Below are 57,671 nucleotides of genomic sequence, written 5' to 3' on the forward strand. Positions count from 1 at the left end.
GCCCGTCCCTCGGCCAGATCGAAGAATGCCTGGCCGCCGCCTGCGCAACCGCCGACATCGCCGCCGCCTACCTCGCCTGCGCCTGGCTCCCCGGACACGCCGGCGACCAGACCAGCCGCCAGACCATGACCCGCCTCACCACAGCACTCGGCGCCGGCCTGGAATGGCCCGACACCTGGCCCGGGAAACACCGGATCGGGTGACCGCAGTGCCGACCTAAGCCCAGCGGACTCGGGCACGTCATATTTTCCTTACCCCTCAATAAGTACACAGTCACCTCCGCGCACGGCAGTGCTCAATGAAGAGAGGGCATAAGCCAACGTCCTGTCATGCCGACGAGAGCGCGATCCAGCGGCGGTAGCGGGCATGATCGGCATCCAGGGCTGTCGAGTTCGAAGCGAATGTGGCCATGGGTTGGTCTTCAGAGGATCTACTCTTGAGGCAGGACATCGAGAATGGAACGTCAGAGGGCAAGCTGATGGCGACACGGCTAAGCGGCCGATGGAAGCTCGGTCAGGAACCGAAAAGGGCGCGGATTCCGCCCAGTGTGGTGAATCTGGCCCATAGGTCACTGTCGGGCGAGTGCAGGATCTGCCCGGTGATCAGCAGTTCGAGGAAGGCGCTGTGCAGGTCTGGCCGCTTGCTGCGGCCGGCCTCCATCCGGGCTGTGGTGATTCGGTAGCCACCTTCGCAAGGGGCGAAGACGGCGTCGTAGACACACTGCCCGGCTCCGGCGCGATAGAGGGACAGCCGGTCGCCTTCGACCAGCGCCACCCATTTGTCGTCCATGTCCTTCTCCTGTAGTCCCAGCCTGATCCGCTCCCATTCCGAGCTGGTCCACAACCGCTGCGGAGCGGGCAGCTCGCGGGGGTTGGCGATCGGCAGCAAGGCGTGTTTGAACGAGGCTCGGGTCACGGGTTGAGACATGCGGTGAGGGTACTTCGGTGACACGGCAGCACCCCGCAGTGACCATCGTGGTTGTCCACGGATCGCCTGCTGACCGCGGTCCGGTGGTCGACCCAGTCGTAGGTGTGGACACAGCCGGGCTGGACATGCAACTCGCAGGGTTCATCGAGACACCCCTCTGTCCATAGTGGAGAAGGAGAACACTGTGTCCCTGGGGCACACTCAAGCCGACTCGCTCTTACTTCCTAAGTATTAAACGGCCTCATCCTCGCAGAGGGCGCGCGAGGAACGATCCGGTTTTAGGATCGGATCACCAGACGATCAAGCGCCCGGCGCGAACTGTGCCGCTGGGGCACACGCAATCCGATCGGGGGACAGATTGTCTTCCGTCGCCGTCGAAATGATTGTCTGGACCACGCTTGATCCACGAATCAGTGGACGCCCGCCGTCATCGGCCACAGGAGGAACCATGATCGAGGCGATCGGCCTCACCAAACGCTACGGGAACACGGTCGCCGTGCGGAACCTGTCGTTCACCGTCAAGCCCGGCAAGGTCACCGGGTTTCTCGGCCCGAACGGGGCGGGCAAGTCGACGACCATGCGCATGGCGCTCGGCTTGGACAACCCCACTTCCGGCGAGGTCCGGATCGACGGCGAGAAGTATCGCGACCTGAAGTACCCGTTGCGCAAGATCGGCGCGCTGGTGGATCCGAAGTGGGTGCACCCCAACCGCTCGGCGCGGGCGCATCTGGCTTGGATGGCGCGTTCCAACGGCATCCCCGGCCGCCGGATCGACGAAGTCCTCGACACGGTCGGCCTGAACTCGGTGGCGGGCAAGAACGTCGGCGGGTTCTCGCTGGGCATGTCCCAGCGTCTGGGCATCGCCGGCGCGCTGCTCGGCGACCCCGAGATCCTGATGTTCGACGAACCGGTCAACGGGCTCGACCCCGAGGGCATCCTCTGGATCAGGACTCTCATGCACCGCCTCGCCGACGAGGGCCGCACGGTGTTCGTGTCCAGCCACCTGCTCTCCGAGATGGCGCTGACCGCGACCGAACTGGTCGTCATCGGCCGGGGCGAACTGATCTCCCAGTGCAGCACCACTGAATTCGTGGCCAGGGCGTCTGACAACTCCGTCCGCGTCCGCGGCCCGCATTTGCCCCAGCTGCGCAGGTTGCTCGCCGGAACCGGCGCGAGGATCGACGACTTCAGCGACGACGCCGGTGCCGCGCTCATCGTGTCCGGAATGGACAGTGAGCGCATCGGCGAAGCGGCGGCGGCCAACGGTTTGGTCCTGCACGAACTGAGTCCGCAGCGTGGCTCGCTCGAGCAGGCGTTCATGCAGCTCACCGGCGATTCCGTGCAGTACCAGAGCGATCTGGACGGCAACGCGCCCGATCGGGTCCTGGCCACCGGGAACAACTGACTTCGAAGGGATTTTCACCCATGACACTGCTCGCCGTCGAACGCATCAAACTGTTCTCCACCCGCTCGCCGTGGTGGTGCATGTTCGCCGCCTTGGTGGTCACCGTCGGCATCGCGGCGGTGATGAGCGCGGCCTCCGACTCCGTCACCATCTCCGGCAGCCAGACCGGCTACACCTTCGGCATGGCCGTGGTCATGGTGCTCGCCGCGCTCGCCGTGACCACCGAGTACCGCTTCGGCACCATCCGAACCACCTTTCAGGCCGTCCCCCGTCGCGGCGCGGCGCTCACGGCCAAGGCCGTGGTCGCCGGTCTCCTCTCGGCCTTCATCGGCCTGCTGGCGGGCTTCGGTTCCTGGGCGATCGCGAAACTGCTCTCGCCCGGCGCCGACCTCGCGCTGAACAGCACCGACCGGTGGATCAACGTCGCCGGGATCAGCGTGGTCTACGGGCTCGCGGCGGTCATCGCGGTCGCCGTCGGCATCCTCGTCCGGCAGAGCGCAGGCGCGGTGTCGTTGCTGCTGATCTACATGCTGGCGGTGGAAAACCTCGTCCGGGTGATCCCCACCGTCGGGGACAAGATCTACGCCTGGCTGCCGTTCACCGTCGCGGACCGGTTCATCAGCGGCACCGGCCAGTCGACGTCGAGTTCCCCGCTCAGCCCGGGCTGGGCTTTGGCCTATTTCGCCGGTGTCGCGGTGGTATTCCTCGCGATCGCCATCGCGGTGGCGAAAAAACGGGACGCGTGAACGGCGCCCGGCACCAGTGACGTGGTGTCACACGGAAGTGATGACGCACGGGCACTGCCAAGCGCCACCCGGCATTGATGGAATTCGGCCATGATCATCCACAGGAAGGCCCGGCGATGACGACACGTACTCTTTCGGCCGCACGGTGGCGCCCCCGGCGTTCTCTAGCGGCCGTGGCCACCGTGGCCGCACTGGTGACCACCCTGACCGGCGCCGCCGCGGCGGCCGCGGTCACGGCCCGGCCGGCGGGCGCCGCGGTGGCCACCGCGGACAAACCGGTCACCCACAAGGACAACGATCGTGTCCCCGAGGGCGCGGCGTGGACGCAGCACTACTTCCCGTCTTCGGACGGGTCCACTGTGGAATTGCACGCGGACGTGCTGCGTCCGGAAGGCGTGCCCGAGGGGCGGAAACTGCCGGTCATCCTCTCCATCGGACCCTACTTCGGGCATTCGGGTCAGCTGGCCTTCGAGCACCCCGCGCACACCGGCCCCTCGGGCCGGTTCAACGACCTCATCGAAGGTGCCGATCTGCTGGGCCGCGGCTACGCCCTCGTCTTGGTCGACCTGCGCGGCTTCGGCGGCTCCACCGGCTGCCTCGACGCCACGGGTCCCGGCGACCAGGCCGACATCAAGGCGGCGATCGACTGGGCGGCGAGCCGTCCGTGGTCCACCGGCGCGGTCGGCATGTACGGCAAGTCCTTCGACGCCATGACCGGCTTGGTCGGCAACAACCTGAACAACGACGCCCTCAAGGCCGTCGTCGCCCAGGAACCCATCTGGGACCTGTACCGCAACATCCGGTCCAACGGCGTACCCCGCACCACCGCGGTCAGTATTTCCAACGCCTACGAGAAGATCGCCACCCTGCCGCAGCTGCCCGACGACGAGGCCCGCTACCGCGCCGCCGCCGACTACGAGAAGGCACACCCGGAATGCCTTCTGACGAACCGCTTGGGGTATCAGACCGCCGACCCGGACTCGGAGTACTGGAAGGCCCGCGACTACGCGAACCTGGCCAAAGGCAGTGACACCCCGCTGTTCTTCACCCAGGGCATGGCCGAATGGAACACCGAACCCGAGGCGATGCAGGAATTCCTCGCCAACCACCAAGGCCCGGAACGCGGCTGGATCGGCCCGTGGGATCACGTGCGTGGCAACGAAAAGGCCGAGGACGGACGGTTGAAGATGGGCCGTGAAGGCTGGTTCGCCGAGACGATGTCGTTCTTCGACCAGTATCTCAAGGGCGTCCAGCCCTCGGTCCAGTACCCGAACTACGCCGTCCAGGACAACAACGGCACCTGGCGCGCCCAGGACACCTGGCCGGTGGTGAGCGAGTCCGCCACCATCCCGCTCAAGGGCGGTTCCTATGTGGACAGTGGCGCCGAAGCCGGTCCCGCCCCGGACGACAGCTTCGTCCACTGGTCCGCGCCACTCGGGCAGGCCACCCGGGTGACCGGCACACCGCGGATCTCCTTGAACACCGCCCAGGGCTTCGGCACCGTCATGGTCCGGCTCCACGACGTCGCCCCGGACGGCACCGCGACCGTGTTCGACGAACAGGTCTCCACGATCGGACCGGGGAACACGACCTTCGACTTCAAAGCCGCCGATTGGACCCTGCCCGCCAGCCACTCACTGGCCGTCGAAATCGGCACCACGCAGGCCAACGTCCTCGGCGACTGGCTCGACACGCCCTCCGGCAAGACGATCGGCATCACCGGCGCCGAGCTCGAACTGCCGTTGGACAGTCCTTCCGACGATCAGGCCACCCCCGGCGCTCGGGCGCCCTATCTGGACACGTATCTCCTGCTCAACAAGACGAAACCGGCCCCCGGCAAACCGTCGTTCACCCTTTCGGGCCAAGGCGAGGACGGCTGAGCCCGCCGCCCACGACGCCCTGAAACCGGCAGATGGGCAAGCGCGCATCGGGCGTTTCATCGGTATTTCATCAACGCTCCCTACCGTTCGACGGGAAAGATCAACAGTGGGGAGAAACCGATGAAGAGATTCAGAACCCGCTTGTTCACGACCGCCGTCCTGTCGGTCGTCACCCTGGCAGGCGCGATCGCCGGTCCGGGCGCGGTGGCGCAGGCGGCCGCCGCCCGGCCGGACGGCGAGTGCGGGCCGGTCATGTTCGTCGTGCCGGGCTACCGGGACGGCGGCGCGCAGAAACTCCTGGATCCGGCACTCGCTCCGGGCGGCGCCAATCCGGTGCGCATCCCGTACCCGAACAGCGAAGCGGACATCAACCTCTACACCGACGTCGACGCCGGCGTCGCCAACCTGAGGACCGCGCTCTACAACCTCTACGTCACCTATGGCTGCAACCTCGACACCAAGGTGTACATCGTCGGGTTCAGCCTCGGCGCCCTCGTCGCGGGCACCGTCCTGGAGACCGAGCCGCCCGGGCGGAACGTCCAGGGTGTGCTGTTCGCCGACGGGCGGCGGCAGCCGGTCGAGTCGAACTGGCCGGGCGACCCCGGCGGGCTGATCGGGCACCTGCCCGTGCCCGGGCCCGGCGGCGCCGGTTTCCGGCCGCTGGATTCGTTCCGATATCCGACGCTGAGCCTGTGCAACGGCCCGAATTCCGCGGGCGGCGCCGATTTGATCTGTTTCGGCGGCACCAATCTGGACAGCTACTTCACCTCGCATCCGTATTACAGCTTCGAAGTGGGCAACGAGCTGAACATTCACGGCGAAGGCCCGTACCCGAACAACCTGCGCAACCGCGTCATTCCGTAACCGGCGCGGCGTGATCCACGGTCGCCGGTGCGTCGCCCAGGTGGCGCACCGGCGCTGCCCTACCCGCAAAAGCCGGACATAACAACCTTTTCGCCTCCGCCGACCTGGGAGGTTGCCCGCCAGGCCGAGGCTTGCCCCTGGGGACAGGACGGGCCGGACCTTCGGGCAAGCCTGCGCCGTACGAGCCCCCAGGCGCAACCCGATCGCCGTTCTCACGTCTTCCGGACAAAGCTTCAGAAAATGACGCGAGAGGGGCGCAGCAATGAAATTCACCGCGAAGAAGACCATCAAAATGGCCATTGTGGGCGGGGCGGTCGCCGCCACCGCACTCCTTTCCGCGTGCAGCGGAAACGGTGTCGCCGGAAATGGATCCCCGGTGCGGAACGCGGCGGAGACGGCAGCGGCCGAGCAGGTTCCGGAAGGCGCGGGCCAGGGGGCGGCCTCGGGCGGGACCGGCGGATCCGGTGCCGCGACGTCGAACGGTGACGTCAACTGCAGCACACGCGGTGGTCAGGTCGGCGCACCCGGCAGGCAGAAGATGGACCTGATCGCGGTGGCCGCCACCGACGGCACCACGCCGGGCTGCACCGAGGCGTTCAACGTGATCGCCGAGTACTACCAGAAGCTGCCGCAGGCCGAGGGCCCAGGCGAGCGCGTGCTCGACGTCCAGGGCCGCTGGACCTGCGCCCGCCAGGCGGACGCCGCGGGTGCGCAGGGCGCGGTCGTCTGCGGCGTGCCCAACGACTCCCTGCAGCTGGAGACCCGGCCCTCGGGCGGCACCGGGCAGGCTCCCGACAAGCAGGTCCGCAAGTTCCCGAACTCCACCCACTCGGTGCAGTTCACCGGATACGACGCCGACGTGCGGATGGCCCGCTTCCAGCTGACCGTCCCCGGCAAGGGCGGCGACGCCAGGCCGATCGACGGCAAGACCTACCGGCTCTCGCTGCAGCCGGGCGGCAAGGTGTTCAGCGCGGCCACCCTGTGCCCGAGCGAGTCGGGCACGGTCACCATCGACGACGCAGGCCTCGGCAACGGGCCTTGCAGCCAGGACAAGCTGATCCAGCAGCTTCAGGAAGGCAACCCGGTGCGTGCGCAGATCAGCGTGAACGGCGACGACCAGATCTCCTCGGTCAAGGAGATCTACCACCCCTGATCCCTCGCACGGGAGGCCGGCGGCCGGGAATCACCCGGCCGCCGGTTTTCGTGCCGTCGCTCAGAGCCACGCCTTCAGATCGGCCAGGTCCACCACGGGCATGCCCCAGCGCAACGCCGCGACTTCGAGGTCGGCGCTGCCCGCCATCGTGCCGTCGGGATTCATCACCTCGCAGCACACCCCGACCGGCGGGAGACCGGCGGCGGCGCACAGCGCGACGGTCGCCTCCGTGTGCCCGGACCGTTCCGCAAGCAATCCCGGCCGCGCGGCGAGCGGGAAAACGTGTCCAGGGCGCAGGAAGTCCGCGGCGGTCGCCGCCGGATCGGCCAGCTTCCGCACGGTGGCGGCACGTTCGGCCGCGGACACCCCGGTCCCGGTCCCCGCCGCCAGGTCGACCGGTATCGACCAGGCCGTCCCCTGCCGGTCGCCCTCACCCGGCATCGGCGCGATCTCCAGTCGCCGCAACACTTCCGGCGCGCACGGCACCGCCGGGAAACCACAGACCTGGGTCAGCAGGAAGGTGAACGACTCGGGACGGAGCCGGGCGCCGGCGAAGATCACGTCGCCCTCGCCCTCGGTTTCCGGATCCCAGACGACGACCCCGCCACCCGCGGCGAGCTGGCGCAGCACCTTCTCCACGCCGACGCGTCCGTCGACGTGGCCTGCCCACGGCAGCCGCGGCAACACCTTCGCCACCGACGACGGGGGCGACTTCTCCACCAGACGGCAGACCAGGTCGAGTTCCAGATTGACCCGGTCACCGGCCGTCAGCTCGCCGAGTGTGGTGGCCGAGCGGGTCATCGGCAGCAGCACGACCGAAATCCGGTCCCGCAATACCTCGGCGATGGTCACGCTGACCCCGTCGAGGGCGATCGGCGACTTCGCGATCAGCCTGTCCAGCAGGCGCACCGGCGGCCGGATCCAGATCCGGCGGGCACCGCCTTCGTCGTCGATCCGCAGCACCTTGCCGACCGCGTCGACGTACCCCTGGACCAGATGACCGTCCAGCGGGTCGCCGATCTGAAGCGGCGTCTCGACGTTGACCGCGTCCCCTGCGGCGAGCGCGTCGAACGTCGAACGACGCCGGGTCTCCGCGGAGAGCACCGCCTCCAGGACGCCGTCGACCGGCCGCACTGTCAGCCGTACTCCGCCGACACACACCGATCCGCCGTCCCCGACGCGATCCGCGCTCTTCGGCGCGCGCACGCGCAGCACGTCACCCTTGATCTCTTCGATGGAACCGAGCTCGCCGATTCGTCCGGTGAACATGAATAGACACCCCGTTTTGACGCCGTACCCCAGCGAAGCCCGGTGACAACCGGGCACAGGGGACGCGGGGTCTCACCGCCTGGCCCCGGAATCGCACCGGGTCGTTCCGCCCCGTCGGCGGAACCGGCCGGCTATACGGCCACACCGTGGAATCGCACCACGAACCGATCATAACCACAGCGAGGCACGGTTCTCGACCGATCGAATCCAGATGTTCCGAACATCTGATATAAACATCTGGACCGCCTGCCCTGGACGAAACCGGTTTCCCATGCGTGTGCTCTTCGCCGCCCTTGCCTCGGTCGGCCATACCTATCCCCTGATCCCCCTCGCCGTCGCCGCCCGGGACGCCGGGCACGAGGTGCGGTTCGCGGCGGGCGAGAACGTCCACCCGCCCCTGCGCGGCAACGGATTGCACCCCTTCCGCCCGGCAAACGCGTTCTACGAGATCTACGCCGAGGATCTCGAACCGGAGCTGGCCCGGCTCCGGCCCGACCTCGTCGTGCACGAATGGGGACAACCGGGGGTGGCCGTCGCCGCGGAGCGCGCCGGGATTCCGTCCCTCTGGCACGGATTCGGGCGCATGTTCCCCGAGGGAATCGGACTTCAGCGCCCCGCCGCACCCGACCGGCCGCATCTCGACATCTGCCCGCCTTCGTTGCAGGACAAGTACTTCCTCGCGTCGACGGAGCGCATCGAACTGCGTCCCGTGCCCTACTCCGAACCGGCGCCGTGGCGCTGGGAGAGGTCGTCGCGGCCGCTGGTCTACCTGACGCTCGGCACCGCGTTCGGCACGCCGGAGGTGCTCACCACGGCGATCCGGGGGTTGACCGCCCTGGACGCGCAGGTGGTGGTCGCTTCGGGACGGATCCGCCCGGAGGAACTCGGCGCGCTGCCGGACGACGTCACGGTGCGCGGGTGGCTCCCGCAGGCGGAACTGCTGCCGCACGTCGACGCGGTCGTGCATCACGGCGGCAGCGGCACGATGCTCGGCGCGCTCGGCGCCGGTGTCCCGCAACTGGTCCTTCCCCAGGGAGCCGACCAGTTCGCCAACGCCGAAGCCCTCACTGCCGCGGGCGCCGCGCTGAGCCTCCTCCCCGACGAGCTGAGCGCGGAAGCCGTCGCCGAGCGCACCCGGGAACTGTTGCCACGGCACGGAAACACCGAACACCGTGACGCGGCCCGCGCGATCGCCGGGGAGATCGCACGGATGCCGTCGCCCGACGAAGTCGCCCGCACACTGCCGGAATGGGCCGCCTGACGTCACCCGAGCCCGAGCACCTCGCGCAGCACGCGGCGCAGTTCGTCCTTGTGCCCGACGCCCACGACCCGCGTCAACGGGGACCGCGCGGCGAAGGCGACCGAGGGATCTCGCGCGGCGGCGATGCGATCGGCGGCGCGACCGGTCCCGCTCAGGACGACGACCGGCGTCCCGCCGCGAAGGCTGTGCCCGACGTCCCCGAGCGTCACCTCTCCCCCGTTGATGACGAGCGTGGCGACGGGCAGTCCCTTCGCGATCACGCGCGCCACGCTGGACAGCCAGGGCGATTCGTCGCCCCATTTCGTTCCCGGCACCGACACCAGATGCGTGTGACGCGGTTCGGGGAGCGCCGAACCGGGAGCGGGCGGCCGGGAGTCCGCCAGCGTCCCCTCGGCCGCCACACCGACCAGCGGGAACTCCGCGCGGACGGCGGCGCGGGCCAGGCCCAGCGCGCGCATCACCCCGGAATCGGTACCGCCGTCGACGACCGTGATCCCCGCCGAGGCCACGAGCGGGATCACCACGTCGCGCAACGCCGAGTCGCTCGCTTCGCCGTGGGCCGAGGACATCTTGGCGGCACCTCCGACGACCACGAGGACCCGTGAGCCGTGCCGGAAGCCGGCTTTTCCCAGTGCCGCGGGCAACGCGGCGAGGCTGTCCACGGAAATCCGGTTCACCGCACGGAATCCTACCGGCGCGCGCTCACCATTCGATGCCGAGCGCGGCGACCCGTTGCCGCTGCAGGGTGGTCGCCGTGGTGGTTCCCTCCGAAAGGGTCCGGAGTACCGACACCGCCGCTTCGGCGGCGGCGCGTCGATCCGCTTCGTCGCTGTCTGCCCGGAAAAGGAGTTCGGCGTACCGGAGCCGCGCCTCGGCCACCGCCGGCCGGAACCGGCCCGGTGACGCCTTGGCCACCCGGTCGAAGAGCTCGACCGCGCGGTGCGAGTCGGCGAGGGCCTGCTGGAGGTATCCCGACTCGGCGAGCCTCGCGGCGCGGCATTCGTGGGCACTGGCCAGCAAATGCTGATGTGCCCACGGATTCACCTCCGTCAGCTGCTCGCAGTGCTTCACCGCCTCGCCGGCCTGGGCCAGCGCCTCGGTATGGGCACCGGACTCGGCCAGGACGTCACTGAGCACCGGGAGCGCCGCGGCGAGATCGGGCCGGTAGTTCGGGTCGTTGTCCACCAGCCGGGTGAGGATGTCGACGGCTTTGCGCGCATCGGCGAGCGCAGGGGCGCCGTGTTCGCCGCGGATCTCGATCTTCCTGGCCGCCAGGTTGGCCAGCGCCGTCCCAGAATTGACCCCGACCGTCGACTCCTTGAGCTCCCGCACGCGCCGCTCGGCCTCTTCGGCGAGCGCATAGGCCTTCCCGGTCTCGCCGAGCTCACCGTGGATCCGGCTGCTGGTGATGAGCGCCTCGCACAGGACGTCGGCGTGTTCCGCGGCCTTGGCGGCGTACTGCCATTGGTAACCCTCGACGGCCCGCGTCACGGCGGCCTGTGCCGCCCGCAGATACCCGGCGCGGTGCTGGGCGACGCCGAGCCGCAGCTGGAGAGCCGGGTCACCGCGCCCCGATCGCCGCAGCGCGCTGGTCACGAGGAGCGTTTCGAGCCGGAGGATGGCCTGGTCGAGACTGACGTCGCAGGCCGACGGCGCGGGCAGCGCCGAGCGGATCCGGTCGAGCAGGGCGAGATCCATCACCTCGTCCTCGGCGAGCCCGACGACCGCGCCCAGTCCCTCCCCGCCGTGACGGCAGGCGAAGCCCGGATCGTCCTGGAGCAACGGTTTCACGCAGCCGAGGTAGAACGGGTAGGAGTCCGTCGAGAGCCGGGCCAGCATCACGAGCGCGTTGGCCATCGCGGTGCTCATGCCGTCGTTCCGCTGCCCCAGGTCGGGCAGTTCGCGCAGCAACCCGGCCGCCCAGTCCGGGTCCGGCTCGCCGGACGCCGCCGGGCTCCCGCTCAGCGTGTGCAGGACGAGCGCGTCGGCCAGCAGCGACGGACCGGGCCGGGGCAGAAAACCGTTCTCGCCCGGATAGAACGAGCGATAGCGATCGGAGAGCGCGGTCCACTCGGCGGGCTCGCGGATGATCCCGTGGTCGAGCGCCAGCTTCTGCGCCACTTGGTGCGTGCAGGGCCCGACCAGGGCCGTGACGAAGCACAGCCGGGAGAGGGCGACGTCGGCCTCTCCCGGCGGGTCACCTTTCCGGAACCGCGCCTCGTGGTCGAGTATCGCGACGGCCGCTCGCCGGGCGTCCGGCAGGGCTCCGGCCGGAGCGAGCACGGCGGCGACGGCGATCACGGGGATCTCCTCGACGGAGAGCTTGCTGATGACGGGCCTCGCCGGAGCGGGCAGGGTCGTGCCGGGCAGTTCCTCCCGCAGGACGTCGAAACAGCGCGAGAACACCATTTCCGGTGTCGGGTCGAGGACGTCCCTCGTGGCGATGACCTTGCGCGTCGCGTAGATCCGCCGCTGGGCCCATCGGGTGTGGCACTCCTGCCACCAGGCGCCCGCGCTGGGGGCGATGGTGAGCACGCGGACCGGTCCGGCGCCGGGGCGCCGGAGTACCTCGACCAGGCTGACCAGATGCTGCGGATGCCACGTGTCGGCGCGGTCCACCACGACGAGGACGCCTCGCCGGCCGTCGCCGGGCAGCTGTTCGATCAGCGACGGCGCGGTTTCGGGATCCTGCCGGGCACGGAAGACCGTCCAGCCCTCGGCTTCGCATTCGGCGGCGAACCGGTCGGCGAGCTGGATACGGGTCGCGTGGTCGCCGCCGCTCAGCAACATGACCGCGGCCGGGGCGGTCCCCTGCTGCCAGGTCCGCAGTTCCTGGTGGACATACGGACGGGACGTCGCCGCCCGCAGCGCCTGGTTCAGCAGCATCGAGGGTTGCCCGCGCCGCGGCGAAGGGCTGTCCCGGTAGCTGACGGGCTGGAGCCAGTAGGACCCGCTGCGCCCTTCGGCCACCGTGATGGTCACCAGCACCGGGGAGGCCTGCACGGTCGTGCCGACCGGACGGGGGATCTCGAAGCAGTCGCCGTCGACGGTGTGGACGACGACCTCCCTGCCCGCCGAGCGGTGGCGCCGGGGCGGACCGCCGCTCACGTCGTACCACCGGCCCGGGAGCCCGGGCGAGCTGACCTTCAGCATCAAGGGGGTGACGTCGTGCGCCTCGATGTAGAGGGCGGCGTCCTCCACGGTCCCTCCGACCAGCAGGTCGTCCCCGTCCCAGCGCAGGGCGATCCGCCGGTCCGGGAACTCCCGGGCCACCGGCCCGAGCAGGGTCCGCACCCGGCGGCCCGCCGATTCGGCACCGTCGGACAGCAGGTCTTCGACGCGGGGCGCGGGGATCACGTCGTAGGGCCGTTTGGCTTTCGCCATCAGCGTGAGGTGCCACGCCTCTTCGCGTTCGAGGAGCGACACCGGCAGCCTTCGGCGCGCCTCGATCACCCAGTCCGCGAGCGGATCGTTGTCGCCCTCGGCCAGGGACCGCAGCGGCCGGTAGAGCAGCTTCGCCGCCCGGTTCAGCCCGGTGGCCGACCCGGGGAAAGCGAGCCAGGTGACGCTTTCCTCCAGCCGCAGCGCGGAGGGCAGCGAGCGGTGCGCCGCCGCGATGACCCCGCGCAGACGCCGGATCGGATCGCCCGCGCCCGCGCGGCTCAGCCTCCCGGCCAGCGCCTCGCGCAGGCCGGGCAACAGCTCCTCGGCCAGCAGCACCGTGTCCGGCTGCCGCTTGCCGATCCAGGCGCTGAACCAGAAATCGGCCTCGGCCCCGACGTCGAGCGAGGTCAGCACGCCCAGGCGGACGGCGCGGACCAGTTCCGGTTCGATCGTGGTCGCGATGCTCAAGGCGACCGCGATTTCCACGTCACCGGGCCAAGGTTCTTCCCGGAGGGCATCGGCGAGGAGGTCCACGAGTTCGGTCATCGCGCCCCCGAACCGACGGCGCCGCGCACGGCGGCCGCGGTGGTCGTGCGGTCCCAGGACAGGGTCGGCATCAGCCCGCTCAGCCAGCCCGGCACCCGGCTCGCCGGGAACGGCAGCAGCGCCACGGGCGCGACGTCCCGCTCGCGCCACCGTCCGACGAGCCGTCGCCATGCCCGTCGATCGCAGAAGGTGTGCGGAAGGACGTCGAACGCCGAGACGATCAGGACCCGCGTTCCCGGCGGGCAGCGCAGTTCCAGGGCGGGGTCGGGAGACTCCGCGAAGAACCAGCTCACCGGCGTGGTCCGGCCGGTGAGCGCCCGGACGCCGGCGATCAGATCGGCCTGGTCCCGCTGGAACGGCGCCATCGCCTCGCCGCGGTCGAGCAGCAGCCGGACCCCGAACCGCGTGGTGGGCACGGGACGGCGGGGCAGCTCGCCGACCGGCCGGTTGGCGCAGATCCGGTCGATCAGCGCGGGGAGATCGATGTCCCCGCAGCGCTCACGTCTGCTCAACGCCGCTTGGAGGATGTCGCGCGCGGTGCGGTGCGCGAAAAGCGGTTCGTGCGGCAGGGAAGCGGGAGGCGGCTCGTAGCCGGGCTGCTGGAGCCAGACCGCGTCATGCCAGGGCGGCGGCTGATCGCCGAGATCCCGGTAGGTCGTGCGCAGCCTCGCCACGTATCCCTGCGAGGTGGCGGTTTCCGGTGAGACCGCGGCGTGGTTCGCGTCCCGGGCGGGCACCTGCGTGGGTTCGGGGCCCTCGTCCCGGGCGACGGGTGGGGTGACCCCGGGCACCGGACAGGTCGCCGCGGCCGTGGCGGTGTCCTCCCGGGCTCTCGTCCGCGAATCGGTCGCCGGGCCCGCGGTGGGCAGGCCCAGCAGTTCCTTGATCCCGGTCACGTCGGCGGGTCCCGGCGCGAGCAGGTCCACCGCTCGGACGAAGTCGCCCCACCAGACCTCGCTCACCGGGCTCCCCCGGCACCGGCGGGTCTGTCCGGGTCCTTGTCGAAGATCATGCCGATCAGTCCGGTGAAATCGTCGCGGACGTCCTGCGGCAGCCGGACGCAGGCGCGGACGGCGTCGAGGAATTCGGCCGTGCTCGGGGCCCGCCGGTGCTTGGCCTTGGCCGTGGTCTTCGCCGCGGCCAGCCGATCGAGCAGCAGGTCGACCAGTTCCGCCGGGGCGCGCTCCAGCCCGTCACGGTCGAGATGCCGCTCGACGATCCGGCGGAGATCGTCCTCTTCGTGCCCGGGCAGGCGGTGCACCACGCAACGGCGTTCGAAGGCGGGCGGCAGATCGCGTTCCCGGTTCGACGTGACGACGATGACGCTCCGGGCCGCCTGGGCTTCGGTCACTTCGAGACCGCCGGTCACGTCGGACACCGTGAACCTGCGGTCGGCGAGCGGCGACAGCAGGCCGTTGGGCAGATCGGGGTCCGCCTTGTCGATCTCGTCGATCAGCAGCACCGCCGGCCGGTCCCGGTGCCGCTCGTTCCAGTCCCGCACCGGTTCCTTGGCCCGTTGGGCTTCCAGCGCCGACGTCCGGTCGAACGCCCACCAGAACACGCCTGGCACCACGTAGTCGTTGTCGGGCGGGAGAGCCCGCTGCCCGCCGTGGGCCTGGGCGTCGCCCAGCCTGCGGACGCTGTCGAACGACCACAGCAGATCCCGCGCCTGGGTGCGGGCGGTCGTCACGTGCTCGTAGTAGCGGTATCCGCCCGTCGCGGCGATGTACCGCGCCAGGCTGGACTTCCCGGAACCGGGATCGCCGTACAGCAGCAAAGGCCGTTCCGTGGCTTGGGCGACCCGGACGGCGAGCCGCAGCCGATCCGACGGCAGATAACGCTCGCCCGCCTCGCTCAGGGAATTCTCGGTCAGGTGGCCGGTCATCGGGCTCCCCGGTTCCTCAGGTCGTTTTTGATGAGGGTCATCGTGGACTGCGCCTCCATCTGCCGCTGGGGTGGAATCAGCGGGATCGGGAGGTACCGGGAGCCCAGCCGGTCCGAAAGGCCGGTGTCGAGCGGCGTCTGCGCGCTCAGGGCGAGGACGACGATCACCTTCCGGCACCGGTTGTGGATCTCCCGGACAGCGTCGATGGTGGGGTGCAAGGAATCCGCCACCGTCAGGACGTACTGGGGATCCACCTGCTCGCATTCGGTCCCGGCTCCGTGCACGCAGGCCAGTTTCATGGCCGGGTTGTCCTCCTCTTCGTCGTCGAAGTCCAGGAACAGCCGGGCGACCTGGGCGGCGATCGCGTTCTGCCCGCCGTTGGCGATCGGGTCGAACTCGACGAGGTTGTACCCGCCGCGGCTGTGGAACGCGCGGGCGAGGTAGTCCTTGGCGATCTGTTTGCGCCGGGAATCCTGGTGGCTCCTGACCACCGGGATCGACGGCGACTCCCCGTCGACCCGGAGTCCGGCGGCCTCGTCGAGGGTGAGCCAGGTCGGCCCGATGATCGCGACGAGCCGCCGGTAGCGCTCTTCCAGCAGGCTCAGCCGGACGACGGCGGCCGCCACCTGACGGCTCAGCTGCGCGCGGATCAGGAGTTCCGCCAGCCGTTCCCGGGTCTGCAACCGGACCGCGTCGGTGGTGCGCGCCTCGCAGAGTTCCGGGAAGTACGCCCCGATCAGCTCGTCGGCTTCCAGGTCGGTCACCGAGAACAGGCCGGCGAGTTCTTTGATGGTCCGGTATTCTTCACGGTTACCGGTGTCGAGCGCGGGCAACTGCCCGTCGATCCACTCCAGGGCCTTGACCGCGCTCGCGAGGATCTGTTGCGCGTCTTCGCTTTCCGGGACCTCCAGGACCTGATAGTCCTTGAGATCCCGGAAATTCCGGTAGTCGGGCTTCGCGTCCAGGTCTTTCTTGGTGATCCCGATCAGCACGGCGAAGATCGCCTTCTGCTGTGCGGAAGCCCTGAGCCAGTTGTATTCCCGGGCGGGCCATTCCTTGACGACGGCTGTCGCGTCGAGGAGCAGCACCCCGAAATCGGCCGCCCGGAGAGAATGTTCGATCTCGGGACGCCACTGGGTTCCGGCGCCGATCGACTTGTCGGTCCAGACGGCGTAGTTCGGGCCGAAGGCCCCTTTGAGATCACCGAGAAGCCGTGCGGCCACCCCCGTGGTCTTGCTCGCGCTGTGACTGACGAAGATCCGCCAGAGTGGTTCGTGGTTCATGGTTCACTGGTCTTTCTCCGGGGTTTCCGTTCCGAGCCTGCGCAACCAGCTCTCGTTCTGCCGGGAGAGCACTCGCTCGCACGCGGTGACGAAGGCGTGGTCGGTCAGCGATTCCCGGTCGGTCACCAGTTCTTCGAGCAGGTCGGCCGTGGCGCGGTACTCCGCCACCAGGAACTCGTACTCCGCCTGGGCGGAATGGGCGGCGAGAGCGGCGGCCACCGTGGTGAGCACGCCGATCCAGGCGGTCAGCGCGTCGACGTGCAGCACACTCGTGAAAGCGAGCAGGCCCGCGGCCGCGACGCCGAGAATCGTTTCGAGGACACGGTAGCCGCCCAGTTTTTTCACGTACTGGTCCGCTTTGCCGCGGAAATACGGGATCTGTCCGTCTTCGCCGGTGAGTCGCGAGCACACATAGGAATCGACGTCGTCGACCTCGGGCAGCGGATCCACCGCGTCGAGGACGGTCCCGTTCGTCAGGTGGTTGCCCGCCTTGGCGCACAAGGCGTTCGCGTCGTCGAGCAGCCGCCGGTGAGCGATCCCGCGGTAGGGCGCGACACCGGAGAGGTACAGGAAGACCTGGGCCTTGAGCGCTTCCGATACCGACCGGGCGGTGGCCCAGTCACCCGGCGAGGCGGTGGACGTCCGGCCGCGGACGAAGGCTCCGGCTCCGACGGCGAGCGCGGCGATCACCGCCAGGGTGGTGGCGGCCGGGCGCGAAACCGCCGACAGCTGAGCCGCCGCGGTGCCCGCCACCGCCCCGGCCAGCAGCGAGAGGAGAGCCACCCGCCGTTTGCGTTCGACCTGGGCCTTCCCGCGATCGGCGGTCCTGGACCAGAGTTTCTGCCGCCGCCAGACGATGCCCACGACATCGAGCCGCGTGTTCATCTCCACAGGACCACCGCCATGGTGCCCAGGCCGATGAGCAGCCCGAGCGTGACGAGGACGATCGCGAGCACGAGCACGGACCACGTGGTCTTGAGAATCGGGGCGACACCGGTCAGCGCGGCGTGGAACCGCCCGAGTCGCGTCGTCGATGGCTGCTGTCGCACGGTGCGCCGCTTGGCGGCGGCCCGGTCGAGGTAGATGGCTTGGTTGCCCGTGCCGAGCCAGTTCGTCAGGCCCCGCGCGATCTCCTCCTGGGTCGCCTTCTCGTCGGCGGTGCCCAGGAGCAGATCCAGGATGGCGGTGAAGCAGAGGTCCTTTTTGGACTGGGGCACCTCTCGGAGGATCTCGTCGAGACGACCGGCCTGCCATCTGTGCCAGATCCGCCATCGCTCGTCGACGGAAAGCGAAACCCGGCCCTGGCCCGGAAGCGCCGCGGCGAGCTCGATCGCGGTCCGGGCGTTCATGATCCGCTGCCACACCGGCTCGGGGGGTGCCACCACGACGGGCTGCGGCGCCACCACTTCGGACGCGGTTTCGTAGGTCGAGGACGAACTGGGCTGCCCCTGCCGGGGCTTGCTGAGGGGCTCGTGCACCACCGCGGTGGTGACGGAAGGCAGGTCGTGTTCCACAGTGACGTGCTCCGGTTCGTCGGGTTCCGGGACGGGCTGGTCCTCCAGGTCGGGCAGCTTGCCGTGGACACCGCCCCGGGCCTCGTCTTCGTCGGATCGCGCCGTCTCCGACGGTGACTCCAGGGCCAGGTTCAGCCGCCGCGAGGCGAACTGGGCGAACCGGTCGGTGAAATCCTCGGCGCGCCCGGTGTGCTTGCCGATCTCCGCGCGCAGTTCGAACCAGTCGCGCACTCGCCGATGCTGATCGGCGGTCCCGGAATGCCAGATCTCGCGGAGGCTGTCGTACAGCCAGGCGGCGGCCTGCCGGTGCATCGCGCTCGCCGGCACGCGTCCCGCGAGGTCGGCGACGACGCGGTCGCCGGACGTCAGCTTGTCCGGCAACCGGCGCAGGAAGACGAACTGGAGCGACCGCTGGGGGACGAACCCGTCTTCGAAGCTGGAAAAGGTCCACGGCCGGGGCCGTCGCCCCACCGCCGTGACGAGTTCCTTGACCGCCTGCAGCGCGGCGGGCACCAGTTCGGTGTCGATCCCCGCGACGTCGAGTGCCTGGTGCGGATACTGGCAGGCCAGGGCCAGCAGCCCGATCAGGCGCTTGCGCGGGATGTCCGCGGAGCGGTGGAGCAACTCGATCCGGTTGGGCCGCGACCAGACCGGGAAGGTCGCGGGATCGCTCGGATGCAGGATGTCGTGGGAGTCCTCGGCCTGCATCCAGCCGCGCCAGAGGGTGGCGGGCAGCGCGATTTCGTCGAGCACGGACGCCGGGCCGACGACCGCGTGGCAGAAGTTCCGGCCGATCCCCGATCCCCCGGCGAGACGGCGGAGCACCGCCGCCTGCCCGTCTTCGAGGTGGGTGAAGGTGAAGGCCTCTTCCGGCGGGGTCCCCGTGCCGTCCTTCAGCCGATAGTGCGGCGCGAGCTGCTCTTCCCACCACGCCTTGAGCGGTCCGGCGTCGTCGCTGGCGTCCATCGAGCTGTTGACGATGCTCATGCCCACGGACCGGTCCTCGCGCACCAGGACGTGGTGGACGACCTGGCCGGTCACGGTGTCGCCGGTCACCGGCCGACTCTTTCGGCCTCGGCACCGTCGAGCACGTCGGTCATCGCCAGCAGGGCCAGGATGGGCTGCAGCACACGCATCGGCCGGACACCCCGCGGATACAGCTCCCGGCCGGTCTCCTCTTCCGTCGTCGCCGAGCCGCCGGTCGCGGAGACGAAATGCAGGGTGCACCGCGAAAACCGTTCGGCCACTTCGAGCATCGGTTTCGCCTGGTAGCGCTCCAGCACGGCGTAGACGTCGCGGCTCTCCGCCCGGAACTCGTCCGCGTGGAGTTCGCCCGAAACGTCCTCGCGCCGCAACCAGTGGTCGACCGGATAGTCGTACCGCAGTTCGTCGGCCTTGGTCAGCGCGATCGCCGCGGGGACCCGGCTGCCGTCCGACTTCCCGTGCAGGCGGGCGATCGCCCCGGCGAACGCCCGGTTGTCCTGTTGGGACGCCTTGAGATCGCGCGTGCTCTTCGCGTTGGGCCGCCACAACGGCAGTCCGCGCGCGGGGTCGTCGACGAACAGCAGCGCGTCCGCCCCGAGGACGAACTGCGCGCGCCGTTCGCTGGTCATGCCCCGCTCGACGAAGTCCTCGCCCTGGACGTCGAAGAAGATCAGCGGCCGGGTGGGTTTGCCGGGACGGCGGACCAGCAGATAACTGGTGAACGACCAATGGTCGGAGTCGGTCGCGCCCAGCACGTCGCCGCGGCGGAGCCGTTCCATCTCCTGCGCCGATTTCTCGTGCTGGATCTTGTCGGCGACCTCGAAGGTCAGGTCGTGCTCGTGGAGGCCGCCGCGGAGCATTTCCGACAGCATGGTGATCAGCAGATGGGTCTTGCCCGACGTGCTCCGGCCGACGACCCCGATGACGATCGGCGCGCCGTAGTCGTCGTGCACGGCGGGCAGGTAATGCGTCGGAGTGCCGTCCTGGGACGGATTCGGGCAACGGACGTAAGCCCGCGTCCTCGCGTACTGGTACTTGTCCGGGTTGGTCTGCCGGGACAGGTCGAGGGCTTCCCAGACGAGCTGCTGTTCCCGGACGGTCGGCCGGAACAGCTGCTCCGGCCAGGGAATCCGGTCGACGCAGATCGGGCACAGCACGATCCGCCGGGCGGCGGGCTTCGGTTCGGGGGGTTCGGGCTCGGTCATGCGGTCACCACCATCCAGATCGCGAGGCCGACGAGCATCGCGGCGCCGACCGCGACCGCGACGAAAGCGGGGATCTTCCGGTTGAGGGGAAGGACCGGTGGCGGTTCGGGCGGTGACGGCGGCACGGTCAGGACGGGAAACTCGTCCGTCGCGACGGGGTACCGCGTGTCGAAGGCGTACCAGCCCCGGCGCAGCGCGTGGTCGACGTCGATGGGGTCCGGCAGTTCGGCGTGCGCCTGCATGGCACGCACGACCTGCGCGGCGGACGGGCGGCCCGCGGCCTGGAGCGCGAGGGTGCCGTGCAGCTCGGCGTCCAGCCGCTTCTCCAGTTCGGCGGGCGCGGCCAGCTCCGCTTCCGTGGGCGGACGGCCTTCGAGCCGTTCGAAGTAGGCGACCCCGGCGGCCCGGATGTCGTCGGCGGGATCGGCGGGACCGGTGGGCAGCGCCCGGTTCGCCAGGGTGATCGGACGTGACCGCGGCTGTTCGTGCCTGCCGGCGGAGTGCTCGAAACCCAGCAGCTGGAAGCTGTCGGCCCGCCAGCAGAGCGTGCCGAGCTGCACCGCGCCGTGGACCAGGTCCACCGCGTGCACCGCGGCCAGCGCGCGGAACAGTCCCTCCCGGAACTTCCGGCGTTCGCTGACCATCAGGATCCGGCGCTGCTCGCCGCCGTCGGGCTCCTCGGCCTGGATGCTCGCCATCAGCACGAACGGTTCGACCGCGTCGAAGTCGTAGCCGACCAGATGCGGCAGTTCCGCGGGATACTCGTGGGCGTAGCGCGCCCACAGCCGCACCAGCGCCCGGATCTCGTTGTCCAGCTGACGTTCGGCGATCACGAGGTCTTCCGCGCCGCGGACCTCGGCGGGCAGGCGCTTGCGCAGCAGGCGATCCTCGCCGGTCGTCTCGACCACGTCGATCCTGAGCAGGGAGGTCGTGTTGGCGACCTCCGCCACCGGCCGCACCCGCCAGCTGCCCGGATCGCCCAGCGGGGTCATGCCGGTCAGCTCCACGTACTCGTCGTCGTCCATGTTCATGTCTCCTCCGGCTGGATTTCTTCCGCCTGGCGGACGTATTTGGTGAAGAGCGGGACCAGCCGGAGCACGCCGACCGCGTTGCCGCCGGGGCGGAGCAGTTCGTAGTCCGGGTCGAGCGCCGGATCGGGCAGGTCGGGCGGGGCGAAGTGCACCATCGTCACGTTGTCGAACGACAGGAGCCTCAGATCGCGGGAGCGGCACAGCTGCGGGAGAGGGCTGCGTGGCCCGGCGAGCAGGATCCGCCTGCTCTTCGCCGATTCGTGCCAGAGCTGACCGGTCAGAGCCTGGCGGTGCTCGTCGTCGGGGCGGCCCGGGGGCGGCACGGTGATGCCGTGGTGGTCGACGTGATGGTTGTACCGCGCGAGATGTTCCCTGGCCTCGGTGCGGCATCGCTGGTCGTCGCCGGTCAGCGGCGCGTCGACGGCGATCTCGCCGAACACCGGCCGCAGCACGTCGGTGGCGATCAGCGCGAGATCCCGCCGGAGCACGAGCGTGAGGCTCCCGGAGCTGTCGGGGACCGAGCCGGAACCGGGACCGAACTGGTCCGCGGTCTCCCCGAACGCCTTCGCGACGCCGTCGAGCGCGGCGGCCACGGTGAACAGAGAGTCCGCCAGCCGGGTCAGTCCGGCTATCGGCAGCCAGCGCTCGGTGACCAGCCGGTCCATCGTCCCCGTCAGCTCCCGGTGCGCCGCGGACGCGGCTCGCAGCGGCAACCGCGCCGTCCAGCGGGACACCGCGTCCCGCCACGCCAGCATCGCGGCGGACACGACCGCGGCGGCCAGGAGGAGGCCGAGGACGAGGGTCGCCGGGAACGTGGAAAGCCCGGGTGGCGGCAGGAACCTCAGCTTGTGTCCCACCGCCGCGCCCACCGCGGCGACGCCGACCACGGACAGCAGCAGCCGGGTGGCGTTGGCCGCCCGCGCGGGACCGCCGTAGAGCATCCGGTGCAGCAGCCCGATCCAGAGCACCACCAGCGCCGGTCCGACGACGACGCCGGACGACCCCAGCGCGGCCCCGGCGGCGCATGTCAGCAGGACGGCGGCGAGCAACGCCGCCATGGGATACGGCCAGACCTTGAACGCCGGCGCTCGCCGGACGCGTTCGGCCGCCCTGGCCGCGGTCTCGAAGCCGCCGCGCAGGGCCGGGTCGTCCGGGCGGATGAGCGCGTTGCCCTTCTGTTTCGCCTCCCTGGCCAGGCCGGGCAGTGGCCGCCCGGCGACGAGACCGGCCTCGACCGTCTCCTCCAGCACCTCCGCGAGCTCGCGGCTCCGCGGCGCGACCGGGGCGGGCAACCCGGCGTCGACGAGTTTCGCGGTCTGGGGCGGCCCGCCCGCGGCCATGCCGGTGATCGCGCTCGCGATCTCGCCCACGATCCGCAGATAGGCCGCGAGCGCGTCGCCCGCCTCGCGGAACACCTCCGCCGGGTTCAGCCGCCGCCGCACCAGGGTCAACGGACGGGACAGCACGTCGACGGCGTCGCGCGCGGCCGCCAGTGCGGAACCGGACGCCGCCCGGGCCCGGTCGAGCGGCGATCCCTCCTGGACCAGCGCGGTGGGATCCGCCTGGTGTCCTTCGAGGAATTTGTCGATGACCGAGTCGATCGAACCCGCGTTGCCCGAATCGCCCTCCGGGGAGGCGAGATGCCGCAGCGCGCGGACGCGCAGCAGCCGCAGGGTGGCATCCGGCACCGTCGCGTATTCGATGTCGAGTCCCGGGCTGACCGCCTGATGCGGGATCTGGCTGACGGCCTTGTGGACCCGGGCGAAGACCAGCGGCTGGCGCAGGGCGGTGAGGAGGTCGGCGAGCGTCACCTCCTCCGTCCGCTCGACCGCCCGGTGCGAGGCGCCGTTCCACAGCACCCCGGATTCGTCACCGACCCACAGCGTGACCCCGATGCTGCGCAGCGCGGCCGGGGTGCGCAGCATCGAGCCGCCGTCCTCGGCGTTCAGCGGACCGGTCGCGACGAGGACGACTCCTTCGAGCTGGGACAGGCCCGCGAGCCGGCGGAACGCGGCGTCGTGGGCGGGCAGATCCCGCACGCACGCCACCACGACCACGTAGCCGGGATACAGCTCGGCCACGTCTTCGTCGGCGGCTTCGAGCTGGGTTCGGTCATGGCCTGGCTCGCGCACGTCGAGCACGAGTACCGGGTCACGGGTCATCGGCCGTAGCCTCCGTGCAGTTCGTCGTGGACCCACCGGTGGAGGTCGGCGAGGTTGTCCTGGATCGGGTTGTTGACACTGCGGAACGAAAGCGTGAGCGCCTTCGGGAAGGTGTCGGTCCAGAACTCCCGCAACGCGGTCAGATGGGTGCGGCCGCTGGCGCCCGCCCGGTCGGCGAGCGTGGCGTCGATCTCCGCGATCTGCGCGGCGGGCAGCTTCATCAGCCGCTCGAACAGAGCCGAGGGCTGCCGCGGCGTGCGGTCGACCCCGGCGGGCACACAGGACGTCAGCTGGTCGCACAGATCGCGACGAATCTGCTCGTCGTCGGCGAGCACCCATTCCTCGTACGAGGTCAGCACGCTGGCCCAGCTGGACAACCTGCCGTAGGGCCGCAATTCCAGCCGCATGCTCACCTCGGCGGAACCGACGCCGACGGTGATCAGCCGCGGCGACTCCTCGTCCTCGTCCTGGCCGATGCGGACCTGGTCGTTCCAGATCGCGCACAGCAGGTGGTGGAGGATCCGCTCGCGGTGTTCCGACGTGGTCGCGAGATGACCGAAGTCGTACCCGAGGCGCTGCCGCCATTTCAGGAAGTCCTGGCGCTGCTCGTTGCGCAGCGCGTCCGACCAGTGCTTCAGCACCTCGCGGACCTCCGGCACCTCGGTCAGCCCCATCGAGGTCCGGAACAGCACCACGGCGATGGTCTCGGCGGCGATCGGCCGGAACTCCACGACCGTGTCCGCCGACCGGGGCAGCGCCACCTCCTGCCGCAGGTACTTCTCCAGTTCGGCGTCCTTGGTCGCCGCGGGATAGGAGAACAGGATGCGCAGGCGGCCGGTGCCGCCCGGCGCGAACCCGCCGGGCACGAGACCGGCGAGTTTCTCCCGGAACTGCAGGAGATCGTCCTCGGCCACCGAGACCCCGGTGCGGCCCGCCGCCGCCGCGAGGAGGTCCTGCAGCGCGGGCAGGAGCGGGCGGTACTGGCCGTCCCGATGGTCGAACAGCCGCTTGACGGCTTGCTTCGCGCGGTCGCGGACGAAGGCCACGGCGGCCGCGGGATCCCGGTTCGCCACCATGATCTCCCAGGCCTGGCGCCAGCCCTGCTCACCGAGGATCTCGTTCAGCAGGTCGCCCGGCGTCGCCGTGGGACGCAGGCGGCCGTGCGCCGTGTGGTACTCGACGAACCGGCGGAGAACGGCCTGGTAGAAGGAATCCAGCTCGCCGTGCCGGGGCAGCAGATAGGTGACGCCGACGCGCTGCTGGTAAAGCTCCTTCGCCCGCACGTGGAACCGGCGCGAGTCGGCCTCGGCGTGCCCGCGGAACGCCCCGGCCAGGGCCGTGATGTCCCGGACCAGGCTCTGCACCTTGCCGTCCCACCGGCTCGACTGGTCGTTCCACGCCGCGTTCCAGGCGCGTCTGGCCCGCCACGCGTACCACTCGTCCTGGCGGACGATCGAGGCGCGGACCGCGGGATCGGCCCATTTGAGCTGGCGAAGGAGTTTCTTCGTGATCCCGACCGGGGCGGGCGGGTTGAGCGTGATGCCCGCCGGGGCGGGTGGTTCGGCCCGGCGCAGGCCCACCAGCTTGCTGAACCCGACCGCGCCGAGGCCGTCGCCCTGCCCGTCCCCGAACACGATCCGGCTCAGCCGGAACACGTCGACCTCCTCCAGCAGCGCGCGGACCGCCCGGTGCGGGTCGAAGTTCTGCACCAGCTCGGGCACCTGGCCGGTCAGCTGCTGCTCCAGCGTGCGCAGCGCGGACTCCATGGTCCGGGCCCGGGTCGCGAGCGCGTTCTGGATGTTCTCCGTTCCGCTGGCCACCGCGGGTTCCTTGATGGGCAACGGCGCCCGGAGCCGCAGCGCGTCCAAGTTGGACTCTGTGAAGAATCGTTCGACCAGGTTCGCGTTGCTCTCGGCCTGTCCGGGCGGCGCGACGGCGAGTTCGGTGACCGCCGCGGCGACGAGCCGGGACGCGACGATGTCCGCGATGTCGTCGGCGGGGATCGTCATGGACGCGACCGAACTCGTCGACACGCCGCGGTTCCCGATCCCCGTGGACGCCGGGGTCTCCCGTTCGACCGCGCTGTTGATGAAACTGTCCGCGAACGACATGTAGTCGCGCCGGTCGCCGTACCGCAACGGGTCGGTGTCCCCGCCGATGTCGGTGCCCACCAGGGACAGCACCAGGGAGACGATCGAGCGGTGCAGGTCGTCCCGGCGCACACCCGCGCCCATGCTGAACAGGAACGCGGTCTGCACGGTGGCCGCGCGCAGCCGGATCTCGGACTGCCCCGGGTAGCGGACGGCCAGTGTCCCGCTCACCCCGGCGTGGTCCAGTTCGGTACCGGCCTGCTGGGCGTTCTGGTCGTCGACCAGCCGGAACAGGTCGAGCAGCGCGCGGCCCGCGTTGAGCCGGGCGGCCCGGCCGCCGCCGAGCCCCTCTTCGAACGCCGACGGCATGAGCACCAGCGGATAGATCCGTGCCCGGTAGTCGTTGCGGCTGAACGCGTCGCCGATCAGGTGCAGGTAGTCGTAGAACAGGCCGCTGCCCGTGCCACCCGCGACCGAGAACGCCACGAAGACGTCGCAGGACATCCCGCGGTGCCCGCCGCCGAGGACGGACAGTTCGCCGAGGGAGTTGTTGATGTTGCCGATCGCGCGGGTCAGCGGTGCCTGCGCGGGCGCCATGCCCGCCCGGAAGGTCTCGAAGAGCGCCGCCCGCCCGATCGTCGGCAACTGTCCCGCGCCGCGCGAGAGCGGCCCGATCCGCGGTTCGCCCGCGGGCTGGGGCAGCCACGGGGAGACGTAGTCGTCCGCGGACAGGCGCAGGCTCCGCGCCACCTCCGGATAGGTGTCGTGCTCCGGGATCAGGTCGCGGACCAGGTGCATGGTGCGTTCGGCGGCGGCCAGATGCTCGGGATCCGGCACCACGCGCCGTTCCAGGCCGCCGAACTCGTCCTCGCTCAGGTCCGCGTAGACGAACTGCAAACAGGACGGCAGCTGATACGGCAGGAAGTTCTTGCCCTGCATGACTTCCTGCAACGCGGCGCCGTCGGGGCCGCACAGTTCCTCGCGCAGCCGCCGTTCCAGCTCCGCGCCGACCCGGCAGCCGGTCCCGCCGAGGCCGACGAACATCATCGGCTGGTAGATCTGCATCAGGGGTGGTCCTTTCTCGGCGTTCTCAGAGCAGGTCCGTGTAGCGAGCCGCCGCGCCGAACTCGGACTCGCCCTGCTCGCCCTCGTGCTCGGCGGCGAGCGTCATCGCGCCTTCGTCCCGGATCTCGAGTTCGAGCCCCTCGCCCGCTTCGCAGCGTTCGCCGTCGTGCAGGAGATAGCGCTCGCCGTACGGGGTCAGCAGGGTGAACCGCCTGCCGTCGCGGGTGAGCCGGTACACCTCCTCGTCGTCCGGAGCGGGCGGCGCGAGCTGGGGCGCCACGCCGTGCCCGGACCGCAGCACGAACGGGAACCGCGTCTCCCCGCCCGCCGGCGCCGCGATGTCGCTGATCTGGCGGCCGCGTTGGAACAGGAACACCGCGAGCCCGCTGACGCGGCGCCTCCGGTACCGGGCCCGCGCCCACAACCCGAGCGCGGCGAGCACGATCAGCGCGCCGGGCACCCCGAGGTAGAGCCACCATGGCGTCGGTGGCCGCGGATAGCCGATCTGGATCGACAAGGGATAGTTCGCGAGCGTGGTCGCCGGGTTCGCGTCGTCGACCAGGCTCACGGTGAGCCCGTTGGTCCCGTTCGCGCTGTCCGCCGCGAACACGACGTCGAACGGGAAGTCCGCCCGGCCGGTGGCGGGCACCTCGAACACCGTGCGATCGCCCGGGATGCTGGCCTTGGTGCCCGGCGCCGGATCGGTGATCTGGAGACGGACCTTGGCCCGGACCCCCAGCAGGCTGTCGACGGTGACCGTGCCGGACACGGAACGGCCGGGCTCGACGAGGGTCGCCTGGTCCAGGGCGATCTGGGCCGCCAGCCCGGGACGGCCGTCGGACAGCGTCGTGAGCACGGTCCTCGTGTCCCCGCTGACGCCGATGCCCTGGACGCTGCCGACGAACCTGGCCGTCTTGGCCGCGGTGTCCGGGACGACGGCGGAGCCGGTGTAGACGCCGTCGCCGGCGCGGTCGTCGCCGTTCGTGCCGCCGTCGGCCATCGGCACCTCGGACGTGGCCGTCCCGCTCGTCATGGTCACGCTGAAGGTCAGGCCCGCCAGCTGGGCGGGGTCGCGGATCGGGCGGTTGCGGGTCTGCAGGGTCAGCAGGACCTTGACCCGCTGCCCGCGTTGCGGGGCGGGCGGGTCGACCGTGAGCGACGCCCGGACGGCGCCCTGCCAGAGCACGACCGCGCTCACTTCGATGTCGGGCACTCCGGGCAGCGACGTCAGCTTGACGGTCCAGTTCCCCGGCTCCGGGTTGCTGATGCGGAGAGACTCGACCGGCCCGTTCGCGCCGCTGCCCTGAAAGGCCGAATTCCCCAGCTGTCCCGTCTTCGGGACTTCGCGGCCGTGCGGGTCGAAGAACCGCACCGAGACGCGGGCGTCCTGTTTCACCACGACGATCGAGCCGTCGGTGGCGATCTCGGGCACGTTCAGCGCGACCGCCTCCTCTTCGCCCGCCCCGAGCCGTCGTCGCTGGATGTCCCCGCTGCCCGCGCAGCGCGCGGTGCCGAAGGCCTTGAGGAGGAACCCCGACACCGCGGCGGCGTCGGCGGCGACGGTCGCGGACGGCCGCGGGACCGTCGGACCGCAGGTGCCCTGGAACCCGCCCGCGGCGAAACGGTCGAGCTGGCCGCGGTCGACGTCGCCGAAACCCAGCGGCCAGACCTGGACCCCCGCCTCGACCGCTCCGCGCAGCGTGTCGTCGAGCCCTCGCGACGCCGCTTGGTTGCGCTGGTCCCCCGCGTTGTCGGGCCCGTACCGCGGACTCTCGGACACATCGAGTTTGCCGTCGGTCAGCAGGAAGATCATCTTCGGCTTCGTCGCCGAACCGGGCGGGCCGTCGCCGAGGTAGGCCATCGCCTGCTGCATGGCCGCGTAATGATCGGTGCCGTCGCCCTCGGCCTTCTCGCGCTTGCGGAGCTTCCTGATGCAATCGGCGAGACTTTGCTGGTCCTGCGCGGTCTTCACGGTGACCGGCGGGCATACGACGTCCACCGGGGACTGGTTCCCGTTGTCGCTGGCGAAGCCCACGACAGCGACCGAGGAACCGGGCGCGAACTCGCCGAGCGCAATCGTCGCGGCGGCTTCCCGCTCCCGCTCCAGATCGCCGGGGCCGATACTGCCCGATTCGTCGACGAGGATCACCAGCCGCGCGGGCTGGACCTGCGGCGGTTCCTGCTGACGAACGGAAAAGTGCCGGTCCGCCGCCTTCGGGAATTGCGCCTCGGCGGGAGTCCCGGCGACGAACGTCGCGAATATCGCCCACAGCGCGAGTGCCCGTACTGAGCGGGAAACGCTTTGCCCATGCGCCCTCGTCCGGACGCGGCGGATGATGAACAAGAAAAGCACCCCGCGCGATCGATGAAAGGTGAAGTGTCCTCGGCGGACACACGCAACTGTCGGCGACAGGACGACGTTCGTTACGCCTTACGGAGCAGGGGAGTTTTCTCGACAGAAAACGGGAAAGCGGCGTGTTCTTGTCCAACTTTCCGGCGGGGTATCGCGGTGCGATTTCGCCATGGCGAGCGCGAGACGCGGTGATCTTTTGTCCAAGATGGACTGTGACACCACATTTCACCCTCGCTTTGTTCGTGTCGTTTTTTCGAACGAATTCGAAATGCGTGACAAACTTCGCCATCGCTCAGATCGGGCCGGCACTCACCTTCTCGACCGCAAGTCGAAGTGCCGGGTTCGGATGTTGTGAAAGCCACCTTCGCAACGTTGAAGGTTGCGAAAGTGGCTTTCACAACGCCGTCGCCCCACCAGACCGCGCCGGGTCGGGGTGGTCGTGAGTGGTAAGTGTCGTTCTAACCCCACTTACCACTCACGACCACCCCGACCCGGCACCGCCAGACACGCTTTCCACCCGAGGGAAACGAAAAGAGCGGCGCCCGAAGGCACCGCTCTTTCCAGGTCACGACCCCGGTCAGAAGCCGAACAGCGCCTGCGGAACCTCGTGCTCGTCCGGCCAGGTCAGCCAGGCGACGTCGGTCGGGCCGATGGCGTAGCGCGCCAGGCGCCAGGACCGCGGGTCGTCGTCGACGGTCGTCTCGCTGGTCTTCTTGAGCAGGGCGACGTAGACGTCGGACATGACGCCGTCGGCTCGCTTGTTCTCGTAGATGGTGCCGGCGTAGTACGGGCGTCCGGCTTCGACGCCGCGCATCGTCCCCTGCAGGAACACCCAGGGACCGAGCCGGTCGAGCTGGTCCACGACCACCCGGACCTGATCGCCGAACTCCTCGTCGAGCCGGGCGGTGGCGGCCTGGAACACCGCTTCCCGGACCGGGTCGCCGGGGCTCAGCGCCTCCGGGAACGATCGGGTGTACATCAAGCTACCTCCCACTTGCGGGACAGCGATGCGGCCGCATCGGCTTGCCCGGTGCCGCTATGGCGTTCTGTCGGATCAGGTCGGCGGGGTGAGGATCTTCACGAGGCCGCCACCGCCGCCCATGCTGATCTTCTGCGAACCGTCGGGGTTGACGTTGTTCGAACCGATGAACTGGCCGTCGCCCGCGTACAGCACAACGTGCCCACCGTTGTTCGAGATCACCACGTCGCCGGGTTTCGCCTGGGAGAGCGGCACTTCCTTCCAGCCATCCGCTTGGAGGTTGGCCGTCAGGCCCGCAACCGAGGCGCTGGCCTGCCCCTTGTCGATGAGGCCCGCCGCCTCCAGGCAGCCGGAGACGAAGTTCGCGCAGTTGACGTTGTTGGGCACCCACGACTGCATGGCGGGCAGTTCGCCGCTGCCCTTGAGGTCGCCGGCGTTGCGGCCGAGGAACTTCTCGGCGATCTTGGCCGGGTTGTCGCCCCGGGCGTCGATCGGCTTGGCGGGCCGCCCGTCGCCCTGGACCCCGGCGACGCCGCCCCCGCCGCCACCGCCACCGTGGCCTCCACCGCCGCCACCACCGTCCCCGCCGCCGTGGCTGGGCACGTGGTTGACCGGGGTGGCGTGGACGCTCGACGCGGTGGTCCCGCCGGTGTCCGCGGGCACCAGCTCCAGGAAACCGCCCTCGATCTCCAGGCCGAGCGGCTTGAGGAGGTCGTCGATCTGCTTCTCGGCGTCGTCGAGCGCCTTCTCGATCTCGTCCTTCTTGCCGTTGGAGTCCTTCTCGTTGAGCTGCCGGAGCCGCTCGATGTCGGACGCGGCGATGGCGATCTCGTTGTCGTCCTTGGAGCTGTTCTTCCGGCGGCGGGCCGAGTCGATCAGCGCGCGGTTGTCCTTGTCCTTGTCGTTGGCCTCCTGCGCGAGCTGCGCGACCTTCTTCTTGACGTCGTCCAGGATCTCGGACACGCGCTGGAGGATGTTCTTGGCCGCCTCGGCCTTGTCGCTCACCTTGTAGCTGGCCTTGCCGAGCTTCTCGAGGTGGTCGGCGACGGCGTCGGCGTCCTTGCCCTCCCAGTGGCGCAGGACGTCCTCGCGGAAGACTTTGAGGTCGTCTCCGAGGTCGTTGGCCCTGGTGGCGGCTCCGCCGACCTTCCTGGCCTGGTCGTTGACCGCGCCCGAGTTGAGCTTCTGCGCCTGCTGGGCGTGCTTGTCGATGGCGTCCAGCGACTTCGGACGGTCGTGCGACGGGTCGTCGAGCGTGCCCGGATTCCGCTCCGCGGTGGTCATCGGTAAATCCCCCTGGTTCCGGTCTTCAGTCCGATCAGTCCCGCTCGCGGCCGCGGAGGGTGTGGACACCCGCGGCTTCGTCGTTCCGCATGCGCTGGGCGGCGTTGGACAGCGCGATGGACGCGGCGTCGACGAGCTTCGAGGCGGCGTCCAGATGCGCGTTCACGCCCTGGTGGAACCCCTTCATCGTCTTACCCGTGCTGGCCGCGTTGCTCAGGTCGCCGAACGCGCCCCCGGGGTCGCCGTCGCCCAAGTCCTTGCTCGTCCCGTTGAAGCCGTCCTTGAGCCCGCCGACCTTCTTGGCCAACGACGCGATCTGCTCCGGATCGAATCGGCGAGTCATGGATGATCCCTCCAGTCACGGCGCCTGCGCCCGCACTTCGTCTGCCCACATTGCTGTACCGCGCACCCTATGAGCTCCCGCCCACCCGTGCGCGCCGTTTCCGGAAACGGCGATGCCGCCGTTCGTGTACATCGACGCACCCGGCAGCGTGTTGGTTCCCCGACGTCGGCCCGAAGATCTTACCTCTTCGGCGACCGCCGACGGCCGGATGCCGACAGCGCCCGGGTGAGGCGACCCGACCGTGATCGACTACCTTCAGTAATCGATCATCGCTCGTTCGGGTGTCGCGCCGCCGGCTGCGCGACAGTTCCCTGTGGAAGACTGCGCGCATGCCCATTCCGTATTTCTCGCAATGGGAGTCCCCCGAACTCGCGACGGCGATCGTCACCGGCGCGATGTCCGCCGCCGACGACCCGCGATGGGCGGATTCCGGCGCCGTTTCCGCTCGGGAGTATGAATTCTGGTCGTGGCGAGCCTGCGGCATGGCGTGCTTGCGGATGATGCTGGCCCATCGGGGACAAGAAGTCCCGCCGAGCGTCGAACTGGCCAAGGAATGCGAGCGGTTCGGCGGCTACGTGCGGCACGAGAACGGCGTGCACGGCCTGATCTACGCGCCTTTCCTCGACTGGGCGGCGGACCGGTTCGGGCTCGACGGCGAGGTGCGGGTCGATTTCGGCCTGTCCGAGCTGCGGGACCTGGTCGCGCGGGGACATCAGGTGATGGCGTCGGTGCACAAGTCGATCAGGGAACCGAAGAGCGAACCGCCCAGGAAGGGCGGGCATCTGGTGCTGGTCACCGCCGTGACCGAGTCGGGCCTGGTGATGAACAACCCGTCGGGGACCGGCCCGCACGGTCAGCAAGACGCCTATGTGGACGACGAGGACTTCGCGCGGTTCTACGCCGCGCGCGGCATGGTCTTCGGCCGCGCGGGACAGGACAGGACCTAGACCAGGCCGAGTTCACGTGCCCGGACGCCCGCCTGGAAGCGGGACTCGGCGCCCAGCGCGGACATCAGCTCGGCCACCCGGCGCCGGTAGGTCCGCACGCCGAGGCCGAGGGTCCGGGCGGCGGCCTCGTCCTTGACCCCGCTGCCGAGCAGGTCCAGCACCGCGGGCGCGAGCCGCCGGATCTCGGTGACCTGCGCGTCGTAGACGTCGAGCTCGGTCGCGGCTCGCCAGGCCGTCTCGAACAGCGACATCACGCCCTGAACGGTCTCGGGCTGGGTGATGACGCTGTAGCCGCGCTGTCCGGCGGTGAGGTCACCGGCCAGGATCACGAGCTTGCCGTCCATGACGATCGTTTCGTTGACGTCCTCGGTGGAGATGCGGATCCGCGCTCCGAACCGGTCTCGGACCCGCCTCAGTTCCTGGGCCGATCCCTGGTCGAGCAGCAGCCCGGCCCGGTAGATCTTGCGGATCCGGACCTCGCCCGCGCGGCGCTCGGCGGCCTCGGTGAGCTCGTCGGACCTGCGGTCGGCCACCCAGGTCGCGAGGTCGTTGGCGGCACAGGCGAGGTCGGTCACGGTCGAGAACAGGTGCCCGACCCGGCGGAACAGCTCCTCTTCGCCGCGCACGACGACGACCGAATCGCCCGCCCGCGTGAGGCCGTCGCTCGTCCGCATGACCTCGATACTGCCCCACTCTCGCCGCTCGCGACCAGGTGGCAGCTTGTTGCCATTTTCTGACTTCCGGCGGGCCCGTCGCGACGCTGATGGGTATGACGAATCTTCACGACAGCACCTGGCGGCTCGGCGACCTCACCGTCAACCGGGTCGGCCTCGGCGCGATGCGGCTGACCGGGATGCCCTGGGACGAGAAACCCAAGAGCCGCGAGGACGCCATCGCCGTCCTGCGCCGCGCGATCGAGCTCGGCGTGAACCACATCGACACCGCTTCGTTCTATTTCACCCCCACACGCTCGGCGAACGAGCTGATCAGCACCGCGCTCCAGCCCTACCCCGAAGACCTCGTGATCACCACGAAGGTGGGGGCCGGCCGGTCCCGCGACGGCGAGTTCTTCTACGCGCGCCCTGACCAGCTTCGCGGACAGGTCGAGGAGAACATCCGGCAGCTCGGGCTCGACCACCTCGACGTCGTCAACCTGCGCTGGGGCGCCGCGATGGGCAAGGAGCCCGGTTCGGTGGCCGACCATTTCGGCGCGCTGGCGGAGCTGCGCGAGGCGGGCCTGATCCGCCACCTCGGCATCTCCAACATCCTGCCGGAACAGCTGCTCGAAGCGCGGATGATCGCGCCGGTGGTCTGCGTGCAGAACCGCTACGGCCTGACCGACCGCGAGGACGACGCCCTGGTCGACCTGTGCGCGGACCACGGCATCGCGTTCGTGCCCTTCTTCGCCGTGACGACCTCGGTGCCCGGCGCCACCACGCCCGGCACCGTCCCGGGCCAGGCCGAGATCGCGAAGGTCGCCGCGGCGCACGACGCGACCCCGGCGCAGATCCGGCTCGCCTGGACGCTGCACCGGGGCGCGCACGTGCTCGCCATCCCCGGCACCGGCGACCCCGGGCATCTGGAAGAGAACGTCGCGGCGGGCGCCATCCGGCTCGGCGACGACGAGCTGGCCCTGCTCGACGCCATCGCGCGCGGATAGCGGGCTCGTTCGGCCACTGATTCAGCTCACCGGTTCAAGTCACTTGCGGATCCGGTGGTCCACGGCGACCCAGTTCGTCTCCCAGGTCGTCCCGCCGTCGGCCGAGAACGCCTGCTCGAACCGCGCGTCGTCCGGACCGGGCCGGAAGATCAGGAAGCGCACCTTGATCGGACGGCCGCCCAGGGTGTCGTCGCCGCGGAAGTCGCCGACGCCGTCGCGGAACCCGCCGTAGACGGCCGGGGTGAGCAGACCGTCGCGCATGTTGACGAAGGTCAGGCTCCACCGCTGCGCCTGCGGTTCGTACAGCCGCAGGTTGAGGGCGTCGATGCGGCCGTCCGGTCCCGAGACCTCGAACTCGAGGGCGTTCGCGCGGCGGTCCATGAGCGGGCGCACGGTGCTGGTGCCCGCGAACCGGAGCCATTCGTCCGCGGACTCCGAAAGCGGTTCGGCGAGGACGCGCACGGTGGAGCGCCAGGTGCCGATCTCCCAGTCGAAGGCGCGTTGGCCGTCGGCGGCGCCGGGAGATGGCGAAGCGTCGCCCGACGCCGCCGTCGCGATCAGCAGGACGGCCGAAAGGCACACCGTCAGGATTCGTTTGTATGGCACGGTCATGGTCCGACTATCGGAGCGGAGCACGGCCATGGACAAGAAGGCACCTTCGGGTAACCTTTCGCGCCCCAACCCACTGCCGGGCTGCCCGATGGCCGCCGCGTTCGCCGCCATCGGCGGGAAATGGAAACTGACGCTGCTGTACTGGCTCGCCCACGGCGAGTCCCATTTCGCCGGGCTTCGCCGCCGGGGCGCGCCGATCACGCCCAAGGTGCTGGCCGAGCAGCTGCGGGAACTCGAAGCCGACGGACTCGTCGAACGCGTGGTGACCGGGCCGATCCCGGCGCCCGTGATCTACCGGCTCACTCCCTACGGGACCACGGTCCTGCCCGTGGTCGAAGGGGTCAGGGTCTGGGGCGAGGCGCATCTCCGGCACGTCGGCGGCGAGGACTCGCCGAACCCGGCGATGGGGTGCGCCGACGCGATCGGCTAGCGGCCCGCGCGGGTCAAGTGGGTCGAGTGGGTCGGCGGCGTTGTGAAAGCCACCTTCACAACATTCAAGGTTGCGAAGGTGGCTTTCACAACGTCCTGAACCCTCCACACTCGGTCTTGTGCGGGTGGCAGGGGAAGATGCCGGCCGTTGAACGTCCGGAATCTTCCCTCGTCATGTCGTATGCCACCGGTCGTGACCGGCACGACCCTTGATCAACGGAGGATCGGGGACGTTGAGGGGTAAGGCAAAGGTGTCCGGTTGACGTGGCCGATGAGGGCGCGGAGTGTCGCTCAGGGTGAGGGGTGTGTGGAAACAGGGACGTTGAACGTCCCTGTTTCCACACACCCCTTCGCGACCGGTCCGGTCACGCGGGACCGTGTGGATTTCGGTGCATCCAACGCGCCGAAATCCACACAGTGGGTGCCCCAGGTCCGGCATCGCGCAGCGCCACTCACGACCACCCCGACCGACAGCTCACTCGCGCCCTCGCCTCATTTGGCTCCGGTCCGGCGGGCGGCGGCCGCCCTGGCGAGGGTTTCGAGGATGTCCTGGGTGGCGGCGATGTCGACGCAGGCGTCCGTGATCGACTGCCCGTAGGTGAGCGGCCGGTCGGGGTGGAGGTCCTGGCGGCCAGCCTGGAGGTTGGATTCGAGCATGACGCCGACGATGCCGCGCTGGCCGTTCCTGACCTGCTCGGCGATCTGCTCGGCGACGACGGCCTGCCGGAGGTGGTCCTTGCGGCTGTTGTCGTGGCTGGCGTCGATCACCACGCGGCGCGGAAGCCCGGCGTTCTGCAGGGTGGTCAGCGTCGCGCGGACGGACGCCGGGTTGTGGTTAGGCGCGCTGTTGCCCCCGCGCAGGACGACGTGGCAGTCGGGGTTGCCGACGGTGTGCAGGATCGCGGGCAGGCCGCTCGGGTCGACGCCGGGGACGACGTGCCGCGCCTCGGCGGCCCGGATGGCGTCGACGGCGACGGTGACATCGCCGTCGCGCCGGTTCTTGAAGCCGACGGGCATGGACAGGCCGCTGGCCAGCATGCGGTGATTCTGGCTTTCCACGGTCCTGGCCCCGATCGCGCCCCACGAGACGGTGTCGGCGAGGTAGGCCGGGATGGTGGTGTCCAGCCATTCGCACGCGGCGGGCAGGCCGGCCTCGGCCAGTTCGAGGAGCAGGTCCCTGGCGATGCGCAGCCCGCGGTTGACGTCGCCGGTGCCGTCGAGGTGCGGGTCGTTGATGAGCCCTTTCCAGCCGCCGACCGTACGGGGCTTTTCGAAATAGACCCGCATGACGATCAGCAGATCGTTGACGAACCGGCCGGCGAGGGCGGTGAGGCGGTCGGCGTATTCGAGCGCGGCGGCGGGATCGTGGATGGAGCAGGGTCCGGCGATCACGAGCAGCCGGTCGTCCGTGCCGTCGAGGACGCGGACGACGGTTTCGCGGCCCTGTCGCACCGTGTCGGCCGCGGTGGCGCTGAGCGGGAGTTCATGGTGCAGCAGGGCGGGGGTGACCAACGGGACCAGACGGTCGATGCGCTGGTTGTCGAGTTCGACGGCGGCGATCGTTGTCATCACAGGTATCCAGGATTTCTGCCCGCCGAGAGCGGTGGGAAAGCCGGGATTTCCCACCGCACGGCAGGCGGTCTCGGGTGAACGACGAAGCTAGCTCGGGAAAAGCCCGGCCTCACTCGATGCGAGGAGATTTTTCGGTGTTTTCTCTTACCCCGAAATCTCCCACCATCCGTCACTCAAGACAACGGAAAAAGCACCGTCCAACCCGGCCGCCGCGCGATCGGCGATTCTATCGCCCGGTCCAAATCGGATCCCGTTTCTCGGCGAAGGCGCGGGCGCCTTCCTCGGCGTCCGCGCTCCGGCGACGGCGTTCTTCCCACGGATACGAGGCCTCGAAAGCCTTTTCCAAGGGGAGGTCCAGCGACCGCGACGCGGACTCCTTGATCGCGCGGACCGAAAGCGGGGCGGCGCGCACGAGATCGTCCGTCCATTCCGCGACACACCGATCCAGTTCGCTGAAAGGAACGACTTCGTTCACCAGTCCGTAGCGCAACGCCGTCGCCGCGTCCATGCGGCGTCCGGTCAGCAGATATCCCATCGCGACCTTCTGCGGAAGCTGCCGCGGCAGCCGGAACACTCCCCCGGCACCAGCGATCAGCCCGAGCCGCACCTCCGGCAACGCGAAGACGGCCTCCTCGGAGGCGATGGCGATGTCGCACGCCAGCACCAGTTCGAAACCGCCGCCCAGCGCGTACCCGTGCACGCGGGCGACCACCGGCTTCGACAACGTGAACCGGTCGGTCAGCCGCGGATGCCCCGGCTGGCCCGCACTGCCGAACGTCGAGGCCTCCACCCCCGCCTCGGTCAGCCGCGCGCGTTCCTTGAGGTCCTGGCCGACGGAGAACGCGCGGTCTCCCGCGCCGGTCAGGACCACGGCCCTGACGTCGTCGTCGGCCTCGACGTCGTCCCAGATCCCGGCGAGTTCCGTGTGCATCCGCCGGTCCATCGCGTTCAGCACCTCGGGCCGGTCCATCGTCACGTAGGCGACGTGGTCCTTCTTTTCGTACCGCACCCCGGTTTCGCTCATCGCGCACCCACCGCGAAACCGTCCACCTTGCCGATCACGTCCGCCCCGTAGATGCGCAAAGCCTGCTGCAGCGCGAATTCGGCGATGTACCGGCGGAACTCCTCCGGTGGCTCCTCGGCCAGGTTCAGCATGCGCCGGTTGGCCACCACGGCTTCCCCGTCGAGCCGGGCCAGCGCGCGGTCGATCGCCTCGTCCATCTCTTCGGGCGGAACGACCTCGTCGACGATCGACCGGGCGTCCGGCTCGTCCGCCCGGAGCCGGCGGCCGCCGAGGATCACCTGCCGGGCCACACGCGGCCCGGCGATCCGGGAAAGCCGGAAGTTCGACACCCCGGGGATGATCCCTTCCTTGGCCGCGGGCAGGCTGAGGTAGGCGTCGGACGCCGCCAGCACGTGGTCGAAGATCAGCAGCAGCTGGGTCCCGCCGCCGATGGCGAAGGAATCCACGGCCGCCATCCAGGGCTTGTCGGTCAGCCGTGAATGCCAGGAGTCCTCCGTGAGCAGGCCGCGGAAGATCTTCTGGAGGTAGCCGACTTCCCGCCGCAGCAGGAAATCGACGAGCGGGATGTCGCCCGAGCTGAGCTTCTTGAGGTTGATGCCCGCGCAGAACACCCGGCGGCCCAGATAGCGCGGATGACTCATCACCCCGCCCCGCAGGAGTCCACTTCGGACGGACGGATCGAGCAGGGTCAGATCGACCGCGGTCTCCATGTCGTCGACCTGCTGCGCGTCCTCGGCGTTCAGGCAGTCGTCCCGGCACAGGGTCAGGTGCGCGACGCCGTCCCGGCGTTCCAGCCGGACGGCCTCCATCTCCACGACGCCGGTCTCGACGAACCCGGGCAGCAGCTCGATCGCCCTGGCGGTGGGGCGGAGCATGGCGTCGAGCAGATGCGGACCGGCCTTCGGCGCGCGCAGGATCCCGCGCAGGAAGATGCCCTGGTCGATCTCGCGCCCTTCCTTCTCCGCTTGTGGCAGGGAATTCTCGGCCGTCATCTGCTCTTCCGAGGGCACCAGGCCGGGGTACGCGAGTGCCGCGGCGCGGACGAGTTCGTCGATCCTCAGGTATCGCGTCCTGCCGTCGGTGAGTACGTCGTAGATCTCCTCGGCGTGCGCCTCGACGAAGGCCGTGCGCAGCGCACGGATCTCGTCGTCGGCGCGGTGGGCCTCCCCCGCCAGGGCCCGGAGATCGGGCCCTGGCGCGAGCGTCGTCACGACTTGGCTTCCCGCCGCAGCGCCCGGTCCGCCGCGGCCAAGTGAGCGCCGAGAGCCTCCTCGAAGGTGGTCGAGCCCGCTTCGAAGATCAGCTGGCGACGGATCGCCGTCTCCGCCCCGTCGGTGACCCCGGCCAGCCCGGCCAGTGTCTTCGCCGGCTCCGCGGACACCTCGTCGATGAGGTTGAGGGCGAGCGCGCGGTCGGTGTCGATCGGGGTTCCGAGCAGCACGGCCCGCCGGATGCCCGCCGCACCGGCCTGTTTGGTGAGGCGGTACACGCTCATCCCGGGCCAGGTGCCGCCGCCCGCGCCCGCCAGCCGCAACCGGGTTCCCGGCTCGGCGATCCGGACGTCGGCGGCGAGGAGGAGATCCAGCGCCATTCCGGCGCACTCCCCCGACGCCACCGCGACGGTGAGCCTGCCGAGCCGTTCGAACCGGCGGACGACCCGCTCCCATTTGGACACCAGGCCGACCGTCAGCCCCTTCGCCCAGTCCGCGGGCGGGGCCCCCGTCACGTGGACGATGACCGGCCCCGGTTCCCGGTGGTCCTCGGCACGATCGCAGAGGGTGCCGATCTCCTCGACCGCCGCGGCGGTCACCGTGCGGGCGCCGTCGAAACGCAGCACTGGCTCACCGTTCACTTCTTCACGCGTCACCATTGAATAAGCGCCATTTCGATTGTGGAGCCGGGCCCCATGGTCATGAGTACGCCGTATTCCCCGGGGCGGGCGACGTCTTCGTCGGCGAGCCGCTCGTAGGAGAAGAGGAAGGAGCCGCTGGAGAGGTTCCCGTAGTCACGCAGCACACCGGTGGTGTGGCGGACGTCGTGCCGGCTGAGGCCGAGGTTGACGACGACCGCGTCGATCACCTTCTTCCCGCCCGAGTGCACCAGCCAGTGGCCGATGTCGCTGCGGCGCAGGCCCGTCCCGCCCAGCAGCCGGTCGATGACGATCTCCGCGTGCGCGCCGACCACGTAGGGGATCTGCGGGTCGAGGAAGAAACTGAACCGGTCCTGGTCGCGGTCCCAGTCGTACCGCATGGCCTCGACCGCGTCGGTGATGATGTAGCTGGCGAACTTCAGGACCCGGGGACCGGGCACGCGCCCGTCACCGGAAACGAGGGCGAGGGCGGCGGATCCGTCCCCGAAAAGACTGTTGACCACCGCGGTCCGCATGGTTCCGTCCAGGGCGTAGGCGGCGGAACACGCCTCGCTGCACAGGACGACGCCGAGTTCGCCGGGGTGCGCTGCGGACCAGCCCGAGACCACGTTGAGCGCGTTCAGGCCGGCGTTGCAGCCCATGCCCACGATGTCGGAGCGGCTGCAATGCGGGTCGATGCCCATCTCGCGGATGATCAGCGCGCTCAGGCCGGGGGTCAGGAACCCGGTCGAGGTGACACAGCACAGGTGACGCAGCTCGGAAAGCGTCGCGCCCGCCGACTTCAGGCAGGCCTCCAGGGCCCGGCATCCCATGTCGACGGCGATCTTCTTGTGCTTGTCGAGGAGGTCGCCCTGCGGTTCGGACACGCGTCCGCCACCGGGGCTCTCCGGGGGAAGGGTGAGGAAACGCCGGTCGATGGCGCTGTTCAGGAAGACCGACCGGATCTTCGGATCCTCGACGTCGAGGATTTCGAGCAGCTCGGTCTGCGAGTAGGACGACTCGGAGACCGCGGTTCCCACGCCGGCGAACCTGGTGATCTCGGTCAGTCCGTTGTGGACGGACAGGTCTTCGAAAGATTCGGCAAGGGCAGTCATCGATACATCCATCCCCATGTTCTCAACTTGCTTCGGAGTAGCTGCTTGAACCGCGCAGCGGGCATCGATCTCACCTTTCTCGTGCAGTGGTGGACGCTTTCGCTTTCGGGATCAGGTGGCGAGGGGGACGCCGGAATACCGGCGTTCGAGTTCCTGGCTGGTGGCGTAGTCCGGCAGCAGCCCCTGCCGTTCCGCCTCGGCGAGCGTGATCGCCACCTGGTCCCGTTCGGACAGGATCGGTTCGACGCCGGGGTCGATGGGCAGGCCGAGCGCGGGATCCAGGACCGACAGGGCGAGTTCGTTCTCCGCCGTGTAGGCCGTGGAAAGCAGGTACCACATGACGGTGTCGTCTTCGAGCGCCACGAACGCGTGGCCGACGCCGACGGGGAAGTACATCGCCCGATGGTGCCGCTGGTCCAGCACGACCGCGTCCCACCGGCCGAACGTCGGCGAGCCGACCCGGATGTCGACCACGATGTCCAGGGCCTTGCCGCTCGCGCAATAGACGTACTTCGCGGTACCCGGCGGTGTCGTCGTGTAGTGGATCCCCCGCACCACGCCGCGTTTGGACCGGCTGTGATTCGTCTGCACCACCGGGAAGAGCGGGCTTCCGTGGGCCTCGGTGAAGGCCTCCTCCTGGAGCGGCGAGACGAACAGGCCCCGGTCGTCGGGGAACACCCGGGGGGTGAACTCGATCGCCCCCTCGACGGCGAGTTTGCGTGATTGCACGGCTGCTCCCGTGGTCGGCGTGATCAGAGCGCGGACAGCACTTCGCGGACCGCGTGGATGACCTTGTCCTGCAGGTCCGGGGAAAGCGCGGGGTACATCGGCAGCGAGAAGATCTCGGTCGCCAGCTTCTCGGTGACCGGCAGCGATCCCGTCTCGTAGCCGAGGTGCGCGAATCCGGTCATGGTGTGCACCGGCCACGGGTAGCTGATGTTCAGGTGGATGTCGTACGCCTTGAGCCGCTCGATGATCTCGTCGCGTCGCGGGTGCCGCACCACGTAGACGTAGTACACGTGCTCGTTGCCGGGCGCGGTCCGCGGGAGCTTCAGCTCGGTGTCGCCGAGCCCCTCGACGTAGCGCTCGGCGACGGCCCGCCTGCCCGCCGTGTACGCGTCGAGCCGCTTGAGCTTGCGCCGCAGGATCTCCGCCTGGACCTCGTCCAGCCTGCTGTTGTGGGCGGGCGTCTCCACCGTGTAGTAGCGCTCTTCCATGCCGTAGTACCGCAAGCGCCGCAGCCGCCGGTCCACGGCCTCGTCGGAGGTGATGGCCGCGCCGCCGTCGCCGTACGCGCCGAGCACCTTGGTGGGATAGAAGGAGAACGCGGCCGCGTCGCCGGTCGTTCCCGCGATCGTCCCGTTCTGGCGGGCACCGTGCGCCTGGGCGCAATCCTCCAGAATGGACAGTCCGTGCTTCGCGGCGAGTTCCTTCAGCGGGGCCATGTCCACGCACTGGCCGTACAGGTGCACGGGCAGCAGGCATTTGGTGCGCTCGGTGATCGCGGCTTCGACCAGGCCGGTGTCCATCAGGAAGTCGTCCTCGCGGACGTCGACGAAGACCGGGGTGGCCCCGGTGCCGTCGATGGCGACGACGGTCGGCGCGGCGGTGTTGGACACCGTGATCACCTCGTCGCCCGGCCCGACACCCAGCGCCTGCAGGGCGAGCTTGATCGCGTTCGTCCCGTTGTCGAGACCGACGCAGTGCCCGGCTCCGTGGTACGCGGCGAATTCCGACTCGAAGCCGCGCAGGCTCGCGCCGAGCACGAGCTGTCCCGAGTTGAAGACCGTTTCGACCGCGTCCAGCAGATCGAGCCGCTCCGTCCCGTATTCGGCCAGGTAATCCCATACGCGCGTGGTCATGTGCGAACCTTTCCATGAACTGATGACGTCAAAGCGGCGACAGTGCGACGCACCCCTTCGGGCAGCGAGATCTCCGGACGCCAGCCGGTGATCGCCCGAAACGGCGTGGAATCGATGGTGATACTCAGGAAATCCGTCTCGGGCGCGTGCGACGGCGGTTCCACACAGGTCACTTCCACCGGGCTGTTCCCGGTGTGCTCGGACATCTCCTCCGCCACGAGCCGGAAGACCTCGCCCAGCCGGTCACCCCGGCCCGCACCGATCAGCCAATGCCCGCCCGCCAGGGAATCCGGATGATCCAGCGCCGCCGTGAACGCGGCCGCGACGTCGTCGACGTGGACCAGGTCGCGCCGCACCGTGCCGTCTCCCCAGATGGTGAGCGGCAGGCCTTCGAGTGCCCGCCGCGCCATGGCGGACACGACGCCGCGGTCGTGGTTCGCGTCTTCCGTGACGGTCTCGCCGAAGATGGTCGGCAGCCGCAGGCTGATCCCGCGGACCAGGCCGTCGGCCGTGGCCTTCTTGAGAAACTGTTCCGCCGCCAGCTTTTGCACGTCGTAAGGTGTCGCCGGGTGGTCGGGCTCGGTCCCGTCGAGCGGTTCGCGGGGCGGTACCCCGACCTGCGAGGTGGAACCGGCGAACACCACTACCGGAGGCGGCCCGTGGCCGCCGCCGATGATCTCGACGAGGTCCCGCAGCACGCCCGCGTTCACGCGTTCGGCGCCCTCGGCCGCGCGCCAGCCGCCCTCTCCCAGCAGCAGGTACACGATCGCGTCCGATCCCGCGACCGCGCCGGCGAGCGCGGCCCGGTCGGTGAGGTCGGCGCTGACGACGGTGGTCTCGGCCTGGCCTGCCGGCGGCGTGATCCGCCTGCGCGCCACCGCCCGCAGCCGGATCGGCCTCCGCGCCAGCGCGCGGGTGACCGCCGAACCGACGAAGCCCGACGCGCCGAGGACGGTGACCGTCTTCATGTCAGGCACCGCCTTGAGGCTGCGCCGCCGCGGCGTTGAGGCAGGCGAGCAGCGTACGCGCCTCGACGTTGACGTAGTGCCCGTGCCGGGTGAGCGCGGTGAGCTGGCCCGGGGTGACCCAGGCGTAGCCGGGCGGCGGGTCGACCGTGTCGTCCGCCTCGATCGCGAGATAGCGGGCCCTGACACTGAGGAAGCGGCCGCCTTCCTCGGAATGGATCGCCTCGTAACGGATCCGCGACCGCGGCGCGCCGAGGACGGCGTCGAGGAAGGGCGGGCGTTCCTCCGCGGGCAGATGCGTGTAGTTCTGAGGCGTGCACTGGACGGTCGGCGCCAGCTCGACCGTGTCCAGGAAACCGCCGTCGGCGCGGGCGTGCACCAGGACGTGCGGCACGCCGCCGATCTCGCGGACGAGGAACGCGATGAGGCCCATCCCGACCGATTCGATCAACGGCTGGGTCCAGGTGACCTTCTCGCGGTTGCTGCCCTTGACCGCGACCGCGAGGACCTTGAAGTAGCGGCCGTCCTCGTGCTCGATCTCCTCGACGCCCTGCCTCCAGTCGCGCACTTCCTTGAGCGGGATGCGGCTGGCGCGGATGTCGTGCCGCGAGCGCTCGTTCGTGAACCACGACAGCAGCTGGACGTCGGAGAACAGCGCGCCGGGTGCCTTGTCGTGGTACGGCAGGCACGACAGCACGCTCCTGGCGTTCATGTTGATCGTCTCGTCCTCGTGCATCAGCTCCGCGATCTGGCCGAGGGTGAGCCAGCAGAAGTCGTCCCACAGCGGCACGTCGTCGACGGTCTCGACGATCATGTTGCGATTCGACTTCTGAAGGAACCACGAGCCCTGTTCCGCCTGGAGGACGTCGACAATGACGTGCTCCGGATCGGGCGGGGCGAAGTACTCGATCAGCTTGACGTTCGTGCCGCCGTGCGCCTTGGTGTAGTTGCTGCGGGTGGCCTGCACGGTCGGCGAGAGCTGAACCAGGTTGGGGTTCCCCGGCTCCATCTTGGCCTGCATCAGGAAATGCAGCACACCGCCGAACTCCTTGGCCAGGATGCCGAGGATGCCCACCTCGGGCTGTTTGATGACCGGCTGCTGCCATTCGCGGTAGGGGCCGTCGCCGTGCGGGCCGTCGGCCTCGACGACGTGCAGGCCCTCGATGGTGAAGAACCGCCCGCTCCGGTGCACGAGGTTGCCGGTGGCTTCTTCGAATCCCCATTGGTCCAGCTCCGCGAAGGGGATGCGTTCGACGTGGAACACGTTGGCCTCGCGGCGTTCGGCGATCCAGGCGCGGACGTCCTCGGTCCGCAGGTGCGCGCCGTCGGTGGTCGAGGCGGACAAGGCAACGCGGTCCGCGTGGCCGAGGGCGTCACGGGGACGCACCGCGGCCGGCGGGTCAAGGAAGGGCGGCGCCAACGGACTCCTTGTCATGACCGGCTGATCCCCTTTGCGTGCCAACGAAAACTTCGGTCTCTTCCGCCCCGCGTCCGACCGGAAAGGACTCCTGGAACGGTAACTTCGGTCCGGTGTGGCGGTCCAGGTCGTCCAATCCCCACAGAGCGTTAAAGCGGTTGTTCCTGCTCGCTTTTCGCCGGTTGCGAAGACCACGCCCGGTGCTCGGACTCGCGGACTTCTTCCTCGGCGGTCTGCTCCAGCCTCTTCATCGCGAACCGCAGGATCGGCGGCGCCATCAGCGAAGTGACGATCGCGACCAGGATGATGATCGTGTAGATCTCGACGCTGAGGATGCCCAGCCGCAGCCCCACCATGGCCACCACGATCTCGATGACACCGCGCGCGTTCAGTCCGGCGCCGAGCGCCAGCCCCTCCCATTTGTTCAGGCCGCTGAGCCGCGCGCCGGCGTACGCGCCGACGAATTTGCCGACGATGGCCAGTGCGAGCACCGCCAGCCCGGTGAGCAGGACCTGCGGGCGGATCAGCGCGGTGAGATCCATCCGCAATCCGGCCGTGGCGAAGAAGACCGGCGCGAAGACGGCAAGGACGACCGTGCGCAGCGGAGCCAGTTTGGCCGGTTCCACCTTGCCCGCGGTGCTGATCAGGATGCCGCAGAGGAAGGCGCCGAAGATCGCCTCCAGGCCGAGCGCCTGCGTTCCGGCCGAGGCCAGGAGGATCAGGACGACGGCGGCGGAGACGGTGAGCCCGGGACCGTCGGATCTGGCCGCCGCGCGCAGCACACCCCGGACCAGCGGCCTGCCGAGGGTGAGCGCGAAGACGATGACGCCGATCAGGTAACCGAGCGAGATGAGCACGGCGCCCGCGGACACGGCGGTGACCGCCATCGCGCTGACGATGGACAGCATGAACCAGCCGAAGGCGTCCTCGATCGCACCTGCGGCGAGCGTGAGCTGCCCGACGTTGCGGTGCAGCAGTTTCATGTCCATCAGGGTCTTGGCGATGACCGGGATGGCGCTGACGCACAACGCCACGCCGAGGAACAGCGCGAAGACGGTGCTGTCCGTGCCTTCGGGAACCAGCACCTTGGGCAGGACGTACCCCGCGCCGATACCGAGTCCGAGAGGGACGATCAGGCCGCCGAGACCCACCCCGGCGGCCGCGGCGCGCCGCCGCTTGAGCAGGCCCATGTCCATCTGCATACCGGTGAAACCGACCAGCAGGATGACACCGATCTGCCCGACTGCGTCGAGAAGGTGGTACTGCTCGTCGACGGCGGGGAAAAGCCAGCCGTGCAGCCCCGGTGCGGCCCAGGCCAGCAACGACGGACCCAGGATCACCCCGACGACCAGTTCGCCGACCACCGCGGGCATCCCGAACCGGGCGGCCAGCCGCCCGAAGACGACGGCGAGCAGGAGCAGCAAACCGACCTGCAGCAAGAAGATCAGGAGACTGTGGGCGGCGATCGGGGCGACCGGCGCCGGAAGCGAGAGAAACACCTTCCTCCTTCGGGAAAGTTCGGTTCGGCGTCAGCCGTGACGGGAGACCCTGGTGCCCAGCCGGCGGGCCGCGCCCACCGAGTCACAGCCCGCGAGGCCCAGCGCGTTCCGGAATTCGACGGCGAGCAGGTCGAGCAGCTCCCGGGCGCCGTCCTCGCCGCCCGCGGCGAGCCCCCACATCACCGGCCGTCCGACCAGGACGGCCGACGCCCCCAGCGCGATCGCCTTGAGGATGTCGCCGCCGCTCCGGATCCCGCCGTCCAGCAGCACTTCGCAACCGCCGGAGACGGTGGCGGCGATCTCGCCCAGCATCTCGATTCCCGGCACGGCGCCGTCCAACTGCCTGCCTCCGTGGTTGGACACCACGATCCCGCCGACGCCCGCGTCGACGGCACGGCTCGCGTCCTCGACCGCGAGGATCCCCTTGAGCACCACCGGGAGCTTCGTGTGCGCACGGACCGCCTCGACGGATTCCCAGGTGGCCGGGGCGAATTCGCGCGCGGTGTGGTCCGCGACCGCCGAATGCCCGCTGGACCGGCGGTGCGCGGCGTCCCCGGCGTCGAAGTTGGCCGCCGTCACGGAATCCGGCAACGCGAAGCCGTTCCGCAGATCACGCAGGCGCCGTCCCATCCACGGGACGTCCACGGTGAACACGATCGCCTCGCAGCCGGCGTCCTCCGCGCGGCGGACGAGATCGAGCGATCGTTTCTCGTCGCGCAGCCAGTACAGCTGGAACCAGGGCCGTCCGCCGACGGCCGCGATCTCCTCCAGCGGGACACTGCTCAGCGTGCAGATGGTGTACGGCACGCCGGCGTCCCGGGCGGCGCGGGCCGCCGCGAGTTCGCCTTCGGGATGGAACAACCGCTGGTACGCGACCGGCGCGACCGCCACCGGCAGTTCGGCGCGGCGGCCGAGGATCTCGGTCCCGATGGTGCCGCCGGTCAGCTCACGCAGCATCCGCGGGATCACGAAGATCCGCTCGAGCGCGGCGCGGTTGGCCTCCAGGGAGGCCTCCGCGCCGCTGCCCCCGGCGAGGAAGTCCCAGATCTCGCCGGGGAGGACGGCCCGCGCCGAACGCTCGAGATCGTCCAGGCAGAAGTGGGTCATCGACGGACGGGGCCGAGCTTGCTCTGTCCGGTCCGCTCCAGCTCCACGGCTTCGTACAGGGCCTTGATGTTGGAGCTGCCGAAGGTGCCGGCGCCCTGCCGCTCGATGATCTCGAAGAAGATGGTCTTCCGCGGATGCGTGGAGGCGGTGAAGATCTGGAACAGCTGGCCGCCGTGGTCCTCGTCGGCGAGCAGCTTCGTCGCCCGCAGGTCGTCCAGCGAGTGCGTCTCCAGTTCGATCCGCTCGCCGAGCAGGTCGTAGTAGGCGTCCGGGGTCTTCAGGAACTCCACCCCGCGCGAGGAAAGCTCCTTGACCGCGCGGACCGCGTCCGGGCTGGTGAAGGCGATGTGCTGCACGCCGGATCCGTGGTGTTCCTTGATGAAGTCGTCGATCTGGCCGGGGTCGGCGTTCTTGTCCGGCTCGATCAGGGTGAGGGTGACCGCCCCCGAAACGCTCTGCACGACGGTGGAGTTCATCGCCTGGGCACCGACCACGATGTGCTCTTCGAAGATCTGCTTGAACCCGAGGGCGCGCTCGTAGAAGGCCACCGTGGGGCCGAGATCCCCCGCGTTCAGGCAGACCGCGAAGTGGTCGATCGCGAGCAGTTCCAATACTCCCTTGCCGCGGAAGGCGTCCGGCGATTCACCGGAGACGTCCCGCTGGATCAGGGTGTGCACGACGTCGCCGAAGCCGCTGACGGTGGCCGTGACGACCGAGTCCGCGCGCTCGCCCGGCTCGCGGATGGCCTCCGCGCCCGCCTTCACCGCGGCCTCGAAGGCGGCGGCCACGTCCGGGGTGCGCAGCGCGATGTCGGCGACGCCTTCACCGTGGGTCTGCAGGTAGGTCGCCCCGGGGTGCCGGTCCGACGTCGGCTCGGTGAGGACCAGCGCGATCGGTCCCTGTCGCAGTGTCACGCTCCGGTGGTCGGCCGACCGGTCGGTGGAGGCGACGGAGAAGCCGTACTTGTCCATCCAGCCCGACGCGGCGACCTCGAGGTTGGCCACGTACATTTCCACATAGTCGATCTCGAAGCTCTGCGTGCTTTCTTGAGAAGACAAGGCATTCCTCCGTGGAATAGATGTGATCCTCATGCACAGGATGACCCGAAGCCCCTTGTGCATCAATGGTGTCCGCTTGACACTCTCCGTCCACACAGGACGGACATGGACTCAGCGGCCGATGAACCGCACCGGGAGTTCCCGGTACCCCTGCACGACGATCGCGCGCAGCCAGGCGGGTTCGGCCACCAGGTCCACTCGCGACACTCGCTCGGCCACCTCCCGCAGCACGACCGCCAGTTCGATCCTGGCGAGCGCGGACCCGAGACAGTGGTGCATCCCGTGCCCGAAGGCGATGTGCCGGTTGGGTTTCCGTCCCGGCCGGAACGTGTCGGGATCGTCGAACACGGCGGGATCCCGGTTCGCGGCGGGCAGCCACGCGACCACCGGCGTGCCGGGCGGCAGGTCGCGGCCGTTGATCGTGACGTCGCCGGTCGTCACCCGCAGCACGTGCATCGCGGGCGAAGTCCAGCGCAGCACTTCGTCCACGACCGTGTCGACGTCCGCGCCCCCGTCCCGCACCTGGTCCAGCAGGCCCGGCACGGTGGCGAACGCGTGCACCGCACCGGTGATCGCGTGCCGGGTGGTCTCGTTGCCGCCGATCAGCACGTTGTCGCAGTTGAGCACGACGTCGTCGATCGACAGTTCGTCGTCGGTCAGCAGCGTGCTGACGAGGTCGTCGCCGGGGCTCGCGCGGCGCGCGCCGATCAGCTCGTCGAAGTAGACGAGGATCTCGGTGTGCGCCTGACGCGGCGTCATCCCGTCGAACAACGCGTCCTCGCCGCCGAACGCGTGATTGGTCAGGTCGATGAGCATGTCCTGGTCCTCGGCGGGGACCCCGAGGATGTCGCAGACGACCGCGGCGGGGATCCGCGGGCCGATCTCGGCGGCGACGTCGCACACCTCGCCGTCGAGCACCCGGTCGAGCACGCCGCTCACCTCGGTCCGCACCCGGTCCGACAGTTTTTTCGCGGCCGCCCTGGACAGCAGCGGCCCGACCAGTTTGCGCAGTTTCCGGTGCTGGTCCTGTTCGGACACCACCATCATCTGGCCACCCGAGGTGTCCGGGTGGTCCCGGTCGAAGCCGATCATCATCCCGTACTCGGAGGTGAACGGGGCGTTCGGCCCGAGGACCGCGGCACACGCCCGATGCGAGAACACCGACCAGAAACCGGTGGGAGAACTGCCCGGCTCGCTCCACACCATCGCGTCTTCCGCCGCGTGCTCACGCCACCGGGCGTGGCGGTCCAAGGTCGTGTACAGATCGGGGTCGCCGAGGTCGACGGTCTTCGTCGTCTGCATGAAGGGATCTCCAGATCAGGTGAGTGCGCCGTCGAGCACCTTGGCGAGCTGTGCCACGGTCGGCGCGTCGAAGAAGGCCTGCACTCTCAGCCGGATCTTCAGGCTTTCGCGGATACGGCTCACCACCCGGGTCGCGAGCAGCGAATGGCCGCCGATCTCGAAGAAGCTGTCCTCGACGCCGACGCTGCCGACACCGAGCACGTCGGCGAACAGCTCGGCGAGCAGGATCTCCGTCGGGGTGCTCGGCGCCCGCCCCGAAGCCGCGCGCTCGGCGCTCTCCTCTTCGGGCGTGGGCAAAGCGGTCCGGTCGACCTTGCCGTTCGGCGAGACCGGCAGTTTCGGCAGGCTGACCACCACGTCGGGCACCAGATAGGAAGGCATCCGTTCCCGCAACGGCGGGAGGAGCTCGTCGGCCGTCACGCGCGCGCCCCCGGTGCCGACCACGTAGGCGACGAGCCGGTTGTCGTGCGCGGTCACCACCGCCTGGGCGACCCCGTCCACGGCGAGCAGCGCGGACTCGACCTCGCCGGGCTCGATCCGGTGGCCGCGGACCTTCAGCTGGTCGTCGACCCGGCCGACGAAGACGAACTGGCCGTCCGGACGCGTCCGCACCCGGTCGCCGGTGCGGTACATGCGGCCGCCCGGTTCGCCGAAGGGATCCGGCAGGAATCGCTCCGCGGTCGCGGCCGGCCTTCTGAGGTAGCCGCGGGCGAGACCGGGGCCCATCGTGTACAGCTCGCCCACGTCCCCGTCCGGGACGGGCCGCAGCAGCTCGTCCAGGACATAGGTACGGACACCGGTGATCGGCCTGCCGATCGGCGGGGTGTCCTCACCGGTCAGCGGTTCGCTCGCGGTCACCGCCACGGTGACCTCGGTCGGGCCGTAGGCGTTGATCATCACGCGGTCCATGGCCCAGCGTTTCGCGACCGGTGCCGGGCACGCCTCGCCCGCCACCAGGAGGGTCAGCCCGGCGGGCAGGCCGCCCGACTCCTCCAGCGGTGCCAGCGCGGACGGCGGCAGCGTGACATGGGTGATGCCCTGTTCGCGCACCAGCCTGCCGAGCGGCTCGCCGGGGACGAGGTCCGGCGCGGAGGCCAGCACTAGGCAGCCACCCGCCTGCCAGATCGGCCAGAACTCGGCGACCGCGGCGTCGAAGCTGGGGGAGGCGAAGGCCAGCAACCTGCTGTCCGGCACCAGTTTCTGACGGCGCACATAGTCGTCGGCCAGGTTCGGGATCCCGCGATGCGTGACCAGCACGCCCTTCGGCTTCCCGGTCGAGCCCGAGGTGTAGATGACGTACGCGGGATGGTCGGGTCTCAACGGTCCGAGCCGGTCCTGGTCGTCCAGGTTCGGCGCGGAAAGCCCCGGCTCCCGTTCCACGCTCAGGACGACGGCGGCACCGGGCACGTCCTGCCCCGGCAGGCACAGCAGGACCTGCGCCGCCGTGTCGTCCAGCATGTGCCGTTTGCGTTCCTCCGGATAGTCCGGGTCGACAGGCACGTACGCGGCTCCGGCCTTGTGCACGGCGAGGATCGCGATGACGAACTCGATCGACCTCGGCATCGCGAGCGCGACCAGCCGCTCGGGACCCACCCCGCGCGCCACGAGCCGTCGCGCGAGCCGGTTGGCTTCCCCGTTGAGTTCGGCGTAGGTGAGTGTGGTGGTGTCCATCGCCACCGCGGGCCGATCCGGCAGCACGGCTGCGGTCGCCTCGAACAGGGCCGGTGTCGTGGCCGCCGAAAGGACGGTCATGCGGTCTCCCCCAGTGTCTCGCGGGATTCGGTGCGCAGGAACCGGATCAGCTCGCGGTTCACCGCTTCCGGGTTCTCCAGGTAGCCGAAATGCCCGCACCCGGGAATCGTGCGGTGCGTCGCGCCGGGGATCGCGGAGGCCAGCTCGCGTCCGGCGGCCGGTGGCGCCACGAGGTCGTGCCCGAACGAGACGACGTGGCAGGGCACCTTGATCGAGCGGTAGGCGTCGAGGCGGTCGGGCAACGCGCTCAGCAGCAGTTGCTCGCGGACACCCGGCCCCCAGGAACCCGCCGCGGCGAACAGGTCGAGCCAGTCGCCGGCGAGGTCGTCGTCGGCGAGTGTCGCGGGCCCCAGGTTGTGCATGGCCCTTACAGCGGCGAGGAAACCCGGCGGCAGCTCGATGCCTTGCTCGATCAGCTTCGCTTCGCCTTCCGCGAGCTCTCGCTGCACGAGACTGCTCTTGCCGCAGGCCGCCATCAGCAGGACCGAGTCCAGCAGCTCCGGCCGGGCGAGGGCCAGTTCCTGCGCGATGTAGGAACCCATCGACGTGCCGATCACGCGGCACGGCGAGGCGTCGAGGTAGTCGATCAGGGCGGCCACGTCCTCGACGAGGTCCTCGACGGTGAACCCGCCCGCGCCCTCGTCGCTCGGCGGGATCCCGCGGTTGTCCATGGTGATCACGCGGAATCCGGCGGCGCGGAGCGCGGGTACCTGATGCAGGTCCCAGACGGAGCTCGGGGCCCCGGTGCCGGTCAGCAACAGGACAGCCGGACCGTCGCCTTGATCGTGGTAAGACAACCGGATCCCGTTCTCGGTTGTCATCAGCATGATGGTCCTTCCCCGCTCACCGCGGATCCACGGCGCGCAGCGACATGGCCGCCGGCGAATTCCGCCGGCGCCGGTTTCCGTCTGATGTGGAACGTGCGATCCCCAGATCCGCGGCGCACGGGTGTGACCGTACCTTCGGATATCGATTATCCGGAAGGATCAGGAACTGGACATGGACGGAAATCGCGTCCACGATTCCTGCTTGACACTTCGGCACCGCATGGAAATCCTAGCATTTATGGATTCGAACGGTTTGTCCACCCATTTGGACATGGCAGCGCTGCACGGATCGCTCACCGACCCCGCCATTTCGTCGATGAATCTGCTCAACGAGCTGATCGACGAATATCCCGTGGCCATTTCCATGGCGGCAGGCCGTCCCTACGAAGAGTTCTTCGACATCCGGCTCATTCACGATTATCTCGACGCCTATTGCGACCATCTCCGGCGCGACCGGAAAGTGGACGAGGCCGGGGTCACCCGCGCGCTCTTTCAGTACGGCACCACCAAGGGCATCATCGCCGACATCATCGCCCGCAACCTCGCCGAGGACGAGAACATCGACGCCGCCCCGGAATCCGTGGTCGTCACCGTGGGCGCCCAGGAAGCGATGTTCCTCGTGCTCCGCACGCTGCGGGCGAACGAACGGGACGTGCTGCTCGCCCCCGCCCCCACTTACGTCGGGCTGACCGGGGCTGCGCTGCTCACCGACACCCCCGTCTGGCCGGTGCGCTCCACCGAGAACGGCATCGACCCCGACGACCTCGTCCTCCAGCTGAAGCGGGCCGACGAACAGGGCAAGCGGGTCCGGGCCTGTTACGTGACCCCGAACTTCGCCAACCCCACCGGCACCAGCATGGATCTGCCGTCCCGCCACCGGCTCCTCGACGTCGCCGAGGCCCACGGGATCCTGCTGCTGGAGGACAACGCGTACGGGCTCTTCGGGGCGGAGCGCCTCCCGACGCTGAAGGCGCTCGACCGGTCGGGGACCGTGGTCTACATCGGTTCCTTCGCCAAGACCGGCATGCCCGGCGCCCGGGTCGGGTTCGCGGTGGCGGATCAGCGGGTGGCGGGCGGCGGCCTGTACGCCGACCAGCTCTCCAAGCTCAAGGGGATGCTCACGGTGAACACCTCCCCCATCGCCCAGGCGGTGATCGCCGGGAAGCTGCTGCTCAACGACTTCAGCCTGACCAAGGCCAACGTCCGGGAAACCGCCATCTACCAGCGCAATCTCCACCTGACGCTGAACGAACTCGACCGCAGGCTCGGCGGGGCACCCGGGGTCGGCTGGAACACCCCGACGGGCGGGTTCTTCGTCACCGTCACCGTGCCCTTCGTCGTCGACGACGAACTGCTGGCGGACGCCGCCCGCGACCACGGTGTGCTGTTCACCCCGATGCATCACTTCTACGGCGGCAAAGACGGGTTCAATCAGCTCCGGCTGTCCATCAGCCTGCTCACGCCGGAGCTGATCGAGGAGGGCGTGAGCAGGCTCGCCGCGCTCATCACTTCGCGGCTGCCGTGACCTCTCGCACGACCGCTTCCACCAGCACCATGTCTTCACGACCCGCGCTGGTGGAAGCGAAGGGGGCCTGCGCGGTCACGTCGAAGCCGGCCCGCCCGAGTTCCTGCACGATCCGGTCCACCGTGACGAGCCGCCGGCGATGCGTGCAGACGACGAAGGGATCCGCGGCCTCGTCGGCGGGGTAGATGGTGATCTCCTGGAGCTCCTCCGACGGCAGGATCTTCACGTGCAGCACGTACCGCGTGCCACTGCGGCCCGGCAACTCCTGCTGCCGCTCCGTCGGCTCGGCCTCGACGGGCTTCGTCAATTCCAGGCTGAGCAGGAATTTCCCGCCGGGTTCGAGATGCTCGCGGACCGAGGCGTACAGGCCTTTCCGGTCGGCCTCGTCGAGTTCGTTGATCGAGCCCGAGCTGATGACCGCCGTGCCAAAACGCTTGTCCAAAGCGAAGGCGCTCATGTCCCCCTGCACCACCGTGCAGCGCTCCCGGAGGTCCGGCGGCGTTTCCGCCAGCCGCTTCCGGAACGCGGCGACCACCGTGGCCGACAGCTCCAGGGCGGTCATGTCCCAGCCGAGTTCCAGGAAGGGGAACGTGAGCCTGCCCATTCCGGCCGCGAGCTCCAGCACGGGTCCGGGATCCCCGGGAACGCGGGCGGCGAATTCCCGCGTTTCCAGGGTGCCGTCGGAGTCCTGGATCAAATCCCGATAGGTGTCCGAGCCGTCCTCGTCGTAGAAGTCGCACAGAACGCCTCGGTCACCCGCCGAGGCCAGCAGAACACCGGCGTGCGCGGTCCGTGCCGGGCCACGCTCGAAGTGATCGGTCATCAGGACTACCTCCAGGTCGACATTCTTCTTCGGCCCGATTCAGCCGTTTTCCTCACGAGCGATCACCGGCCAGGTCGTTTCCCCGTATCCGCCGTCCGGCGAGCTTTTCCCGGCGTGCTTTTCCAGTTGCGCGAAAAGGTCCTTTTCCGGACCGTGGAGCATCGCCATCTGAGTCGGGTAGAGCCGCAGCGCTTCGAATTTCCGGATCCGCGACGCCGGTTCGACGGAGACGAAATCGGGAGCACCGAGGCGGGAACCCGCCGGGAGTTCGGCGGTGTCCGGCGCGAACATCGCGTGCGGGAGGTCTTCCCACAGCCGCACCGGGATGCCCTTCTCCCGCGCGACGAGCAGCGTCGCGTCCCGCGCGATCCGGTTGTCGATATGACCGCTGGCGGCCGCGCTGGTCAGGATCAGCGCCGGCGCGCACTCTACGACGACCGCCCTGACGTCCTCCGTCACCGCGGCGAACAGCTCCGGATCGTCTTCCGGCGTCCCACTGCCGATGGACAGCTTCTGCCTGCCGGGCACGTTGTCGGCCAGCCATCGGCCGTCCGGCGCCTTGCGATAGATCGCGTCGAGGAACCGGCCGTGCCGGTACTCCGCGCCCAGGTGGCCGAGCGCGGCGATGTCTTCGTCGCGGCGGTGGAGCGAAGCGTCCTGATCCGGCGAGAGGCCCCAGATCGAGTGCAGCCGGTCCGCCGCCGGTGAGAACGGGGGCTCGGCGGTACCGGCGAACACCGTGTGGACGGTCACCTTCGCGCCGTTCTCCACCGCCTGGGCGAGCCCGGCCCCGAAGGACAGCACCGCGTCGTCCAGATGCGGGGAGATCGCCACGATCCTGGCCGCGTCGAGGTCTCGGGTCACGGCGATCAGCTCACGTGCACGTTCGGCACGTACCGGATCCACTGCCCGCCCGAGTCACGGAAACCCTGCTCCGCGTTCATGATCTCGTCGGCGTGGTTCCAGGCGAACAGCAGCGCGTACTCCGGGTGGTCGTCGGCGAATTCCCGGTACTCGCGGACCGGGATGTGCTGCCCCGGGCTGAGCCTGCCCTGTTTGGCGGGCGTGGTGTCCGAAATGAACTCCACCAGATCCGGGGTGATACCACAGAAGTTGGTCACCGTGGCGCTCTTGGCCGTCGCGCCGTAGCCGACGACGCGTTTGCCCTCGGCGCGGAGCTTGGTCAGCAGCGCGATCAGGTCTTCCTTGATCTTCTTCACGTTGGCGGCGAACCGTTCCAGCGTGGCGTAGTCCGCGAGCTTCCGCTCCGCTTCCCACGCCAGCAGCTCCGCCACGGCCTCGGTCGGTTTGCGGGCACCGGCGAGGGCGAGGGTGTAGCGGACCTCGCCTCCGTGCACCGGGATGCGCTCGACGTCGACGAGTTCGAGACCGTTGCGCTGGGCCATCTCCTGGACCGAGCGCGCCGTGAAGAAGAAGAAATGCTCGTCGTAGATCTGGTCGAACGACGTGCGCTCCACGATGTCGCCGAGGTACGGGTCCTCGAACACGAACACGCCGTTCGGGCCGAGCAGCTGGGTGACGCCCTTCAGGATCGAGTCCATGTAAGGGATGTGGCACAGGGTGTTGGCCGCGTAGATCACGTCGGCGGGGCCGTCGTGCTCGCGGATGTCGATCGCCGTCGCCTCTTCGAAGAAGTCCTTGCGGACTCGGATTCCCTTGGCCGCGGCCAGATCCGCGACACTGCCGGACGGTTCGACACCGAGCTGGCGCACCCCCGCTTCGGCCACGGCCTTCAGCATGATGCCGTCGTTGCAGCCGAGTTCGACGATGAACGGGTCCTCACCGGTCAGCTCCGTGGTCAGGAACCGCTTGGCCAGTTCGCCGAAATGCGTGCGCATGACCGCCGAACCGGAGGACAGATAGGGGTACGCCTCGTGGAACATCAGGTCCCTCGGGACCTCTTCCATCAGCTGCACCATCGTGCAGGTGTCGCAGATCCCGGTGGCGAGCCGGAAGAAGAACTCCTTCTTCTCCTCGCCGGGGACCACGAACGCGTCCGAGAGCGGCTGACGCCCCAGATCGATGAACTCCTTGACGGTGCCGTCACAGATGCGGCACTGGGACGTGGCTGACATGCGGTCTCCTCTGTGCTTTGTCGTCGAAGAAAGTCGGTGCGCGCGCTCAGGCGGGAACGGTGAGCTTGCCCTGGCCCGCGGCCTCGAACAGCAGTTCCGCGGCCGCCGTCCGGCCGTCGGTGCGGACCCGCTCCGCCACGGCCGCCGCCCGCGCGCGGGTTTCCGGGGAAAGGGCCTTGGCGAGCGCGGCCGAAAAGGTGTCGAAGGTCGGGACCGGACGTTCCTCCAGCGCCACCCCGATACCCAGCTCGGTCACGCGGCCGGCGAAGTAGGGCTGATCCGTGTGCCGGGGCAGCACGAGCTGCGGGATGCCCGCCCGGGTGGCCAGATGCAACGTGCCCGCGCTGCCCTTGTGGAGGGCGGCGGCCACCCGGCCGAACAGCGCTTGGATGTTCACCTCGCCGACGCCGAAGCAGTCGGCCCCCTCGTCGGGCAGGACCAGATCGGCCCAGCCGCGGGAAAGGATCACCCGGTGGCCCTGTGCCCGGATCGCCTCGATGGCCGTCTTGGTGGCGTCTTCGAGCCCGGGGCCCGACGCGCTGCCGAAACCGACGTACACCGGCGCCGGACCGGCGGCCAGGAAGGCTTCCAGATCCGCGGGGAGCGGCCGTTCGTCC

The 57,671-nt window shown here is 69.5% G+C and carries 49 protein-coding genes (2 of these 49 cut by a window edge); 11 read left to right on the forward strand and 38 right to left on the reverse strand.

The features are described from left to right. Positions 1–203, forward strand: the final stretch of a protein-coding gene (locus tag IE302_RS31335; protein ID WP_229908041.1) for an arginase family protein. It extends 625 nt beyond the left edge of the window; only the last 203 of its 828 coding nucleotides appear in the window; its start codon lies beyond the left edge, outside the window; the stop codon is at positions 201–203. A gap of 310 nt (positions 204–513) precedes the next feature. Here IE302_RS31335 and IE302_RS31340 read toward each other — a convergent pair whose 3' ends face one another. Beyond that, the gene (locus tag IE302_RS31340; protein WP_191258038.1) at positions 514–927 is read right to left on the reverse strand and encodes a hypothetical protein; all 414 of its coding nucleotides are present in this window, start codon (positions 925–927) and stop codon (positions 514–516) included. A gap of 448 nt (positions 928–1,375) precedes the next feature. On the opposite strand from IE302_RS31340, the gene IE302_RS31345 reads away from it, so the two are divergent. The 5 genes from IE302_RS31345 (at position 1,376) to IE302_RS31365 (ending at position 6,975) form a co-directional block, all read left to right on the forward strand. After that, on the forward strand, positions 1,376–2,332 hold the full coding sequence (locus tag IE302_RS31345; protein ID WP_191258039.1) for an ABC transporter ATP-binding protein: 957 nt from the start codon (positions 1,376–1,378) through the stop codon (positions 2,330–2,332). 20 nt (positions 2,333–2,352) lie between these two features. After that, entirely contained in the window at positions 2,353–3,078 is a 726-nt protein-coding gene (locus tag IE302_RS31350) for an ABC transporter permease (protein WP_191258040.1), read from the forward strand. 173 nt (positions 3,079–3,251) lie between these two features. Next, on the forward strand, positions 3,252–4,958 hold the full coding sequence (locus IE302_RS31355) for a CocE/NonD family hydrolase (protein WP_229908042.1): 1,707 nt from the start codon (positions 3,252–3,254) through the stop codon (positions 4,956–4,958). 120 nt (positions 4,959–5,078) lie between these two features. Beyond that, positions 5,079–5,822, forward strand: coding sequence for a hypothetical protein (locus IE302_RS31360; protein ID WP_191258042.1), 744 nt, complete (start codon positions 5,079–5,081; stop codon positions 5,820–5,822). A 262-nt stretch (positions 5,823–6,084) separates the two neighbouring features. Then, positions 6,085–6,975, forward strand: coding sequence for a hypothetical protein (locus tag IE302_RS31365; protein WP_191258043.1), 891 nt, complete (start codon positions 6,085–6,087; stop codon positions 6,973–6,975). 60 nt (positions 6,976–7,035) lie between these two features. Here IE302_RS31365 and IE302_RS31370 read toward each other — a convergent pair whose 3' ends face one another. Beyond that, positions 7,036–8,244, reverse strand: coding sequence for a 3,4-dihydroxy-2-butanone-4-phosphate synthase (locus IE302_RS31370; protein ID WP_191258044.1), 1,209 nt, complete (start codon positions 8,242–8,244; stop codon positions 7,036–7,038). Between the two features lie 271 nt (positions 8,245–8,515). Between IE302_RS31370 and IE302_RS31375 the strand changes: the two genes are divergently transcribed. Then, positions 8,516–9,505 carry a glycosyltransferase gene (locus IE302_RS31375; RefSeq protein WP_191258045.1) on the forward strand — a complete coding sequence of 330 codons (990 nt, stop codon included), beginning with the start codon at positions 8,516–8,518 and terminating at the stop codon, positions 9,503–9,505. A 2-nt stretch (positions 9,506–9,507) separates the two neighbouring features. Here IE302_RS31375 and IE302_RS31380 read toward each other — a convergent pair whose 3' ends face one another. The 15 genes from IE302_RS31380 to IE302_RS31450 all read right to left on the reverse strand — a co-directional run bounded on the left by IE302_RS31380 (position 9,508) and on the right by IE302_RS31450 (position 31,613). Then, positions 9,508–10,182 carry a TRP family putative cation channel gene (locus IE302_RS31380; protein ID WP_191258046.1) on the reverse strand — a complete coding sequence of 225 codons (675 nt, stop codon included), beginning with the start codon at positions 10,180–10,182 and terminating at the stop codon, positions 9,508–9,510. Positions 10,183–10,207: 25 nt separating this feature from the next. Then, entirely contained in the window at positions 10,208–13,435 is a 3,228-nt protein-coding gene (locus IE302_RS31385; RefSeq protein WP_191258047.1) for a hypothetical protein, read from the reverse strand. Next, positions 13,432–14,397, reverse strand: a complete 966-nt coding sequence (locus tag IE302_RS31390; RefSeq protein ID WP_191258048.1) for a hypothetical protein — start codon at positions 14,395–14,397, stop codon at positions 13,432–13,434. Before IE302_RS31390 ends, IE302_RS31385 begins: the two co-directional genes overlap by 4 nt. Continuing rightward, positions 14,394–15,320 (reverse strand): AAA family ATPase, encoded by a 927-nt coding sequence (locus IE302_RS31395; protein ID WP_191258049.1) that lies wholly within the window; start codon positions 15,318–15,320, stop codon positions 14,394–14,396. Before IE302_RS31395 ends, IE302_RS31390 begins: the two co-directional genes overlap by 4 nt. Then, complete coding sequence (locus tag IE302_RS31400; protein WP_191258050.1) at positions 15,317–16,603, reverse strand: toll/interleukin-1 receptor domain-containing protein; 1,287 nt, start codon at positions 16,601–16,603, stop codon at positions 15,317–15,319. Before IE302_RS31400 ends, IE302_RS31395 begins: the two co-directional genes overlap by 4 nt. 3 nt (positions 16,604–16,606) lie before the next feature. Beyond that, positions 16,607–17,488 (reverse strand): DUF4231 domain-containing protein, encoded by an 882-nt coding sequence (locus IE302_RS31405; RefSeq protein ID WP_229908070.1) that lies wholly within the window; start codon positions 17,486–17,488, stop codon positions 16,607–16,609. Further along, entirely contained in the window at positions 17,485–19,173 is a 1,689-nt protein-coding gene (locus IE302_RS31410; protein ID WP_191258052.1) for a hypothetical protein, read from the reverse strand. Before IE302_RS31410 ends, IE302_RS31405 begins: the two co-directional genes overlap by 4 nt. After that, positions 19,170–20,306 carry a TRAFAC clade GTPase domain-containing protein gene (locus IE302_RS31415; RefSeq protein WP_191258053.1) on the reverse strand — a complete coding sequence of 379 codons (1,137 nt, stop codon included), beginning with the start codon at positions 20,304–20,306 and terminating at the stop codon, positions 19,170–19,172. The genes IE302_RS31410 and IE302_RS31415 overlap by 4 nt, the downstream gene beginning before the upstream one ends. Beyond that, positions 20,303–21,331: a hypothetical protein gene (locus IE302_RS31420; RefSeq protein ID WP_191258054.1), complete on the reverse strand. Its 1,029-nt coding sequence runs from the start codon at positions 21,329–21,331 to the stop codon at positions 20,303–20,305. Before IE302_RS31420 ends, IE302_RS31415 begins: the two co-directional genes overlap by 4 nt. Before the next feature lie 2 nt (positions 21,332–21,333). Beyond that, positions 21,334–23,499: a hypothetical protein gene (locus IE302_RS31425; RefSeq protein WP_191258055.1), complete on the reverse strand. Its 2,166-nt coding sequence runs from the start codon at positions 23,497–23,499 to the stop codon at positions 21,334–21,336. Continuing rightward, positions 23,496–26,654, reverse strand: coding sequence for a tubulin-like doman-containing protein (locus IE302_RS31430; protein ID WP_191258056.1), 3,159 nt, complete (start codon positions 26,652–26,654; stop codon positions 23,496–23,498). Before IE302_RS31430 ends, IE302_RS31425 begins: the two co-directional genes overlap by 4 nt. Before the next feature lie 25 nt (positions 26,655–26,679). Next, positions 26,680–28,998 carry a vWA domain-containing protein gene (locus tag IE302_RS31435; protein ID WP_191258057.1) on the reverse strand — a complete coding sequence of 773 codons (2,319 nt, stop codon included), beginning with the start codon at positions 28,996–28,998 and terminating at the stop codon, positions 26,680–26,682. Positions 28,999–29,584: 586 nt separating this feature from the next. Then, positions 29,585–29,986 (reverse strand): hypothetical protein, encoded by a 402-nt coding sequence (locus IE302_RS31440; RefSeq protein ID WP_191258058.1) that lies wholly within the window; start codon positions 29,984–29,986, stop codon positions 29,585–29,587. 75 nt (positions 29,987–30,061) lie between these two features. Next, complete coding sequence (locus tag IE302_RS31445) at positions 30,062–31,270, reverse strand: NlpC/P60 family protein (RefSeq protein ID WP_191258059.1); 1,209 nt, start codon at positions 31,268–31,270, stop codon at positions 30,062–30,064. Between the two features lie 34 nt (positions 31,271–31,304). Further along, positions 31,305–31,613 carry a hypothetical protein gene (locus IE302_RS31450; protein ID WP_191258060.1) on the reverse strand — a complete coding sequence of 103 codons (309 nt, stop codon included), beginning with the start codon at positions 31,611–31,613 and terminating at the stop codon, positions 31,305–31,307. 329 nt (positions 31,614–31,942) lie between these two features. On the opposite strand from IE302_RS31450, the gene IE302_RS31455 reads away from it, so the two are divergent. Next, on the forward strand, positions 31,943–32,560 hold the full coding sequence (locus IE302_RS31455) for a C39 family peptidase (RefSeq protein WP_191258061.1): 618 nt from the start codon (positions 31,943–31,945) through the stop codon (positions 32,558–32,560). On the opposite strand, the gene IE302_RS31460 is transcribed toward IE302_RS31455, so the two are convergent. Beyond that, positions 32,557–33,234 (reverse strand): response regulator transcription factor, encoded by a 678-nt coding sequence (locus IE302_RS31460; protein ID WP_191258062.1) that lies wholly within the window; start codon positions 33,232–33,234, stop codon positions 32,557–32,559. The genes IE302_RS31455 and IE302_RS31460 overlap by 4 nt on opposite strands. Before the next feature lie 95 nt (positions 33,235–33,329). Between IE302_RS31460 and IE302_RS31465 the strand changes: the two genes are divergently transcribed. Then, the gene (locus IE302_RS31465) at positions 33,330–34,220 is read left to right on the forward strand and encodes an oxidoreductase (protein ID WP_191258063.1); all 891 of its coding nucleotides are present in this window, start codon (positions 33,330–33,332) and stop codon (positions 34,218–34,220) included. Positions 34,221–34,259: 39 nt separating this feature from the next. On the opposite strand, the gene IE302_RS31470 is transcribed toward IE302_RS31465, so the two are convergent. Next, positions 34,260–34,832 (reverse strand): hypothetical protein, encoded by a 573-nt coding sequence (locus IE302_RS31470; RefSeq protein WP_229908043.1) that lies wholly within the window; start codon positions 34,830–34,832, stop codon positions 34,260–34,262. Between the two features lie 28 nt (positions 34,833–34,860). Between IE302_RS31470 and IE302_RS31475 the strand changes: the two genes are divergently transcribed. Further along, positions 34,861–35,262 (forward strand): winged helix-turn-helix transcriptional regulator, encoded by a 402-nt coding sequence (locus IE302_RS31475; protein ID WP_229908044.1) that lies wholly within the window; start codon positions 34,861–34,863, stop codon positions 35,260–35,262. 491 nt (positions 35,263–35,753) lie between these two features. On the opposite strand, the gene IE302_RS31480 is transcribed toward IE302_RS31475, so the two are convergent. The 15 genes from IE302_RS31480 to IE302_RS31550 form a co-directional block, all read right to left on the reverse strand. After that, positions 35,754–36,830 (reverse strand): 3-deoxy-7-phosphoheptulonate synthase, encoded by a 1,077-nt coding sequence (locus IE302_RS31480; RefSeq protein ID WP_191258064.1) that lies wholly within the window; start codon positions 36,828–36,830, stop codon positions 35,754–35,756. A gap of 229 nt (positions 36,831–37,059) precedes the next feature. Continuing rightward, complete coding sequence (gene dpgD / locus IE302_RS31485) at positions 37,060–37,857, reverse strand: enoyl-CoA-hydratase DpgD (RefSeq protein WP_191258065.1); 798 nt, start codon at positions 37,855–37,857, stop codon at positions 37,060–37,062. After that, complete coding sequence (dpgC, locus tag IE302_RS31490) at positions 37,854–39,068, reverse strand: (3,5-dihydroxyphenyl)acetyl-CoA 1,2-dioxygenase DpgC (protein ID WP_191258066.1); 1,215 nt, start codon at positions 39,066–39,068, stop codon at positions 37,854–37,856. Before dpgC ends, dpgD begins: the two co-directional genes overlap by 4 nt. Then, positions 39,065–39,709 carry an enoyl-CoA-hydratase DpgB gene (gene dpgB / locus IE302_RS31495; protein ID WP_229908045.1) on the reverse strand — a complete coding sequence of 215 codons (645 nt, stop codon included), beginning with the start codon at positions 39,707–39,709 and terminating at the stop codon, positions 39,065–39,067. Before dpgB ends, dpgC begins: the two co-directional genes overlap by 4 nt. 11 nt (positions 39,710–39,720) lie before the next feature. Continuing rightward, complete coding sequence (gene dpgA, locus IE302_RS31500; protein ID WP_191258068.1) at positions 39,721–40,821, reverse strand: 3,5-dihydroxyphenylacetyl-CoA synthase DpgA; 1,101 nt, start codon at positions 40,819–40,821, stop codon at positions 39,721–39,723. A gap of 111 nt (positions 40,822–40,932) precedes the next feature. Next, complete coding sequence (locus tag IE302_RS31505; RefSeq protein WP_191258069.1) at positions 40,933–41,550, reverse strand: dTDP-4-dehydrorhamnose 3,5-epimerase family protein; 618 nt, start codon at positions 41,548–41,550, stop codon at positions 40,933–40,935. A gap of 23 nt (positions 41,551–41,573) precedes the next feature. Beyond that, on the reverse strand, positions 41,574–42,683 hold the full coding sequence (locus tag IE302_RS31510; protein WP_191258070.1) for a DegT/DnrJ/EryC1/StrS family aminotransferase: 1,110 nt from the start codon (positions 42,681–42,683) through the stop codon (positions 41,574–41,576). Beyond that, positions 42,680–43,651: an NAD-dependent epimerase/dehydratase family protein gene (locus IE302_RS31515; RefSeq protein WP_191258218.1), complete on the reverse strand. Its 972-nt coding sequence runs from the start codon at positions 43,649–43,651 to the stop codon at positions 42,680–42,682. The genes IE302_RS31510 and IE302_RS31515 overlap by 4 nt, the downstream gene beginning before the upstream one ends. A gap of 1 nt (position 43,652) precedes the next feature. Further along, on the reverse strand, positions 43,653–45,083 hold the full coding sequence (locus tag IE302_RS31520) for an NDP-hexose 2,3-dehydratase family protein (protein ID WP_191258071.1): 1,431 nt from the start codon (positions 45,081–45,083) through the stop codon (positions 43,653–43,655). Between the two features lie 131 nt (positions 45,084–45,214). Continuing rightward, positions 45,215–46,564, reverse strand: a complete 1,350-nt coding sequence (locus tag IE302_RS31525; RefSeq protein WP_191258072.1) for a cation:proton antiporter — start codon at positions 46,562–46,564, stop codon at positions 45,215–45,217. 30 nt (positions 46,565–46,594) lie between these two features. After that, entirely contained in the window at positions 46,595–47,671 is a 1,077-nt protein-coding gene (locus IE302_RS31530) for an alpha-hydroxy acid oxidase (protein ID WP_191258073.1), read from the reverse strand. After that, on the reverse strand, positions 47,668–48,729 hold the full coding sequence (gene hppD, locus IE302_RS31535) for a 4-hydroxyphenylpyruvate dioxygenase (protein ID WP_191258074.1): 1,062 nt from the start codon (positions 48,727–48,729) through the stop codon (positions 47,668–47,670). Before hppD ends, IE302_RS31530 begins: the two co-directional genes overlap by 4 nt. Positions 48,730–48,840: 111 nt before the next feature. After that, positions 48,841–50,031 carry a cytochrome P450 gene (locus tag IE302_RS31540; RefSeq protein ID WP_191258075.1) on the reverse strand — a complete coding sequence of 397 codons (1,191 nt, stop codon included), beginning with the start codon at positions 50,029–50,031 and terminating at the stop codon, positions 48,841–48,843. A 15-nt stretch (positions 50,032–50,046) separates the two neighbouring features. Further along, a complete protein-coding gene (locus IE302_RS31545; protein WP_191258076.1) occupies positions 50,047–51,783 on the reverse strand; it encodes an amino acid adenylation domain-containing protein in 1,737 nt (578 codons plus the stop codon). Next, positions 51,780–52,610, reverse strand: coding sequence for an alpha/beta fold hydrolase (locus IE302_RS31550; RefSeq protein WP_191258077.1), 831 nt, complete (start codon positions 52,608–52,610; stop codon positions 51,780–51,782). Before IE302_RS31550 ends, IE302_RS31545 begins: the two co-directional genes overlap by 4 nt. A 238-nt stretch (positions 52,611–52,848) precedes the next feature. Between IE302_RS31550 and IE302_RS31555 the strand changes: the two genes are divergently transcribed. After that, on the forward strand, positions 52,849–54,135 hold the full coding sequence (locus tag IE302_RS31555) for an aminotransferase-like domain-containing protein (RefSeq protein ID WP_191258078.1): 1,287 nt from the start codon (positions 52,849–52,851) through the stop codon (positions 54,133–54,135). On the opposite strand, the gene mpaM is transcribed toward IE302_RS31555, so the two are convergent. The 4 genes in view from mpaM to IE302_RS31575 are tightly spaced (at most 46 nt apart) and all read right to left on the reverse strand, a layout consistent with a single transcriptional unit that may run on beyond the window. After that, positions 54,116–54,958 carry a daptide-type RiPP biosynthesis methyltransferase gene (gene mpaM, locus IE302_RS31560; RefSeq protein ID WP_191258079.1) on the reverse strand — a complete coding sequence of 281 codons (843 nt, stop codon included), beginning with the start codon at positions 54,956–54,958 and terminating at the stop codon, positions 54,116–54,118. The genes IE302_RS31555 and mpaM overlap by 20 nt on opposite strands. A gap of 39 nt (positions 54,959–54,997) precedes the next feature. Beyond that, on the reverse strand, positions 54,998–55,822 hold the full coding sequence (locus IE302_RS31565; protein ID WP_191258080.1) for a PIG-L deacetylase family protein: 825 nt from the start codon (positions 55,820–55,822) through the stop codon (positions 54,998–55,000). Between the two features lie 5 nt (positions 55,823–55,827). Beyond that, positions 55,828–57,054, reverse strand: a complete 1,227-nt coding sequence (locus IE302_RS31570; protein ID WP_191258081.1) for a class I SAM-dependent methyltransferase — start codon at positions 57,052–57,054, stop codon at positions 55,828–55,830. A 46-nt stretch (positions 57,055–57,100) separates the two neighbouring features. Further along, positions 57,101–57,671, reverse strand: partial view of a glycosyltransferase gene (locus tag IE302_RS31575; RefSeq protein ID WP_191258082.1) — the 3' portion only. Its footprint extends 662 nt past the window's final position; the window shows 571 of its 1,233 coding nt (coding positions 663–1,233); the start codon falls outside the window, past its right edge; it ends in the stop codon at positions 57,101–57,103.

It is taken from the genome of Amycolatopsis oliviviridis, from assembly GCF_014654365.1.
Classification (GTDB): domain Bacteria; phylum Actinomycetota; class Actinomycetes; order Mycobacteriales; family Pseudonocardiaceae; genus Amycolatopsis; species Amycolatopsis oliviviridis.

Bases quoted from the DNA above. Each gene is read 5' to 3' on its own strand.
- mpaM (WP_191258079.1), bottom strand. From the start codon at position 54,958: ATGACCGATCACTTCGAGCGTGGCCCGGCACGGACCGCGCACGCCGGT.
- IE302_RS31450 (WP_191258060.1), bottom strand. From the start codon at position 31,613: ATGACTCGCCGATTCGATCCGGAGCAGATCGCGTCGTTGGCCAAGAAG.
- IE302_RS31465 (WP_191258063.1), top strand. From the start codon at position 33,330: ATGACGAATCTTCACGACAGCACCTGGCGGCTCGGCGACCTCACCGTC.
- IE302_RS31555 (WP_191258078.1), top strand. From the start codon at position 52,849: ATGGATTCGAACGGTTTGTCCACCCATTTGGACATGGCAGCGCTGCAC.
- IE302_RS31440 (WP_191258058.1), bottom strand. From the start codon at position 29,986: ATGTACACCCGATCGTTCCCGGAGGCGCTGAGCCCCGGCGACCCGGTC.
- IE302_RS31455 (WP_191258061.1), top strand. From the start codon at position 31,943: ATGCCCATTCCGTATTTCTCGCAATGGGAGTCCCCCGAACTCGCGACG.
- IE302_RS31420 (WP_191258054.1), bottom strand. From the start codon at position 21,331: ATGGACGACGACGAGTACGTGGAGCTGACCGGCATGACCCCGCTGGGC.
- IE302_RS31530 (WP_191258073.1), bottom strand. From the start codon at position 47,671: ATGACCCACTTCTGCCTGGACGATCTCGAGCGTTCGGCGCGGGCCGTC.
- IE302_RS31460 (WP_191258062.1), bottom strand. From the start codon at position 33,234: ATGCGGACGAGCGACGGCCTCACGCGGGCGGGCGATTCGGTCGTCGTC.
- IE302_RS31480 (WP_191258064.1), bottom strand. From the start codon at position 36,830: ATGACAACGATCGCCGCCGTCGAACTCGACAACCAGCGCATCGACCGT.
- IE302_RS31400 (WP_191258050.1), bottom strand. From the start codon at position 16,603: ATGAACCACGAACCACTCTGGCGGATCTTCGTCAGTCACAGCGCGAGC.
- IE302_RS31405 (WP_229908070.1), bottom strand. From the start codon at position 17,488: ATGAACACGCGGCTCGATGTCGTGGGCATCGTCTGGCGGCGGCAGAAA.
- dpgA (WP_191258068.1), bottom strand. From the start codon at position 40,821: ATGACTGCCCTTGCCGAATCTTTCGAAGACCTGTCCGTCCACAACGGA.
- IE302_RS31540 (WP_191258075.1), bottom strand. From the start codon at position 50,031: ATGCAGACGACGAAGACCGTCGACCTCGGCGACCCCGATCTGTACACG.
- dpgD (WP_191258065.1), bottom strand. From the start codon at position 37,857: ATGAGCGAAACCGGGGTGCGGTACGAAAAGAAGGACCACGTCGCCTAC.
- IE302_RS31360 (WP_191258042.1), top strand. From the start codon at position 5,079: ATGAAGAGATTCAGAACCCGCTTGTTCACGACCGCCGTCCTGTCGGTC.
- IE302_RS31370 (WP_191258044.1), bottom strand. From the start codon at position 8,244: ATGTTCACCGGACGAATCGGCGAGCTCGGTTCCATCGAAGAGATCAAG.
- IE302_RS31515 (WP_191258218.1), bottom strand. From the start codon at position 43,651: ATGAAGACGGTCACCGTCCTCGGCGCGTCGGGCTTCGTCGGTTCGGCG.
- IE302_RS31475 (WP_229908044.1), top strand. From the start codon at position 34,861: ATGGACAAGAAGGCACCTTCGGGTAACCTTTCGCGCCCCAACCCACTG.
- IE302_RS31570 (WP_191258081.1), bottom strand. From the start codon at position 57,054: ATGTCAGCCACGTCCCAGTGCCGCATCTGTGACGGCACCGTCAAGGAG.
- IE302_RS31545 (WP_191258076.1), bottom strand. From the start codon at position 51,783: ATGACCGTCCTTTCGGCGGCCACGACACCGGCCCTGTTCGAGGCGACC.
- IE302_RS31510 (WP_191258070.1), bottom strand. From the start codon at position 42,683: ATGACCACGCGCGTATGGGATTACCTGGCCGAATACGGGACGGAGCGG.
- IE302_RS31350 (WP_191258040.1), top strand. From the start codon at position 2,353: ATGACACTGCTCGCCGTCGAACGCATCAAACTGTTCTCCACCCGCTCG.
- IE302_RS31470 (WP_229908043.1), bottom strand. From the start codon at position 34,832: ATGACCGTGCCATACAAACGAATCCTGACGGTGTGCCTTTCGGCCGTC.
- IE302_RS31395 (WP_191258049.1), bottom strand. From the start codon at position 15,320: ATGACCGGCCACCTGACCGAGAATTCCCTGAGCGAGGCGGGCGAGCGT.
- IE302_RS31425 (WP_191258055.1), bottom strand. From the start codon at position 23,499: ATGACCCGTGACCCGGTACTCGTGCTCGACGTGCGCGAGCCAGGCCAT.
- IE302_RS31520 (WP_191258071.1), bottom strand. From the start codon at position 45,083: ATGACAAGGAGTCCGTTGGCGCCGCCCTTCCTTGACCCGCCGGCCGCG.
- IE302_RS31375 (WP_191258045.1), top strand. From the start codon at position 8,516: ATGCGTGTGCTCTTCGCCGCCCTTGCCTCGGTCGGCCATACCTATCCC.
- IE302_RS31340 (WP_191258038.1), bottom strand. From the start codon at position 927: ATGTCTCAACCCGTGACCCGAGCCTCGTTCAAACACGCCTTGCTGCCG.
- IE302_RS31550 (WP_191258077.1), bottom strand. From the start codon at position 52,610: ATGCTGATGACAACCGAGAACGGGATCCGGTTGTCTTACCACGATCAA.
- IE302_RS31415 (WP_191258053.1), bottom strand. From the start codon at position 20,306: ATGACCGAGCCCGAACCCCCCGAACCGAAGCCCGCCGCCCGGCGGATC.
- IE302_RS31430 (WP_191258056.1), bottom strand. From the start codon at position 26,654: ATGCAGATCTACCAGCCGATGATGTTCGTCGGCCTCGGCGGGACCGGC.
- IE302_RS31345 (WP_191258039.1), top strand. From the start codon at position 1,376: ATGATCGAGGCGATCGGCCTCACCAAACGCTACGGGAACACGGTCGCC.
- IE302_RS31445 (WP_191258059.1), bottom strand. From the start codon at position 31,270: ATGACCACCGCGGAGCGGAATCCGGGCACGCTCGACGACCCGTCGCAC.
- IE302_RS31385 (WP_191258047.1), bottom strand. From the start codon at position 13,435: ATGACCGAACTCGTGGACCTCCTCGCCGATGCCCTCCGGGAAGAACCT.
- IE302_RS31365 (WP_191258043.1), top strand. From the start codon at position 6,085: ATGAAATTCACCGCGAAGAAGACCATCAAAATGGCCATTGTGGGCGGG.